Here is a 52977-nt window from a genome sequence, read left to right as displayed (position 1 = left end):
TCAATCCGAATCGCGAGGACGATCTTTCGGGCCAGGGCCATCTCTGTGCCGCCGGCGTGGTTTTCCTGGTTCTGGTCGCCGCCGCGCGCCACATGCGGCAGATCGGCGATCCGCGCGCCGGATCGCTCGACCTGCTCGCCTGGCTCGACATCGTCGCGCTGGCGACCGTTTGCGACGTGGTGCCGCTGAAGGGTCTCAATCGCGCTTACGTGGTCAAGGGCTTGCTTGCCGCCCGCCATATGGGCAATGCCGGGCTTTCGGCGCTGTTCCGCAAGGCAGGCCTTGGCGGCCCGGTGACGCCCTATCATTTCGGCTTCCTGATCGGCCCGCGCATCAATGCCGGCGGACGCATTGGCGATGCCGCGCTAGGTAGCCGTCTGCTCACGCTCGAGGATCCGATCGAGGCGGAGGTGATCGCCGCTCGACTGGACGAACTCAACCGCGAGCGGCAGGCCATGGAGGCCGCCATGCTTGCCGAGGCGGAAGCCGAAGTGCTGGCCGAATACGGCAACGGCGAGGGGGCCAACGTCATCGTCACGGCGCGCGACAAGTGGCATCCCGGCATCGTCGGGCTGATCGCGGCGCGGCTGAAGGAGAAATTCAAACGGCCGGCTTTCGCGATCGCCTTCGATCCGTCCGGTAAGGGCACTGGCTCCGGCCGCTCGATCAACGGTTTCGACATGGGCCGCATGGTCCGCGCCGCCGTGGATACCGGCCTGCTCGTCAAGGGCGGCGGCCACGCCATGGCGGCGGGGTTGACGGTCGAGCGCAGCAATCTCGGCCGCCTGCGAGCCTTCTTCGAGGAAATGGCGGGCGAGGGCGTGCCGGCGCTGGTCGCCAATCACGTGTTGAAGATCGATGGCGCACTTTCCGCTTCCGGTGCGACGCTCGAACTTTTCGACCAGCTCGAACAGGCAGGCCCCTATGGTTCCGGTCATTCGCAGCCCGTTTTCGCGATCCCTGCCCACCGGCTGAAGGATGCCCGCCTCGTTGGTACGGCACATATCAAGGTGACGCTGGAGGCGGCCGACGGCTCGCGCCTCGAGGGGATCGCCTTCCGCGCCGCCGAAACGCCGCTCGGCAATATGCTGCTCAATTCCCAGGGCGCCCAGATCCACGCCGCCGGCTGCCTCAGCGCCGACCAATGGCAAGGCACCCGCCGCATGCAGCTCCGCCTGCTCGACGCGGTGAGGGCGCCGTAAGGAAGCTGGTCGATTTTCGGGATGGGATCCGCTTTTGCGGAGAGAGGAAGTGGCACGCCCTAGGGGAGTCGAACCCCTCTTCCCAGAATGAAAATCTGGTGTCCTAACCGATAGACGAAGGGCGCGTGCGCTTCGTGGTGGCGCCCTTATAGTCAGGGTGTTTGTATCCCGCAAGCGCAAAATTGCATTTTTAAGCGCTTGCGAACGCAAAAAATCGCGCGGCCGCAAGATGGCGTGCGAAAGCTGGATACGGAAATAAAAACAAAAGCTTGGGGGAGGTGGAAGTGGCACGCCCTAGGGGAGTCGAACCCCTCTTCCCAGAATGAAAATCTGGTGTCCTAACCGATAGACGAAGGGCGCCTGCGCTTCGTGGCGCTCTTATAGAGAGGGGATTTCTTTCCTGCAAGCGCCAAAGCCATCTTTTTTACAAAAAAATGACGGCTTTTCCGGCGCCGGCGGTTTGAATGAAAATGGCGTCAAATCAGCAGCTTAAAGGCGTGCCCTGAGCATCGGCCCCGCAGGCTGCGGCGGGCACCGCCTGCGGCGTGCTGTAGACGCTGGCGGTGGTGGCGTTGAAATTCCGCCGCGGCAGATTGGCCGGAACCGGGCCGTTGCCGGATGGGGCGGCCGCAGCCATCGGCGGGTTCGCCGAAAAGATCGTACCGCTGTCGGCGCGCACGCCGGTCGATTGCGTCGCAAGGCCCGCGATCGAGGCCTGCTGTGGCTGTGCAGGTGCCGGCGGGAACGTGTTTTCCGCGGCGGGAACGGCGGCCGGCGCGGTTGCCGCCGGTGCTTGGGCTGCCTGCGCTTCTGCCTTGGGGATGGCCGGATCGGCACGGCGGTTCGAAGCTGTGATGCCGCCCTTGGCAAGGATGCCCCTGGCGCTTGCCGCCACCGTGGTGCGCGGTGCCGGCGTCGTGGCGTCAGCCGTCTTTTTCGTGGTGGTGCAGCCACTGAGCGTCAGCGCAGAAAGGCAGACGATCGCCAGCGTCATGCGGACGTTCGAACAAAGGAAAGGCGTTTTTGGCAAAGGCATGCCCCGTCGGCTCGTATCGCGGGCGTCATGCCGCGAATCATCGTGCCCGAGCATCTCGCGGAAGACCGCCATGGACAAGCCGGTCAGGGCAGGCGAGGTCAGCCTGGGGCAAGGTTGGGCCAAGGTGGGGGAAGGAACGCGGCGGTTGAGTAAAAAGGAAACCGCCGCGTTGAAAAATCTTACCAGCTGCCGATATTCGGTGCAGAAGCCCAGGGTTCGGCGACGGGCAGGTTGTCGCCCTTCTGGAGGAGCTCGATCGAAATGCCGTCCGGCGAACGGACAAAGGCCATCCGGCCTTCGCGCGGCGGACGGTTGATGGTGATGCCGTTGTCCGAAAGGTGCTGGCAGAAATCGTAGATGTTATCGACCTCATAGGCGAGGTGACCAAAATTGCGTCCGCCGGTATAATCTTCCGTGTCCCAATTGTAGGTCAGCTCGACGCAGGGGGCGAGAACGTCCTTGGCGTCGCTGAGATCGTCGGGGGCCGCTAGGAAGACCAGCGTGAAGCGGCCCTTCTCGTTGTCGATGCGGCGGATCTCTTTCAGGCCGAAAACGGTGGTGTAGAAATGAAGTGAGGCGTCCAGGTCTTTCACCCGGACCATGGTATGAAGATAACGCATTATGGTGTCTCCCTCCGATAAATCCAGTCGCCAACAAACCCCGTGCGGGTCCGTGCTGGATATGGCGCAGACGCCAGCCTGGAGCAAGCCACTCTAGATAGAGATGAAGGTGGATAAAGCCAAGGCAGGGACTTGCGCTAGATGGTTAGCAGGATGTTAATCTATCCTCTAAGAATCAGTTGATCGTCACGTCGTAACGCGTAATCGAGGGGCCGACAGGATATGGCAGACAGAATGTCATCGAAAGACGTTGGCAGTTTCGAAGAGCTTCCGGGCGAGCCGGTCGAGCTGATCGAAATCACCGGCGTCGTCAAATGGTTCGATGTGGCCAAGGGGTTCGGCTTCATCGTTCCGGACAACGGCATGCAGGATGTGCTTCTGCACGTGACCTGCCTTCGTCGAGACGGATACCAGACCATTCTGGAAGGCACGCGCATCGTCGCGATGATCCAGAAGCGGGATCGCGGCTACCAGGCGTTCCGCATCCTGTCGATGGATCAGTCCACCGCCGTCCACCCCTCGGATCTTCCGCCGGTACGCACCCACGTGCAGGTGACTGCGACCAGCGGTCTGGAACGGGCTCTGGTGAAGTGGTTCAACCGCACCAAGGGTTTCGGCTTCCTGACGCGCGGCGAGGGGACGGAAGATATCTTCGTGCACATGGAAACGCTGCGCCGCTTCGGCCTCACCGAGCTGCGTCCGGGCCAGGTTGTGCTGGTGCGCTTTGGACCGGGCGACAAGGGCCTGATGGCGGCGGAAATCCACCCCGACAATCCCAATCCCGTGAGCCGGTCGCACTGATGCGTTTCTCGTTTCCATCGTTTCTGAAAAGCGCCCTTGCGGCGCTTGGCTGACATTGATTCAATATGTCTTTTTGATTAGAAGCCTGGGAAACCGGGCTTTTTTGTTGCGCATTCTGTCCGCTGCATCCATATTGGCAACCGTATCCTTTATGGTAGAGATTATGGTAGCGAACCGGCTGACTGACACAAAAATCAAAGCGATCAAAGATCCGGGCGTTTACGCCGACGGTGCTGGCTTGTATCTGCGCATGCATGCGGCCGGCAGCAAGTCATGGTTCTTCATCTACACACGAGCCGGAAAACGGCGTGAGATCGGGCTGGGGGGCTTTGCCGGTATAGCACCTGTGTCGCTCGCGATCGCTCGCCGCAAAGCAGACGAACTGCGTGCCATGCTCGCTGACGGTCGAGATCCGCACGCGGAGAAATCAGTCCGAAAGGACGGCGACCGAACGTTCCGAAAGATCGCAGAAAAGTTCATTGCCGACAGAGACGATTGGCAGGCTCATACCAGAAAGGAATGGGAACGGCATCTCTACGAACATGCTGCAAGCCTAGGCGGGCGGTCGATAGGCGACATCGACACAGATTTGATTGAGACTGCGCTTAGACCGCTATGGGAAAAGAAACCGGCGACGGGACAACGGGTCCGCGGGAAGATCGAAGCGGTACTGGACTTTGCGACTGCCAAACGATTGCGCACAGGGGACAACCCGGCCAGGTGGAGCGGCCACTTGGAGCACATACTGGTCAAGGCCAGTCGCGTCACCGGTTCAAACCATGCAGCGCTGAGCTACAAGAATGTTCCTGCGTTCGTGGCAGGCTTGGGCGACGGGGCTTTGGAGCGGCTGATCAAGTTTGTTGTTCTGACTGCTGTTAGAAGCGGGGAGGCGCGACTTGCCGATTGGTCGGAGTTCGATCTCGCTCAAAAGCTTTGGACCATTCCGCCGGATCGTACCAAAACCGGAAAGGAACTTGTCGTTCCTCTTACCGATGAGGCAGTAGCAGCGTTGCCAGAAGCAGGCGAGGGCCACGTTTTCGTTGAAAACGGTGAGGCATTTTCCATCATGGCGATGCCGAACTGGGTAGGTAAGAATCAGCCCGGCATTACGATGCATGGCTTCAGGTCGGCGTTCCGTGACTTTGCCGGCGACTGCACCGACCAGCCTCGCGAGATCGCAGAAATGGCACTCGGTCACAAGGTCGGCAATGCCGTCGAGCAAGCTTATCGGCGCGGAGACGCGCTCGAAAAGCGCCGCCAACTGATGCAGGTTTGGTCCCAGCATTGTTGCGGGTGAGGCTATTTCCTCGACTTTTTACAAATGGTGTCAAACAATTTATTACAACCTGCAGAAGATAAATTAGTGGCCAGAATGGTCGCTATGCACTACATATTGGGTGGTCGATCAACTGTGGTGGTAATCGACACGCGGGGTGGTGCCCGCATAGCCGCGGGGAAAACCCGCCGTTAAGCCTCACGAAGAGGTGGCGCGAGAGCGTCGGTTGACGATCAACCCGGCCACGGCGCGCCGGCACACCGAACTTCTCGAAAATTCCCAATAGTCAATCGACGCCCGGATTCCGTTCCGCGCGCATCAGAGGAGACCACCATGATTCCGACTGCAGACAATGACAACTATGCGTTGATTAGCTTGAAAGATGCCTGCCGTTTAACCAGCATGTCGAGGACGATGCTCAACCGTTACCGTGCCGAGGGCAGGTTTCCAGTCGCCGTCGAACTCGGCGATCGACGGGTCGCCTTCGTCCGCGTCGAGGTTGTCGCTTGGATACATGCAAAGATCGCAGCCCGCGTCGCCTAGCTTCAAACATCACCAACAAGTGACAACCTGCCGGCGCCGCCGGCGGGCGCGCCGTAGTGCGCGTTAACAGGAGAAAAAATGCGTATTCTATACGCCCATCCGACCAAGGAAACCGGCGACCGCGCCTGCGTCGCCTTCGTCGACGTCGAGCTCAACGAGCACGTTCGCCTATATGGTCTGCGCCTCGTTCGTCAGCCTGACGGAGAGCACTTGCTGTACGCCCCACAGGCCGGCCACAGACGCGCTGCGACCTTCTCCAAGCCGCTTGCCGCCCGCCTTACCGAACTCGCCCTGGCGGCGCTTGGAGCGACCAGCCATGCAGGACACTAAGTCCCCGAAGCCTGAGAGCCTCGAGGCCAAGTTCCGGCTCATGACCATCCTCCCATACGACAAGAGAGCCAAGCGGAAACACATCCTCGTTTTTGGGTTCATTCTCGACTGGTACCATACGAAGTACGGCGATGCCCTCGCCAGTGTCAGGCACGTAGTCGCGACCGTGAAAGAGCGCGATCCTTTTGGCGTGGGCCTATTCACCGGCGACGTTCACGCAGCGCTCAACGACCTCGTCGCCTGGGGCTACCTCACCCAGGAGAAGGGCGCCGGCCGCAGGGCGAGCCGCTATGTTCCTGTATGGGAGAAAGCCCGTAGTGTTCAGAAAACCCCGAACGCTACCGAGGATAATTCTAGCGTTCGGGAAAACCTGAACACATGCGTTCGGGAAAACCAGAACGCAACGGCTGATAGTATTCAGAAAACTCCGAACGAAGACCCACTTACTGGACCCGGCCTACGGACCGGGTCACATGTAGTGGGTAATGAGTTCTCCGAGCCGGCTACGCCGCCGCTCTCGGCTGGCCTTACGGCCACCGTCGCGGGCAGCCCGGAGGGAGAGGGAGATGGATTCTCTGAGTTCTGGAAAGTCTGGCCGCGCAAGCATGGGATCAAGAAGGCCCGGGCCGAGTGGGAAAAGATCCTCACTGACGTCGACATCATCATTGAAGTGGCCGGCGATTGGGCTGCGCACTATAAAAAACATGGCGTCGACAAGAAGTGGATTCCGGAACCTGCGAACTGGCTGAAAGGTGAGCGTTGGCAAGAAGACCTGCCTTTGATCCACATCGATGCCAAAGGCGCGGCCATCACTAAGGCTAAGGCCAACGCCACACCTAAGGCGCCCGCCACGCCGGCCACCAACCCCGAGCCAGAGCCAGCCAAGCCAGATTTCACCATCTACCCGGATAAGCCGGCCACAGGCACAATCGTGCGAACCGAGGTGGAAAGATGCGAGGACGATGGCGCCACCATACTGACTGTTTGGTATCAAACGCAGGATGGCGACGAGGTCGAGCACTTCATCATGTGTGATAGCCCCGACCATGGGGAACAGGAACGCGGCGCGATAGATTTACAAATGCTTTTGCAGGCAGTGGATCTGGCCGCGATCGACGACGCTGATGTTCTTGTCGGTAAGCACGTCGAATTGATGCTTACGCACTACGGTCAGTTTGTTTCCGTGCACAAGCCATGGATTTCTTCGTCGACAGGCCCACGAAATGTCCCGCGATTTGACGATGTCGTGAACCGTACGCCTCGATTAGGGTGGGCTTCGAAGATCGGAACGGCGGAAGATGACGAACAGGTGGCAGCATGAACCCGGCCGCCTCCTAGACATCGCCGACGGTCTCGAGCTGATGACCTTGCGGGGCAGTCGTGAACGTGATCTCATCGCCGTATTGAATACGAGCGGCGTTCACCACACGTATAGAAAAATGGAACCAAAGCATGTCATTTAAACCGCCACTTCCGCCTAAAGCGCCTCCACCCGGGAAGTACTACACCATCTCACCGAAGTCCGGTGCCGGTTCTAAAAGCGGAGCATTTAGCGAGCGCTCGTCGAAGGACGGACAATTCGTTGTGCGCGCGATGGATGGGAAGGTTTTCGAAACCGCCCGCACCGCGGCGAACACGAAGCTACGTGAAGTTTCGGGCAAGTTCCTCCACGCGGACCAAAAAAAGAAATGACGGACACGTCTACCGATCCGGCCACGCTTCCCATCCAAGACTATAACCGAGTGTTTGCGAAATTTGTTGGTGAAAGCGCCGACGGCATGTCAGATATCGTCGGGATAGTTGCCTACGGAATTTACAAGAATGCCAAGCGAGAATGGGCAACTGAGTTTCGAGGCACTTTTGGGAGACCGCCATCTGCGGATGACCTAAAGGCGTACCATGCCACATGGACTCCTGGCCAAATACAAAGCGCCCGCAACAGTGCCGCTCAGGTTATGACAGCCTACGCCGACTCGGTCATTTCGGAGGAAGAACCAAGGATCTTGCGGGAGGCCGTCCGGGGCACCTTCTGGCCAGCTGTATTGACATCGATCGTCGCCAACGCCGTTTACACGGTAGGTCTGATAACGATCGCGATTATCTTGGCTCGCGCGGGTATTGACCTATTGGGTCTAGTCTCAGCTGCGGCCTCAAAGTGAAAAGGCCGGCATTCGCGCCGGCCAGTCTCATTACTTCTTCTTGGTGTCGCCATAACCGGGCTTAGGAACCCGTTCAACCGTGGTCGTCTTAGGATGCTTGATTGCTTCCTTGACGGGGATGAATTGGCCGCTTCCGGAGTCGCGTCCGCGGGGAGTGGTTTTGGTAGCCATTTTTGAATGGCCCTTTCTCCTAGCTTGTCAAATAAGCCTTCGCGCGCTACTTACGGAGTTGTTCACACTACCGCATTGGGAGCTTGGCCTGCTAGGCGACCGAAGCAAACGTACAAAAGCACGCCGAAACACTCGGCGTGCTTTTTATTTGCACGATTCGTTTTGAGTCGCAATACGGGATTAAGGGATTGTTAAGAACGTTGGTAGCCCGTCACATCCCACGTGTCAACCGGGTCTAGACCGTTTTTGCCAACCGAACGCCAGCATTTCCGCCTAACTTGCTGATATTTCTGTGTCGTCGGCTGACTAAAAATCAGCCGAATTTCGTCGCTGAACGGCATCGTTATCCACAGGAAGCTTCAGAATCAGAAAGCCCTCCTGCTTTCGCAGGAGGGCTTCTGCATTACAAGCCGAAGAAGGCGAGGATCAAAGCCAGGCTGATCTTGAAATCAACCTTAACCCGAATCGACTTCGTCGACTGGCTGGCTTCGAGAACCAAAGAAGCGTTCATACGCATCTCCTAATCTCTGGGCGAAGTCCTTGGTGAACCGCGTGTCGCCCGCCAGACTTTTTGAGGGTGTTTCCAGTTTACACAGCCAGGTGGCCCCCTCATGCGCGGCTGTTCCGACTCGTGACAACAGATGGTTGTCGCGAGCGAATAGCGCAAGAGGAGCAGCAATTTTTTGTGTATGGGCAACTGCCCCTCCCGGGGCACCCTCAATCTCCCCAGCCGCGACCGGCTGGAGCGGTGGGGCAGTCGAGTTTTAGTCCTAATACAGTTTTTTCTATGAGGAGCGGCCATGGCCAAAGCGAAATACCCGGCTCGACAGCGCCATTAAATTACCGTTTCTTCGGCAGTGCCGTTGGATCTGAGAGCAGCAAATTTTCTGCTCGATCAATTCCAACCGAGGTATTTCTTCGAAAACGGTTTGGATGCTCGCGAAGATACTCGCTCACGATTGTGCGGATCAACTCGGCTTTACTTTTATGGGTGTGAGCAGACAATCGCTCTAATACGACGTATTCCTCATCGCTAAAGGAAACGGAGATCCGGTTTTGAACAGCCATCAGCGATTCCTCCATATACTGAACATCTCTGCGACCGCGGCCGCAAGTCCAAGGACGATTGCCATTTGAGTGGCATTGTTGCCGCCGAGTGGCAGCCACCGATCAAATGGTGGGACGAGCTCCATGACAGCGAGCAAAGTAAGCAAGGCGCCCGCAATACGCAAAATTCGATCGCTCATAGTTGGTACTCCTGTGAGTACCGACATGCTAAGACGAATAGGTTAATTTTTTCACAATAGTGCACCACGTCACTCGGTCCTCTTCCTGAAGGGGACCTCCCATATACTCGGGCTTTTTTACTGACGGTGGGAAATTTCTAACCACTTCGCGACTCGAAGCCTCGCCCGCGTGCGCAACGCGCGCACGAGAAAACGTTACGTTTTTTTGCTCAAATCAGCTCAGTTTCGCGGAGTTCAATGCCGCCTGAAATCGTTCGCGCGCCTCACCGACGGTAACGCGCCCGTCGAGTGCTGCGCGTATCGCGGCCTCCGCAGCGGCAAGGCTCGGATCGTGGTGATGCTTGCGCCTGGACTTTAGAAACTGATGCGCCTGAAACGGTCCGAAGATCAGATCATCTCCAACGCAAACCGGGCTGTCCCACATCTTTGCCGCCATCCTGCCCTCCTAGGCCGAATTGGAGATGGAGCGCTGAGTTTCCCCGACAAGGGAGGGGAATGTCAGGAGCTAGGTTCGTCCGTTAGCGTACCGGCGACCACGCAGAAAACGCTCATCCGCAAAATTCGCAATCCTAATACCGCGCCCCGGGGCTATCGAAATCGCTAAACGGCCTCCGGATCGCCCAACCCGCGATCCCCTCACGCGGGCACAATTTCTGAATCTTTGATTTTCTGAAATCAAAAAACGGGCGCGCCACTTATACTATTCGCCAATATAATGCAAGTGCAATCTTGACAAATTTGTAAAAATCATATATGCTCACCATTCTTTCCGAGCAGTGCTCGTCGCCGAACGAGGCCGAATGGCCCGCGAAACTCTATCCGCACAGGCGGAAACCATCGGGGACTTCATGACAATCGAACATCAGACGCGTGGCAGGCGCATTACGTGGTCGCGCCTCAATCTATTTCGGGCGGAGTACTACGAGGATCACCCGCACCTCACGCCAGCGAACGATAATTGGAGAGACGTGCGCCCGAACGAGCCGCAGAAGGCTCCTGCACGAGACATCCTCCGCAGGAGCACGCGGTCGCCCTGGCACGACGAAATCTCTGGCGACACGGTCGTTGTCCGCCGCGAGAATGACGGACCATCCGCAGAATGGATCGCAGAACGAGACGCCGCCGGTACAGAGACCAGTCACGGCACCGAAGGCAATCGCATCGACCGGGCGCTGGTCAAGGACAAGTCGCCTCTCGTGGCGACCTTGCGGCAAGTCGCCGAACTCATGCGTCCGCCCATCGTCGCAGCAAATGACAATGCCCCATCAGAGGAAGGCGCCGAGCGCAACAGCGGCAAGGGCTTCGAACGAACCCACAACCAAGCGAGCATCTTGCCGTCGGTACCGATGCTGCTTCGGGCATATGCAGCAGGGATTCAATCGGGCGTTCGGGAACTGTGCGGCGGCTGGCATCGTATCGGCTACACCGACACTACCGATAGGAAGAAATTTATCGGCCTCACATTCCAAGACGGAAAGCTCATAGTATACGGCGACGACAAGGGCCGGAAGCGGCGGCCAGACTATATCGCCGACCCGCTCGGCCTAGTGTTCGATAAGGATTCGGAGACCGCGAAGCACGTCGAGCGGCAGCCAGAGGAAAACGGGACATACATCCACCTTAGCGGCGCCGGAGCATATGTTTCGAGCCAGCGTCCCGATGCGCCAGGCTCTATCGCGCCGCCACCCCGAACACCGCGGGCCATCGCCAACGACAACACCCTGGCCGCGGCGCGCGCGAACACTCCCGTCATGCCCGCCATCAACAGGCTGCCCGATGGAGTTGCGAAGGATTACGGGCGGCTTGCCGGCATCGCTGAAGGCAACGGTATTGGCGAGGGCGCGACCAGCGCACCGATGCATGAAGCACTCTCGGAGAGAGAGCGCACAGATCAGTTCGAGGCGGCCGGTATCGATTATGACGACCTCGATCTGGTTGAAGCCGTCCTATCGGACGCCAGTTTCCGGACCATCGGGCTTTCGCGCGGCTATGCGGAATCTTCCGCCCATCGCATGGGTAGGAAGGTAGTCGAGGACGCTTTGAAGCGAATTTCAGAGAAAATCGCGGCCTGCGTACCACTTCGACCCGTTTCTGACCCCCTTAGGTATAGGCGCCTCCCCGACGCCAAACTCACCCGCTTCCGGCAGCCCCGGAGGCGGGCTTTTTTTCACCCATCAAAGTGCGGACGCCGCACAAGGAGATCACCATGGCCTTTACCGGCGTTCACGTCGTCTGCGGTTTCGCAGGTTCGTCCATATCTCGTTCAACGTCCGAGGCCATCCTCGGCAAGGTCGCTTGGTCTGAAGGTCCGGCGACTGGTGTCACCACATCGAACAGCGCCCCCGCTCTCCGAGACGCAGAAGGCCAGCCGCTCTTCCGCATTCGCGCTGCGGCCGACTCCTACGTTTCCGTAGGCGCTTCGCCGAACGCCACCAGCGGCACCCGCTTTCTGGTTCCGGCCAACACTGACTATGACGTCTACGTGCAGCCGAACGACAAACTCCAGTGGATTGCTGCGTAGCCATTGGCGTGGCGCGAGCGTCCTGCGCGCCTGCCAAGCCCGCGCCGTCGAGCTTGCGAGTTCCGGCGCGGGCACCCGAACGAGGAGAACATCATGCGCGAATCGCGCCACCTTGGGCAAATTGCCCGGCTATTTTCACAACCGATTTCAAAAGTTCGCCAAACCCTTCGCCAGTTGCGTGAAGCAGGAATGCTTCCCGGCAAGTCTGGCGGCGACCTCCAGCCTCACCATCTCGCCGATGTGATCTTAGGACTAACCTCAGATGGCATCCAGGCGTCTCCGGCGCATGTTCGCGCACTGAGGCGGCTACCGCTCCGCGATGCCGCAGACCTTCCTGCAACTGCTGGCGAGATGTTACGGGCGATCATCGAGACCATGCCAAGAACTCCAGTCTTGGCTGACTTAGACCTCGACGACGGCTTCCTGCTCGTCGCGGACGATAGCATTGCGCTTGAGTGTCTAAGCCTCTCAGGCAAACGCTCAGTCGTCCGATACGGCGACGAAAATGGGCCAAACTCGCGCATCCATCAATTCCAACTGAACAGTATCCGCGAGCTCGCGGTACTGGTGGAGACCTTCAATGAAACTGGAAAAACTGCGTCATTCCAAGCGGCATGACGAGCTAACCGCCAAGCGCTCCGAAATCGGCCAGACGCTGGCGCAAACTATCGCTGACCAGCTCGCCCTGGCGCGTAACGACGAACCCGAATTCGACGGCGCGGTCGACACGGCCGCATCCCGCCGCGTTGCCGAGTTGATCGGCCAGCCGCCGGCGCCGACGCCCCCAAGCAAGCGCGAGCGGCTGTCCGCTATGGCGAACGAGATTCGTGCTCTTCGTTCGGCCGGAGAACTGCTTGACTCTCAGATTGCTGTCGAGCGCCACAGGGCTGTGAGCGCGTATCGTTCGGGTATCGCTCCTGCGTACAAGGATAAGCTCAGGGCCGTTGTGGAGGCCATGCGGAACGTCCACACCGCCGCCCTGGACCGTCATGGTCTGACAAAGGCGCTCGAAGATCAGGAGGTCTCCGTCGAGTCGCTGGGCTTCTTTTCGCCGTCGATCTTGGGAAGCCCGGTCGACCCCTATTCGTCAATGGCCCGCTTCTTCCGCGAAGCCGTCGAGATGGGCTTGATTGCCAAGACGCCGGCGGAGCTCGACTATCGATGAGGGGGCCGGCCATCTATGTGCCCGGCGGCAGGCCGCGAAGCGTCGAGGATTTCCTCAGCCGGTCTCGCAGCGGACATCGGCAAGCCGCACCTCAGCCGACGCCGAGGGCTCGGTTCCGCGACCATTCCGGAAAGGCTCTGGATAAACCTGGGATTCAGGGCTTCGCAGCGATCTATGACAAGGCGTTTCGAGCGGGAGACCGATTTGTTTTTCTGAAGGCCGGTTGCTTGTGGGACAGCATTTACGACGGCAGCAAGAAGCGCCTGCTGCTCGATCATAACGATGCCAAGGACGTTGGATCGACGGCCTATGGTTTAGAGTTCACCGAGACCTCAAAGCACCACCCGGTAAACGGGCTTGCGTTTAGAATGCCGCTCTCCGAAGACAATCCCGATGCGGAACTCATCTACAACACGATAACCCGCCAAGAGCGCCCGTGCGTCAGCGTCGGTATAAAGTTCACCGACTTCGAGACGATCACGGTTGACGGCAACCGGGTCGACGTCGTGGCGAAGGCTGTCCTTGAGGAATTGTCGTTGGTGACGGAGGGCGCGGTGCCCGGCACTAACGCAGTGGTGGTGGACCTTGCCACCGAAGAGCCGTGGCTATTCATGGCCGCACGATCGAACAAGTTTATCGGTGATAAGTTCTCCGCGAATGTTCAAGCCCGATGCCAGCGCCTCATCGACATGCTGGCGAGGCTGACGCCATGACCAGGCCTGTGCTCTTGGTCATGGCTCGCGACGCCGCGGGCGTGCTTGCGGTTGCGTCCATCTCGTTCGGCGCCGGAATGATCTACCTGCCTGCCGGGTTCATCGTTGGGGGCGTGATCGTGCTGACGGGCGTCGTCATGGCCGCCAGGTAGGCACCCGGGCTATCGAAATCGCTAAACGGCCTCCGGATCGCGGAGCGGTGAGGCCCAAACGCGTGCATTTCCACATATCAGAACATGGGGGGTAGCTATGGCACCACCGCGTAAGCCACTAGCACAAGCCCGGCTCTCAGGGGCTATTTATAAGAACCCGCAACGGTACCGAGAGCGCTATGAGCCCCTGGTTTCCGAGCCGTTGGGTGAGCCGCCCGTCTGGCTCAAACCGCTTGAGGCGGACGCTTGGCAGGATTTCCGGATCCGGCTTCCTTGGCTCAACAAAAGCCACCGCGGCATCACATCGATCGCGGCCTGCCTGCAGGCGCGCATGGTAGCCGACGAACTCGGCGTGCTAGGCCAGACCCTGCTACTGCGCGTTCTTGGCTCGATGGGTGCAACTCCAGCGTCATCGAGGTTTGCCGTGGTGCCGGAACCGGAAATTGAGGATCCGGCGGACAAGTATTTTTGTTAGCTGTCAGTTGAGCGCCTTCACACAGTCAACTCGAGCGCGGTAATATCCACACCGGTTGCCTCCAGTGTCGCCCAGTTTTGTGACTGCGGCCGACAAGCAGGCTTGGCTTGCCCAGGCCTCCACTGAGGACCCACATGGGAGATGTATCCAGCCGCTGCCACACACACCACTGTGCTGCCCGACACAGACATTTAATGCCGTTTGGATCGTCCTTACCGGTGCCGGAGATGAAGGTGGAGGTGAGGGCGCCGATGGTATCGGTGGTGGAGATGACGTTGTTGTTGAGCTTTTTGTGGCCTCAACGTTTCGCGGCGTTCTATCGTTGATTGTTATGGGTGTGAAAGCGACCGCATACATGACCCCAAAAAACATTAGAACGAATGCGGTGATTGCAACATATTGCCCGGCCACGTGCCGCGGATTGATTTTACCCATCATCCAGGCAACCATGCTCAAACACGCAATACCAAAGGTTAGTACCAAGCAGGTAGCGAAAAGCACATAGGCAGCGTCCGGGTCAAGGTCGAACTCTTGGCGGCTGAAAACCTGCAAGGTGTCGCTGAAGAGAACGAAAAAAACTGCCAAGCCGATGCCTGCGATACCGGCTACCCGGACAAAAATCTTGATGATGTTTTCCTGCAACATCAGCTCGCTCCATCGCTATGACTGCGACATAGCAACATGGGCGAGCAAATTATTCAATGCACAACCACTAGTCAATTTGAAGGTGGCGGTTAATCACTTTGATGGCGGACCAACACGCCGACATCAGATTCCACGCAACCCCGTGGCAGCAAGACGCGCCGGCCTCACCCGCTCGGCTATCGGTTCGACCGGTAGCGATCCCTGATGTTGTCATTGAAATACGTCCCGACGGATCGGGCGTTTATCAGGCCATTATAAACCGCGTCCGGAACACCATAGTAGTCATATGGACCGCCGCTTTCGACGAACCAAATGCTCAAGGTTCGGCTACCCGCATTGTATTCGGCGCGGTGGATGGCCGACGATCTTAGAATTGGCATCCCATCATCTCCTACCGATCCGAATCTAACCGATTCCCGCTAAAATAGTCCATCGCGATAAGTTCGCGTCCACAAGGATTTCCATGAAACCCGATCATTTCGACGTCGCCTCCGCGGCGGCGCGCGCTTGCGCGCATCAGCTTCTGAACAAAGACGTTCCGCCTGTGATTGTCGCCGATGGCCTGGTCACCCAGGCGCTGGCCGTCTGGGCTGCCGAAACCGGAAGAACAATCTCGGCGCAGACCGTGCTGAAAATCTGGACCGCTGTCAGGGATGTGCGCTGATGGCGGTCGCGGATCTCGAAAAGTTGGTTGTCCAGCTTTCAGCAGACATCACAAAGTTTGACCGGGCGATGGCGCGTGCGCAGGGAATCACCAACCAGCGCCTCGGCGCAATCCAGAAGAAGGCCCTGGCATCCAGCACCGCGATTTCCGGCGCCTTCATTAAGTCCGGAGTCGCCATCGCCGGCGCCTTTGCCGCGAATGAACTCGTCCGCGACATGGGCGCCCTCTCTGATGCTGCCACCCGTGTAACCAACTCCCTGAAGGTAGCCGGCCTGTCAGGCGCTGAACTCGAGAAAGTCTATCAGTCTCTAAATAAGGCGGCACTCGCCAACGGAGCGCCGATCGAGACGCTCGCAACGCTCTACGGGAGAGTGGCGCAGAACCAAAAAGAGCTTGGCGCTTCCACGGTGGAACTTACCGGTTTTACCGACAATATCGCCTTGGCACTACGAGTGGCCGGTACCGACGCGACGACGGCGAGTGGCGCACTCTTGCAGCTCGGCCAAGCACTCGGCGGCGGTGTCATCCAAGCGGAAGAGTACAGCAGCCTGATCGACGGTCTGCCTACTGTCCTGCAGGCGACGGCTGCCGGACTGAAGGAAGCCGGCGGCTCGGTCGCCAAACTCACGGCCTTGGTAAAGGGCGGCAAGGTATCGTCCGAGGCGTTTTTCCGTGCGTTCGAAGCAGGCGCGCCCATGCTTCAGGACAAGGTTGCAGGCTCGGTATTCACGATCGAGCACGCGACGACCAACCTCAGGACCTCGCTGATCAAAGCCGTCAAGGAATTCGACGAGTCGACGGGCGCTGGCCAGAATTTTGCGGGCGCTATCAACACAGCGGCACGGGCTATCAACAATTTCGACGTTTCTGGGCTCATTCAGAAATTGCGGCAGGCCCGATCAGAATTCACCGCCTTCCTTGGCGAAGTCGGCAATTCGTCGGTGTTCAAGAAACTTGCGGAGGGCCTCGGCGTTCTCGATGCCGACGGCAACGTCATCAACGTCAATGCGCAGGCGGCGAAGGACGAGGTCGGCGCGCTGGAGAAGGAGGTAAAGCTTCTTCAGGAGCGGATCGCGCTCAATACTAATCTAGAGATCGACAACGCGCCGGCACTCGCGCGACTGGCCGAAGTGCAGACCAGGCTTGTGGCCATTCATGAACTGGCGGCCAGCCTCCCGGCCACCCTGCCTCCTGGCAGCGCGGTTTCCGACGGCTTCGCTCAGCCAGACGACAGCACGACCAACGGGCAAATGGGCGGATCTAGTAGCCGTGGTGGCGCGCGTCGTCCGGTGGCAGTCAGTCCCGTGTCGATTGCCGACTTCAAGCCCCCCGTCGGCAAGTCGAGCGGCGGCGGCAAAGGCTCCAAAGGCGAATCCGACTACGCCCGCGAAATCGAGCAGATCAAGGAGCGCACCGCGGCGCTTCAGGCGGAGACGGCGGCACAGGCCCTCGTCAACCCGCTGCTCGATGACTATGGCTTTGCGTCCGAGCGCGCGAGCGCGGCGCACGACCTGCTGACGGCGGCACAGAAGTCTGGCCTGGCGGCCGGCAAGGAATTGAAGGATGTCACTCAGCTTCTGAGCGGCAACTTCGCAGGCCTGTCGCCAGCAGCACGCGAGCAGGCGGAAGCCATGCTGGGGCTCGCCAACGGCTACGCCACGGCATCCGCCGAAGCCGAAAAACTCGCCGAGAAGCAGGCCAACATCAGGCAGGCCGCCGAAGACTTCAAGTCGACGGCCAAGTCGACGTTGTCCGGCTTCATCAGCGATATGCGGCAGGGCAAGAGCGCCGCCGAGGCGTTGGAAGGCGCGCTCGACAAGGTCATCGACAAGCTGATCGATGTCGCGCTGAATGCGGCCTTCGACAGCAAGTCTGGAGGCGGGCTTGGTTCGATCTTCTCCAGCCTGTTTGGCGGTGGCGGATCAGCGATGCCAACGGGTATCGGCCTCTATTCCGAGGGCGGCTACACCGGCAACGGCGGCAAGTTCCAGCCGGCGGGCGTCGTCCATAAGGGCGAGTACGTCATGGACGCCGAGTCCACCAAGCGCATCGGTGTCGAAAACCTGCGGAAGCTGCAGGGCTACGCCGCCGGCGGCTATGTCGGGTCTGCGCCAACGCTACCGTCTCTTGGCGGCAGCCGCGCGCGCGGCCATCAGCCCGTCGACGTCAGGATCAGCGTCGACAAGGATGGCAACCTGAAGGCTTTCGTCCAGCGGGAGTCGGCACAAGTCTCGGCGACCGTGGTGCAGGCGACTGCTCCAGCGATCGTCAACCAGTCCGTCAACGCATCCGGGTCGGCCTTGTCGAAGGGCAAGTTCGATTACGGCATGTCGAAGTACGGCCAGAAGCGCTCGGCTAATGTCGGGTGAGTCGAGCCAGCCGTCTAACCATCCACAAAGCACCACCACCACCAACCCAACGGCGCACCCGCGACGATCGCGGACGTGCGCGAAAGGACCAACATGGAAAAAGAAAATGAACCTGCAGTGCTTGTCGCCTTCGAAGGTGACGAAGCCGGCAACGTCCTCGCCCTTGAGGGCGATGAGGCTGGCAATACGCTGAAAATCAGCGAGACGGAGGAGGCCGACCCGAATGGCAAATAAAGAAATTCCCGAACTCACAGCCGCCTCTGCGCTAGAGGGCGACGAACTCGTCCACGTAGTGCAGGACGGCAATAGCCGGAAGACGACCGTCGACGGAATCGTCGACGGCGCCTTCAGAACAACGGCGATGTGGTCGGATGTGCAGGTCGCTTCAGCGTCATTCAAGATTTTCAACGCGGCGGGTACGCCTCGCGCGTTAACATTCAACACGACGGCGCTGACGGCTGATCGGGCGGCAACCTGGCCGGATGCGAACGTGGATTTGGGCGACATCGTTAAGGCTTGGGTGAACTTTAACGGCACCGGAACGCTTGCCGTTCGGTCGAGTAAGAACATCCTCGGCGTAACAGACAATGGCGTGGGGCAATATGCTCCCGTGTTCACTAGTGCCGCGCCGCACGCAAATTATGGCGTTGTCGGTAGTTGCAGGATTCCTGCGTCGTCTGGTCTAGCTGGCGCGTCGTGCACCCCCTTCTCAACCTACAGCGGCTCCCATTCCGACGTGGCGCCGACGACGGCCGGTTTTGTTGTGAAGACATACACCCAAGGTGCCAACAACCAAATCGATGCCGACTTCGTAATGCTCATGGTCATCTGGTAGGAGCCCAAAATGTCAAAAGTGATTGTCTATCAGCGCAACGAGGGATCGGCGGCTATATTCTGGCCAGCAGATCACGCCTACGAAAGCCACACGATGGAGGAGATTGGCGCCATCGCCGTCCCGACCGGGCTTCCCTTCAAAATAGTCGATTCCGCCGAAATCCCGACCGATCGGTCCGAACGCAACGCGTGGGTCGTCAACGAACAAGAACTTACCGATGGAGTCGGCCTATGAGTATCATCAAGATTGATCCATCGAGGATCGCGCCAACCGTCGCGGATTACCAAACCGCCATCCAGGCCATGGTAGACGAGACTGCCCAGTCTCTAGACTTCCGCAGCGGCGACTCACTAGCCTCTTACGTCACCTCCACCGTCTCGCTGTGGGCCGCGCAGGCGCAGGCGTTCGTCGCCTGGCGTGACAACGTCTGGCAGCATGCTTATGGCGAACTGGCCAAGGTTCAGGCAGGCGAGAGGGAGCAGCCGAGTGTAGAGGTGCTCATCGGCGAGTTGCCGCCTATTACTTGGCCGGAATAGGGGCGGTGGGGCGCGGCGAAGGTCGCGCCTCCACGCTCAGAGCTCTGTCCCGCGCACCTTCCGGAGGCTAACGCTGATCTCGGCCAGCGTCCCCAAGCCGATTGCAAACAGCATCGCGTAGATCCCGCGGGTTATGACCACGCCGGAATTAGCCGCGCCTGGCGCGTACCGCGCGAGCGCCTGCTCGTACGGGCCGAACGTCTCTGTCGCGACGCCGAAGCCTATAGCAACCTGCAGCGCCCCCACGACGAGGGCGAGGTAGGCCACTGCCTTGGCCAATTTTGAAAAAAACATGATGCTCCCTTGACCTGAATCATTTTGTCGCAAGTCACGATAGAATAGGTTGGATCAAACGGAGGCATACCATGATACCGCGTTTCATCGAACTCGACGTCGACGGTCTGCGTCTTAGGATCTCTATCCGCAGGCCAACAATAGGGCAGCCAATTGTTCGATATCACATCAATCGGCTGGTCGCGGGGCGCGAGCGCTGGGTGACGATCCCGGCTTGCAATGCGGCTTTGCTGTCCAAGGCCAGGAGCGCCTTCGCCTCTGAAGTGTTCTAAGGCGGCGGCGTCGAGGTGCAAACTTTGCGCTGAACTTTCTGTGTCTCTCAGATCACTTCGCCTGAACACTCGCCATATTGCCGAGGCACTGATATCGAATCGTGGCAAGCCACTGCGAGCAACCATATTGATTGGACACTTGGCATTGTCTGGATTCTCCACCGAATGGGGACGCATCCTTGTAACCCCAAGCAACGCAGCGGTCCCGAGCCGCCGACAGTCCCCTTGCAGGATCGGTCTTTACAGTCTCATAGCTGGCCTGTTCATAGCTAAGATCAACCGTACCGTCGGCCCGGCTTCCGCCTGTTGCCACAAGCTCCTTATTGACTGCTACGCATGAGACAAGCGCCATCAAGCCGACGGTTGCTAATAGTTTTGGCTTCATGATTTCCCCCTAAATCCCTGAAGCCAATGAAGCAAATCGCGATATGGTTGTCTACGGTCGTCCATATAATCTTTGGGTTTTATTTTGGCAGTCTGTTGTCCAGCGGCGCCAGGTGCAACTCACCGGCTATTCCAGCCGAAGCCTAACCGTCAGAGTTCTCGCGCATCCATTTTTCATAAGGGTCTTCGGCATCTGCTGGCTTCAGACCGCTCAACTCGTCAAGGCGGGCGTCGATCGCCTTCTTGTCCCATCTTCTCGTGCCTGCGACTGGTTGCGGCATCTTGTGCGTCGCCACCCACATTGAGAAGGTGGTGGGCGAGATACCGCAGTAGGCTGCAGCCTCCTTGCGGCCGATGAGGCGCGGGCCGTCAGTCATGGGTCACCCCATTTTGTTTTGGTCCGATTCCTGCGTGATTTCTTCCATTCGCCTAACCGCTCTTCGCCGTCCGGACCTGCCGTATGGATAGGTTGGGCCAGCCCCAAGTAGGCATCGTAATAATGCCGGATTAGCGGAACGGGCCGCCCGCCGTGCAACGGGTCGAACTTTGGGAACCCTCGAGCTTCGATGACGGGCAGGACGCTCCGCTTCCACTCGGAGGCTCGAGCCTTCCCAACAACAGCTATGGCGATCTCGATGTCGGTTGCAAATAGCGGGAGTTTCGAGAGGGAATCAGTCATGGCTTCTTCCTCTTGCGCGCCTTCAGCTCCTTACTCATGGTACGGAGCCGTTCCTGCGCTTGGGCAATGTGCCATTCCGTAACCCAATCGCTGTCCATTGCCCACGTACAGGCTGAATTGGTGAACATCGGTTCGGTTACTTCCCAACACATCACCGCCCATCCCTTGTCTCGCTCTTTCGCGGGAAGGAACTGGCGTTGCGACACCTTGAAATGACGATCGTCATCGAAAAGGCTGATGACGTCGCCGATGGCTGGGCAGGTGTTTCCAAAGTAGGAGGTGGAGACATCGAGCAACAGGTTGAGTTCACTGGTTGGCTCTACAACGTAGACCCGAACGGAGACATCAGACATCACGCATCCTTTCTTCATCTTGAACGAGGTTAGATGGTTGCTCCGCCGGGGTCGTTCGCAATCTGCTTCTGTCCACAGATGCCTTGACAAATTTGTCAGCATTTACAAAGAGAAAGCCCTCCCTCCGGGCAAGGAGGAAGGGCGTCGCGCCAGCTATTGCCGGCAGCGGGAACGGTGCGTAGGGTTGGTGGCCCACGATGGTGGTGTCGCCGCCGTTCTGAAAGGGAACCGGAGCGCGCCGTTATCAAGCAACGCGCCCCGGCCACGACGACGTGTTCACGCGCCGGCGCTACCCCGCTGGCGAACCAGCAGGGATCGAATTCTTTCCTCTCGCCGCTGCTTGCGGAGCCCGGCGAGGTAAACCTTGTACAGGCGGTCGGCTTCTGCTGGATCGCTCGGCGCTGCCGCAAGGGCGCGGCCGAGGACTACCCGGAAGGGGCGAATGTCGCCCGGTCTGAACAGGCTGTAGATCTGGAGGCCGTTCGTGGTGGGGTGGCGATCGACGACTGTCCACGTCGTGCCTGCGAAAATCACCAGTTGGCTGATGTTGAAGGTGTAGGCGGCGGTGTAGGTTCTTCTGGGTCTCTTGATCAACGCGCGAGGCAAGAGAGTTCTGTCGGCGGCAAACGGTATGTGCATGTTCATGTGGTGGCTCCTCATGTTCGCAATTGTTAGCATTTGTATATCTAATGATTTCATGGCGGTCAATAGCATAATGCGATAAATGTTAGCATGCTGCGAACATAGACGCGCGGGTTGATCAAGGAGAGCGAGATGGCGAAGACCGCCGCTATAGGAATTCGCATCGAGCCAGAACTGAAAGGTGCGATTGAGACGGCGGCGAAAGCCGAGCGTCGCTCGGTGGCGTCATACATCGAGAAGCTGATAGCTGATGATCTTGATAAGAAGGGTCTGCTGACTCCAGCGAAGCCAGCCGAATGAATACGGAAGAGAGCATCGACAGGGCAGGGGAACCTAGCCATATTGTCTATAATAGCAACCACATCCTTTATGGTTCATAGTATGGTGGAAATCGCAGAAGCAATTAAAATCAAGTGTTTATGCGCTGTGAAAAGCGCCCTTGCGGCGCTTTTTCTCATCTTGGCGGGTAGCGCGGTTGCGCAGGACGTGACCTTCCCGCGAGAGGAGCTTTCGATCAGGACTGCGGCCGGGCAGACCTACAAGTTTTCCGTCGAGCTCGCTTTCACCGATGCCCAGCGCGAGCGGGGGCTGATGTATCGCAAGGTGATGGCGCCGGATGCCGGCATGCTCTTCGATTTCGGCACGCCGCGGCCGGTCTCGATGTGGATGGAGAACACTATCCTTCCCCTCGACATGCTGTTCATCCAGGGTGACGGCACGATCTCGCACATCCGCGAGAACGCCGTGCCCTATTCGCGCGACATTATCGATTCGCGCGGACCTGTGAAATTTGTGCTGGAGCTCAATGCCGGCCGCTCGAAGTCGCTTGGGCTCAAGGTGGGCGACAAGGTTATCAGCAAACGCATCGGCAATCAGTGGTGATCCCCAGTGGTGATCCTGTGGGGTTATCCTCGGCTTGTTTGCTTTAGCGTAACCGCGGTTCCATTTTGCTGTTGCGGCACAGTGGGGAACCGTGTATCTCGCAACCACCGTCGGAACGGAGTGTAGCGCAGCCTGGTAGCGCATCTGGTTTGGGACCAGAGGGTCGGGAGTTCGAATCTCTCCACTCCGACCATTCGAAATCCCTGCGGGGCAAGGCTTGCAAGCAAAGCCTAAAGCAATCCCTAGAACTTGCCGCCACCGATACAGTTACCGCCACCTCCTGGACCGTGGTGGCATGAAAACGCCCTCCGAAGAGGGTTCTTCATTCTTGCTCCTTAGCCACGACCCATCGTTGCCTGCTCCGTAGTGTGGTGCTGATGACGCGCGACGTCAAATACTGCTTCGAAGAGGAGGATGTCGATGACGTGGCCCGCAACATGTGCCAGGTTCAGGGGCCGCCGTCTTCCTGTCGTCAACCGCGACAAACGCCTGACAGGCGCCATTTCGATCGGTGATGCCGCCCTTGCGGACGCCGCAGCAGCGGGAGCCGGATTGAAGAAGGTTTCCCGCTCGGGCGGCGCTCACGCGCTCTGACGAAAGGACGCACCATCCGGTGTCGTGCATCGGAACTAAACCGGCAGCCGCAGGTTCGGGACGCTCAATCAGGAGGACGTCTCATGAAAGCTCTCACCTGGCACGGCAAGCACGACATCCGCTGCGAACGTGTTCCGGATCCGGAAATTCAGGATGGCAGGGATGCCATCATCAAGGTCACCGCCTGCGCCATCTGCGGCTCCGACCTGCACCTCTTCGACGGCGTAATGCCGGAAATGCACAGCGGCGACATCATGGGCCACGAGACGATGGGTGAAGTCGTCGAGGTCGGCCGGGCCAACGCCAAGCTGAAAGTCGGGGATCGCGTCGTGGTGCCGTTCACGATCTCCTGCGGCGAATGCTTCTTTTGCCAGCGCGGCTTTTATTCCGGCTGTGAACGCTCCAATCCCGACCGCAGCAAGGTGACCAAGCTGTGGGGCAATTCCCCGGCCGGGCTGTTCGGTTACTCGCATCTGCTTGGCGGCTATAGCGGCGGTCAAGCCGAGTACCTACGTGTTCCCTATGCCGATGTCGGACCGATCAAAGTCCCGGAAGGGCTGAGCGACGAACAGGTCCTGTTTCTCTCAGACATCTTCCCGACTGGTTACATGGCCGCGGACTTCTGCAACGTCCAGCCGGGCGACACCATCGCCATCTGGGGCTGCGGCCCAGTAGGCCAGATGGCAATCCGCTCCGCCTTCCTGCTCGGCGCCGAGAGGGTCATCGCCGTCGACACCGTGCCGGAGCGGCTGGCGCTCGCAGCCTCCGCCGGCGCGCTCACTCTCGATTTCCTCGACGAGGACATCTACGACCGGATCATGGAATTGACCCGTGGTCGCGGCGCGGATGCCTGCATCGATGCGGTCGGCACCGAAGCGCATGCCTCGGCGAGCTGGGACTCACGCATCGACCGGATCAAGGTCGCAACCTTCATGGGCACCGACCGGCCGCACGTGCTGCGCCAGGCGATCCATTGCTGCCGTAATTTCGGAACCGTGTCGATCGTCGGCGTTTATGGCGGCTTCCTTGACAAGATCCCCATGGGATCCGCGATCAACCGCGGCCTGACCTTCAAAATGGCTCAGACGCCGGTGCAGCGCTACCTGCCGATCCTCATGGAGCGCATCCAGAAGGGAGAGATCGATCCGTCCTTCGTCATCACCCATCGAGCTGCTCTGGAGGACGGGCCGGAGCTCTACAAGACCTTCCGCGACAAGCAGGACGGCTGCATCAAAGTCGTCATGAAACCCTGAAAAGGAGAGAAACATGAATCCCGTGGAAACAGGCAGGGGCCTTGCGGTCGTCACCGGCGCATCGACCGGCATCGGTTACGAACTGGCGAAATGCGCGGCACAGGATGGTTACGACCTCGTCATCGCCGCCGATGAGCCGCAGATCCAGGACGCAGGGGTAAAGCTCAGGGAGTTCGGCGGCAAGGTCGAGGCGATGCAGGCGGATCTTGCCACGCCGGATGGCGTAAGGCGGTTCGTGGCGGGTATTACCGCGCTCGGACGGCCGGTCGACCTGCTGATGGCCAATGCGGGCAGGGGCCTGGGCAACGGTTTTCTCGACGAAGACATTCGCGAAGTACAGCGCGTCGTCGATACCAATATCAGCGGCACGATCGCGCTGGTCCATGACATCGGCAACCGCATGCGCGCGCGCGGCCAGGGCCGCATTCTCTTCACCGGTTCGATCGCCGGCTTCGTGCCGGGAACCTTCCAGGCGGTCTATAACTGCACCAAAGCCTTCATCAATTCCTTCTCCTTCGCGTTACGTGAGGAACTGAAGGATACCGGCATCACGGTAACCTGCCTGATGCCCGGTGCGACGGACACCGAGTTCTTCGAACGCGCCGACCTTATGGACACTCAGGTCGGCCAATCCAAGAAGGACGATCCGGCTGTCGTGGCAAAGATCGGTTACGATGCGATGATGGATGGCGAAGGCGATGTCGTTTCGGGCTGGAAGAACAAGCTGATGGCGGCGGCGGCCAATATCACGCCGGCCGGCATGCTCGCCAAGCAGCACCGCAAGATGGCCGAACCCGGCTCAGCCAACAACTGATCAGATCATTCGAGGCGGGCCTCCCGGCCCGCCTTTGCCAACTCTCCCGCTATGCGATCGGCGCCTTGTAACCGGCCTCGCGAGAAGAGCCGTAGATCCGGTCGATCACCTTGCCCACATCGACAATCCTCTCGCATCTGGGATCATACCGTTCTCCCGCAGCCAATCGCCTGGCCCAATCGGCTGCGGCGCGTCCGCCCCAGTCGTCCGGAGGCTCGATCAGGGTTTCGCGCGATGTGCCGTAAAAACGTTCGAGAGTGAAATCGTAGAACGACCCATCGACATTGCGCATCGATATCCCCCCGTTCGTGCCGTAGAAACTTGCCTCGATGATAGCCTCGCGGCCGGCCTGCAATCGCCATGAGCAGGCAAGGCGGACCGCCATTCCATCGCCAAGCGTCAGGTTCGCGACGGCATAGTCCTCGACCTGATGATCATCCGCGATGATCGGCCGGCCGCCGGCCATCAGATGACCGGAGACGGATGCCACAGTGGGGAAATCGAGGGACCACAGCGCCATGTCGACCAGATGGACGCCGAGATCCATTAGGCAACCACCGCCCGATTTGGCCTTGTCGTAGAACCACGGCTTGTCGGGTCCATAGGCATTGTGGAACACGAGGTCGGCTGCAAATATCTTGCCCAGTTCTTCTGCCCGGATGATCTCGCGGATACGGTTCATGCCGGCCGTATGCCGGTAGGAAAAATCGACCCCGAGCAGCCTGTCGGCCGCCTTTGCCGCGTCCACGACCGCCGCCACTTCCTCCGCCGAGCGTCCGAGCGGTTTCTGGCAGAAGACCGAGAGGCCTGCCTGCAGCGCGGCGATCGACTGTTCCGCATGCAGGGCGCTGGGGGTCGCGATAACGACGCCATCCAGATCGTGAGCGAGGAGCCCGTCGAGATCGTCTGCCATTGCGGCACCGGGCGCGATCTTTTTCGCCTCCGCCGCCATGTCCCCGGAAGGGTCGGCGATCGCGACGGCCTCGGCAATCCCGGTATCGAGGATGGCCTGCATGCGGTGCCGGCCAATCCAGCCCACACCGAGGAACCCGAGCCTTACAGGCCTGGAGGAAACGGACACTGTTTTTTCGGAAATCACTTCATTCATCGTAGAGCACCAGTGCCTTGAGAAAGTTTGCCGGACGGTCGCGGGTATCGTTGAGTGCCTGGTCGAGCTGGTCCAGGCGATAGCTGTGCGTGTAAAGCGGCGAGGGATCGAGCCGGCCGGTCGCGACGGCTTCGACCGCCTCGCGAATGCCTTCGATGTACATTGAGGGATCGCGCTCATGGGCATTGACGACATCGAGCCCCCGCCAGTTCCAGAGCTGCATGTTGACCTGCCGGGGACCGTCCTGGTGATAACCGGCGATGATCAGCCTGCCGCGCTCCATCGTCAACTCGGCGGCAAGATCGAGCGGCCATTGCTTGCCGACGGCCTCGACGACCCGGTCGCAGAACCGACCGTCGGTGAGCGTGCGGACTTCCTCGATGATGCGCCAATGGTCGTCCATGACGATGGTCTCGGCGGCACCCATTTTTCGGGCGACCTCCAGCGAAGCCGGCCGCCGCGAAATGGCGATCACCCGCGCGCCGGCATTCGACGCGAGCCGGGTCAGCAGAGCTCCGAGGAAGCCGATGCCGATGATCGCCACCGTCTGGCCGGGCTCTATTCCGCTGCGGCGGAGGATGTTCATGGCGCAGCCCAGCGGCTCGCCGGGGAAGGGTTTGCCCCGCAGCGCCGGCGGCAGAGGAACGACCATATTCTCGTCAGCCACGTCATGCGTGGCATAGGCGTGATAGGAGAGGGCGGCCACGCGGTCACCGATCTCAACGCTGCGGACGCCAGGCCCTACCGCGTCGACATGCCCCCAGCCTTCGTGTCCCAGGCCACCCGGTTCGGTCGGGAAAGTCATCCATTCGGGGCCGGCCCAAGGACCGAGGTTGGACGCGCAGACGCCGCATCCTTCCAGCCTGATCCTGACCTGACGGGGACCGGGCTCCGGCAAAGGCCGCGCCTCCACCGCAATCCTGCCCGGGCCGGTGATGATGGCGGCCTTCATCTCCTTCAGCCGCGGCATCGTCGTGCTATCCATGCCAGATTTCTCCTCTTCGGAACGCGTGACACGGCGGTGGAACTGGAAACGGGCAGCAGAGTTCCGGAAGAAGTTGAAGAAGATGAAGTCATAGAAGATGAAGCTGCTTCAGCGGTCCGCTTGCCGCTCGATCTCTTCCATGACCACTTCCGGCGGTACGTTCTGCTTCATCTCCTCGATTTCATGCGGTTCGACCTCGGTTTCGATGCCGAGCCTGTCGGCGATTGCCGAAACCATCGCGATCAGTTTCGTCGTCTCATGTTCGTTGAGAAGCGAGATCTGGAGGCTGAGGTCCGCGCGTTTGTCGTCTTCCAGCGCCATGCGGTTCTGGCTGATCAGCACGAAGGTCGAGATGAAGATCGCCTCCACCGAAGCCACCATGGCAAGGATCACGAGCGACGGGTCGAAGGCCGGCATCACCGGCAGCCATCCGACGTTGACGAGGATCCAGAGACCGAAGACCAGCGCATGCAGGTAAACGAAGGGCATGCTGCCGGCAAAGTTGGTCATCGATTGCGCAATGCGCTCCTGCCGCGACATCGTCTTCTGGTCTGCGGCCCGGCGCTGGATCAGCGCGTTGATATTGCGGTCGAGAACGGCGGAGACCGCCTGGCCCTTCCGGGTGACATCGGTGGCCCGGGTCTTTTCTTTTTCCTGATCGGTCACATCTCTATCCCGTCATGGCGCGTCCATTTTTCTCCTAACCGGAGACTCCGCGCGCGGTTCCGGCCGCTGGGGATGATGTCATTGATGAAGTCATAGATGACAAAGATGTCATTGATGAAGGAACTTTCGTTCCCGACTGCTGTTCGGCGACCATCGAAATCCATGTTCCATGCATTTAGGACATCCGATGGCAACGATTCTTGTAACTGGTGGTTGCGGCTTTATCGGCCGTCATGTGACTGAAGAACTTCTGGAAAATGGCTACGACGTACGCATTCTCGATGCGCTGATCGATCAGGTTCACGGCGACGCGGAAGCGTCCGTGCCCGATGCGGCGGAAGTCTTCCGCGGCGACGTCAGAGACAAATCGGCAGTCGAAAAAGCACTAGAGGGCGTAGACGGCGTCATCCATCTCGCTGCCGAGGTCGGGGTCGGCCAGTCGATGTACGAGATCGCCCGTTACGTCGGTGGAAACGACCTCGGTACGGCGGTCCTCCTCGAAGCCATGATCGGCAGGCCCATCAGGAGGATCGTGGTGGCCTCGTCCATGAGCGTCTATGGCGAGGGGCGTTACCGGACAGCCGATGGAGACCAGCTCGGCTTCATCCGGCGGAAGCCGGAGCGGATCAGGATCGGTCAGTGGGATCCCCTCTCTCCCGATGGAAGGGCGCTGATACCGATCGCCACGGACGAGGAAAAGCCGGTCGACCTCGCCTCGATCTATGCGCTGACGAAATATGCGCAGGAAAAGCAGGTGCTTATTTTCGGCGAGGCCTATGGGGTCGAGGCGGTGGCACTGCGGCTGTTCAACGTCTTCGGCGCCGGGCAAGCGCTTTCCAACCCCTATACCGGCGTGCTCGCCAATTTTGCGTCCCGGCTCGCGAACGGCCAACCGCCGATGATCTTCGAGGACGGCCAGCAGCGCCGCGATTTCGTCCATGTGCGCGATGTGGCCCGGGCATTCAGGCTGGCGCTCGAAAAGCCGAACGCCCCCGGCCATGTCATCAATATCGGCAGCGGTCAGGCCTACACGATCGAGGAGGTGGCAACCTTGCTTGCGGAGGCGATGGGCGTTCCGGACATCGCCCCCGACATCATGAACAAGGCCCGTTCCGGCGATATCCGCAACTGCTTTGCCGATATCTCCAAGGCTCGCGAACTCCTGGGCTTCGAGCCCGGATATCGGCTGGAGAACTCGCTGGCGCCGTTCGCCGAATGGGTCCGCAGCACGGGCGCCGTCGATCGCGGTGCCGAAATGAAGCGGCAACTCGAAGAGCGGGGGCTTGTATCATGAACCCAACCGTCCCGTTCCCCGCAGACCCTGTCCGTCGCAAGTCCTATGGTTTCGTCGAGTGGTTCCGCCCGGGCGAGTTCGATCGGACCGAGCAGTTGCTGCCCAACATCCTCGCAAGCGGTGCCGGCTATCTGCGCACCCATCTCTCTTGGGCGGAATATCTTGCACCCGGTGGCGAAGAGTGGTTCGACTGGCTGATCCCGCGCCTCGGCAGCCAGATCGATCTTCTGCCCTGCATCCACTACACGCCGCCGTCGATATCGCGCACCGGTCGGTCCTCCGGTGCGCCGCGCGATCTCAAATCCTATGCGGATTTCGTCGATCACGTGCTGACCCGCTACGGCCGGCATTTCAGTCACATCGAACTGTGGAACGAGCCCAACAATCTGCTGGACTGGGATTGGCGCGACGACGGCGACTTCCTGCTGTTCTGCGAAATGGTGGGCGGGGCGGCCTACTGGGCAAAACATCGGGGCTGGAAGCCGGTGCTGGGCGGCCCGTGCCCCTTCGATCCCTATTGGCTGAACCTCATGGGAGAACGTGGCGTTCTGAATGTCGTGGAAGCCGTCGGTTTCCATGGCTTTCCAGGCACCTGGGACAGCGAGACCGGCACCTGGGGCGGCTGGGACATGCATCTCGGCGAGATGCGCAAAATCCTCGACCGCTATAATGCAAATGCCGAAGTCTGGATCACCGAAACGGGTTATTCCACCTGGCGCAGCGACGAGATGGAGCAGGCCCGGCGTTTCGTAAAGGCGCTCTCCGTTCCCGCCGATCGCATGTACTGGTATTCGTGGTGCGACGTGCCGCCGGACGTGCCGGTGCAGGAGGGGCTGTGGTTCGATCCGCGGCATTATCATCTCGGCGCGGTCACCCATGACTATCAGCCGAAACTGCTTGCCCGACTGCTGATGGAAGGCGGCGTCTCGCGTCTTGAGGACGTGACGCAACTTGCGGCTCCGAACCTTTCGGCCGGTGCGGCGCCCGTCGTGGTCACCGGAGGCAGCGGCTTCGTCGGTTCCAACCTCGCCGACAGTTTTCTGCAGGAAGGCGAGGATGTGGTGATCCTCGACAATCTCAGCCGGCCGGGCGTCGATCAGAACCTTGCCTGGCTGACCGAGCGCCATGGCAAGCGGGTCCACCCGGTGCTTACAGACGTGCGGGACCTGCGCAGCATCGAGGCGGCCTTCAGCGACGCCAAGGCGGTCTTTCATTTCGCGGCGCAGACTGCGGTCACCACGAGCCTTGCGCATCCGATCGACGACTTCGAGGCGAATGCGCGGGGCACGGTCAACGTGCTGGAAGCCGTGCGAAAGGCCGGAAAGAACGCCCCGGTGATCTTCGCCAGCACCAACAAGGTCTATGGAGCGCTTGAAGATCTGAAGATGCTGGAGGTGGAGGACCGCTACATCCCGGCGCATGAAAGCGTGCGGTCACACGGCATCGGCGAGGACAGACCGCTCGATTTCTGCACGCCCTACGGCTGCTCGAAGGGCGTTGCCGACCAATATGTGCTCGACTACGCCAAGTCCTATTCGATCCCGACCGCGGTTCTGCGCATGAGCTGCATCTACGGGCCGCGACAGTTCGGAACCGAGGATCAAGGGTGGGTGGCGCATTTCCTGATCCGCGCCCTGTCGGGCGAGCCGATCTCCATCTATGGCAATGGCAAGCAGGTGCGCGACATCCTGCATGTCGATGATGCCGTCCAGGCCTACCGGGCGGTGCTTTCCAACATCGCTGAGGTCAAGGGCGAAGTCTTCAATCTCGGCGGCGGACCGCTGAACGCCGTCAGCATTCTGGCCGTCCTCGAAGAGATCGAGAAGCTCGCCGGGCATCCGCTGGAAACCGGCTTCGGCGACTGGCGCGCCGGTGACCAGTATTATTTCGTCGCGGACACGCGAAAGCTCGAACGCCAGCTCGGCTGGCAGGCACGGGTGCGCTGGCAGAGCGGCCTGCGGCACCTGGGCGAATGGCTGGCCGACAACCGCTTCGGCGGTCGCCCGCGTCTTCGGCAGAAGCAGAAGGTGCGGGCATGACGGGGCGTGACAATCTGGTCAGGAGCCGTCGGTTGCTGATGACGCTCGACGCCGTCGGCGGCGTCTGGCGATACGCGCTCGACCTCGCTTCGGGTCTGCGATCGAACGGGGTCGACGTCGTCTTCGCCGGTCTGGGACCTAAACCATCGGTCGAGCAAACACGCGAGGCAGAGGCCCTTGGAAAGCTGGTCTGGTTCGACGCCCCACTCGATTGGATGGCCGCAGACGAGGCGGCACTGAGACCTGTTCCGGACCTCATCGCCAATCTTGCGGAGCGGGAAGGCATTGACCTCGTCCATCTCAATCTCCCATCCCAGGCCGCGGGACTGGCGATCGAGATACCGGTGGTGGTCGTCTCTCATTCCTGCGTCGTCACCTGGTTTGCCGCCGTTCGCGGCCACGCGGTGCCCGATGACTGGCAGTGGCAGTTTCGCCTCAACCGGCAAGGGTTCGATCGTGCGGACGTGGTGCTTTCGCCGAGCGGCAGCCATGCGGTGTCATTGCAAAAGGCTTACGGGCCGATTTCCGGGCTGCAGGTCGTCAGGAATGCAAGCCTGGTCGAGCATCCGCGAGGCCCGAAAGAGGATTTCGTCTTTGCTGCCGGCCGCTGGTGGGACGACGGAAAGAACGGCGCTGTGCTGGATGCCGCAGCCAAGCACGTCGACTGGCCGGTGGTCACAGCGGGCGCGAACCGCGGGCCGACCGGGCAATATCTGCCGCTCGAAAATGTCCAATGGCGGGACGAGCTTTCCCACGACGAAACCATGATGCTGATGGGTCGCGCCGCAATCGTCGCATCGCCTTCCGTCTATGAACCGTTCGGACTGGCGGCATTGGAAGCGGCCCGCAGCCGAAGCGCCTTGGTGCTGGCCGATATCCCGACCTACCGGGAGCTCTGGGATCGCGCGGCCCTGTTTGCCGATCCTCACGACCCGCAGGCATTCGCCCGGACTATCAACCGCCTTTCCCGGGATACGCGGTTGCGGGAAGAACTGGCAGAAGCAGCACTTTCCCGGGCTCGTCACTACACGCCGGAGGCGCAGGTCGCAGCGGTCATGCAGATTTATGACCGGCTCCTGCCGGCGAACCACCACGCACGCACCGCAGCGGAGTGATCATGAAGTTCATTTTTTACACCCATTCCCTGATTTCCGACTGGAATCACGGAAACGCCCATTTTCTTCGAGGCGTCATGCGCGACCTGATCCGCCGCGGCCATGAGGCATTTGCGCTGGAGCCCCAGGATTCCTGGAGCCGTGCCAACCTCCTGAAGGAGCAGGGGCCTGTCGCCGTCCAGAAGTTCCGGGAGACATTTCCCGAGCTCACGGCGCAGATCTATGACGGCGATTTCGACCACGAGGCCGCGATCGCCGACGCCGATGTGATCGTTGTCCACGAATGGACCGAGCCGGAGCTTGTTGAACGGATCGGAAGGATCCGGCGCAACGGCGGCAGGTTCACGCTGATCTTCCACGATACGCATCACCGCGCCGTTTCGGCCGAAAGCGATATCGCCGGTTTGCGGCTTGCCGACTACGACGCGGTTCTGGCTTTTGGCGAGACGCTGCGGCAGCGTTATCTCAAGGCGGGCTGGGGCAGGGCCGTCTTCGCCTGGCACGAGGCTGCAGACGACACGCTGTTCCATCCGCGGCCGGAAATCGCCAGGACGGGCGACCTCACCTGGATCGGCAATTGGGGTGATGACGAACGGTCCGCGGAGATCATGGAGTTTCTGGTTCGTCCCGCCAAGGCGCTGAAACTCGACGCGACGGTGCGCGGAGTCCGTTATCCGGAACACGCGCTGGAAGAACTCGGCCAGGCCGGGATCGCCTATGGCGGCTGGATTGCCAATGCCGAGGCACCGCTCGCTTTCGCACGGCATAAAGCGACCGTCCATATTCCGCGACGGCCCTATGTCGAAAACCTGCCGGGCATTCCGACGATCCGTGTCTTCGAGGCACTTGCCTGTGGCATTCCCCTGATCTCGGCGCCCTGGAACGATGTCGAAAACCTCTTTCAACCGGAGACCGATTACCTGGTCGCCCGCAATGGCGAGCAGATGACGCGTCTGCTGCGCGATGTTCTGTCCGATCCGGATCTCTCGGAATCCCTGACCGCCTCCGGCCTGGCAACCATCCGCGCCCGCCACACCTGCCGCCACCGCGTCGATGAACTGCTCTTCATCCTCAGCCAATGCGGCACCGAACGGGTTACCGGCAAACTGGCAGCAAGGGAGGCCGCCGAATGAAGATCGCCTTTTACGGGTCGAGCCTCGTCTCCGCCTACTGGAACGGCGCCGCCACCTATTACCGCGGCCTGCTGCGGGCCTTGGCGCAAAAAGGCTACGACATCACCTTTTACGAGCCGGATGTCTACGACCGCCAGAAGAACCGCGATATCGAGCCGCCGGACTGGTGCAGGGTCGTCGTCTACGAGGGCACCGTCGACGCGTTGAAGGCCGTTACGGTAAGGGCAGCGGAGGCCGATATCGTCGTCAAGGCGAGCGGGGTCGGTTTTGAAGACGACCTCCTGCTCGAAGAGGTGCTTCGCAACGCCCGGCCGACGGCACTGAAGATCTTCTGGGACGTGGACGCGCCGGCGACGCTTGCCGAACTGCGGGCCGCGCCCGGCCATCCGCTTCGCCAGGCTCTCAGCAAGATCGACCTCGTCCTGACCTATGGCGGCGGCGACCCGGTCGTCAACGCCTATCGTGCTCTCGGGGCGGCCAACTGCGTTCCGGTCTACAATGCGCTCGATCCTGAAACTCATCATCCGGTGCCGGCACAGCCGCGTTTCAACACCGATCTCGGTTTTCTTGGCAATCGTCTGCCGGACCGCGAGGCGCGCGTCGAACAGTTCTTTTTGGAACCTGCCGCACGATTGCCCCGGCAGACGTTTCTGCTCGGCGGTTCCGGCTGGCAGGACAAGCCGATGACCGACAATGTGCGCTCCATCGGCCACGTCTCCACCCGCGATCACAACGCCTTCAACGCGACGCCGAAGGCCGTCCTGAACATTTCCCGCGCCAGCATGGCGGAAAACGGCTTTTCGCCGGCGACGCGGGTGTTCGAGGCGGCCGGCGCCGAAGCGTGCCTGATCACCGATTATTGGGAAGGCATCGACCTCTTTCTCAAACCCGACGAGGAGGTTCTGGTCGCCCGCGACGGTCAGGACGTGGCCGAAATCCTTTCGAGCCTGACGCCGGAGAGGGCAAAGGCGATCGGAAAGAGGGCTTTGGCGCGGGTGCTTTCCGAACACACCTATTCCCATCGCGCAGGCGAGGTGGATGCGGTTTTCCGGGCCCATGCCAGCGCCCGTATGGAGGCTGCTGAATGACGAAGCGGCTCGACATCGTTTTCCTCGGCCTGTCGCTGTCTTCCTCTTGGGGCAACGGCCACGCCACGACCTTCCGGGCGCTGATCCGGGGGCTGAAGGCTGCGGGGCACCGCGTGCTGTTCCTGGAGCGCGATGTTCCCTGGTATGCGAACCAGCGCGACCTGGCCGAACCCGATTTCTGCGAACTCGCCTACTATTCCGACGTCGGCGAGATGATCGAGGCCTATGCCGGCCGCATCCAGCGCGCCGACGCCGTCGTCATCGGCTCCTATGTGCCGGAGGGCGTGAGCGTCATCGATGCGGTGGCGGACCTTCAGCCGAGACGTTTGTGCTTCTACGATATCGACACGCCGGTGACGCTTGCCAAGCTCGAAAGGGTGGACGAGGAATATCTGGCTCTCCGGCAGATCCCGCTCTTCGACACCTATTTTTCCTTCTCGGGCGGCGAGGTCCTGACGCGGCTGGAGCGGCGTTTCGAAGCAAAGAAAGCGGAGGCCCTTTATTGTTCGGTCGATGCGGGCCGGTACCGAAATACCGGTGAAACTTTCCGGTGGGATCTTGGTTATCTCGGCACATTCAGTGCCGACCGCCAGCCGACGCTCGAAAGGCTGCTGATCGAACCGGCAAGGCGGTTGCCGCACTTACGCTTCGTGGTGGCCGGCCCGCAATATCCCGAGGACATCGACTGGCCTGCCAACGTGCAGCGCATCGAGCATCTGCCGCCGAGCGAGCATGCCGGCTTCTACAGCCGGCAGCGATTTACCCTGAACGTCACGCGGGCCGACATGATCGCAGCCGGTTGGTCGCCAAGCGTTCGCCTGTTCGAAGCCGCCGCCTGTGGCACGCCGATCATCAGCGACTTCTGGCGCGGCCTCGACGAGCTTCTCCCCGATGGAGAGGCCCTCGTTGTCGCAAGGCAGCCGGAGGACGTGGTGAAGGCGCTGACCGAGATCGGCGAGGACGCTCGCAGATCTCTGGCGGAGGCCGCCAAGGCTCGTGTCCTGAAAGACCATACCGGCCTTGCCCGCGCCCGCCAACTCGCCGCCGCCCTCGAAGACCTACCCGAACAATCCGCCCGCACCGAACCGATGATCCAATCCCTGTCAGCCTAAGGAGTGCCTCAATGCTTCAAAGAACCCGAAACGGTAAAAGCAGAACCGTTCTTGTTGCCGGAGGGGCCGGCTTCGTGGGCTCGCATCTTTGCGATGCCCTGCTTGCCCGCGGTCATCGGGTGATTTGCGTGGACAGCTATATTACCGGTTCCAAGGACAATGTCCGTCCGCTGCTGAACCATCCGGAATTCCGGCTGATCGAGGCGGATATCTGCGAGTTCGACCGCATCGACGAGCCGCTGGACCAGGTCTACAACCTCGCCTGCGCCGCGTCTCCGCCGCAATATCAGGCCGATCCCGTCCACACGATGATGACCTGCGTCACCGGCACCGGCAATCTCCTGTCGCTTGCCGAGCAGCACGGCGCCAGCTTCCTGCAGGCCTCGACGAGCGAGGTCTATGGCGACCCGGCCGAGCATCCGCAGCGCGAGGACTACCGCGGCAACGTCAACTGCATCGGCCCGCGCGCCTGCTACGACGAAGGCAAGCGCGCGGCGGAGTCCCTCTGCTTCGACATGCTGCGGAGCGGACGGGTGGATGCCCGGGTGGCGCGCATCTTCAACACCTACGGCCCGCGCATGCAGCCGAATGACGGCCGGATTATCTCCAATCTTCTGGTCCAGGCGATTTCCGGCAAGCCGCTGACGATCTATGGCACCGGCGAACAGACGCGCTCCTTCTGCTTCGTCAGCGATCTCGTCGCCGGCCTGATGGCGCTGATGGATGTCGATCCCAATCCGCAAGGGCCTGTCAACCTCGGCAATCCCGGCGAGTTCACCATCAACGAACTCGCCGCCCTGGTGCTCGCCATGGTGCCGACGGTTTCGAAAATGGTCCGCAAGCCGCTTCCGCAGGACGATCCCCAGCGGCGCCGGCCGGATATTTCGCGGGCGCGGGAACTGCTCGGCTGGGAGCCGAAGGTGCCGCTGCGGGAGGGATTGCGCCACACGGCGGACTGGTTCATCGCGACGGTCGGGAGCGATGCGGAGAGGAAGCCGCGCCGTGGCACTGTCCAGACCCAGCCGGTCTCTCCCGATATGGGCATGAGGGTCTGACGATGGATGCGGGAAGAGGGAGAACGCGCGAGGACCTGCAACGGCGGATCGCCGAGCTCGGGCCGTGGTTCCACAACATGGAGATCGGCGGCGTGCAGACGGCGCCGGATCATTTCCTCGGCGATTATCCGGCCTTCAAGTGGCACGGTTTCCAGCATGTCATTCCCGACGACCTCGAAGGCCGCAGCGTCCTCGATATCGGTTGCAATGCCGGTTTCTATTCCCTGGAGATGAAGCGGCGGCATGCCGGGCGCGTCGTCGGTATCGATTCCGATCCGCGCTATCTCGCCCAGGCGCGGTTTGCTGCCGAACAATCCGGCCTCGACATCGAGTTCAGGCAGATGTCAGTCTATGACGTCGGCCAGTTCCGCGAAAAGTTCGACCTCGTGATCTTCATGGGAGTGCTCTATCATCTGCGCCATCCGCTGCTGGCGCTCGACCTTCTCCACGAGCACGTGGTCGCCGACCGGATGCTCTTCCAATGCCTGCAGCGCGGCGACGAACGGGCTCCGAATCTCCAGGAGAATTACGAGTTTTCCGAATGGGCGGTCTTCGACCGGCCGGATTACCCAAAGCTGTTTTTCGTCGAGGAGCGTTACGCCGCGGATCCGACCAACTGGTTCATTCCCAACAAGGCGGCGATGGACGCGATGCTGCGCAGTTCCGGCTTCACGATCGAGGCCAATCCCGAGCGCGAGGTCTATCTCTGCCGGCGCGGCGAGCGGCACTACATGGTTGAACCGCCGCCCCGGATTTCTGCCGCAGATCCCGGACCGCTCTGAAATTGACCGCGATGGGGTCGATGGAGTAGGGAAAGCCGAAGCGGCATCCCTGCACGTGCAGGTTGGCGATAGCGTCGATGGTCTTCGCCGTCACGCCGATGACCGGCTGGACGACAACGAAAGCACGTTGGTCGCAGACATCAAGCCACCGTTAGCTGTAAACCCAGATTGTTGGTTCTTCGAAGCGCGACAGCCGCCCGCCATTGTCAGCCGGCGATTTGCAGTTCAACCACCGACTTGTCGAGGATCGACCAGACCTTCACAATCTTCGAACCCTCGAACTCATAGGTGACGTGCTCCGCGAACGAGATCGTGCGGCCGTTGACGAGCAAGCCGAGGAATACTCCTCGTGGTGAACATCTGAATTCCAGGCGGGCCGCGATCATCGGCGGCTCGCAGACCACGAGCGACGCGCTAAAATATAGGTCGGGAATGTCCTCATAATCCTTGATCAGCATCTCGCAATAGCCTTTCAGTCCGAAAGCGCGGCCATTGTGTACGGCGTCGTCGCGGACGAACTCTCCAAGTTCGCTCCATGCCTGCCGATTGAGGCATTCCAGATAACGGAGGTAGGTCTCCCGCAAAGCCGCCGGGCCAGTGTCCTCATTAGTCATTTTGCTTCGCCTTCCAATCCTCGAACCAGCCTGGATACGGAGTGTTCTTCGCCAAGTGCCGATTGAAGTCCGGAGCGCCGTCCGACCACCACACGGAGCCACGATCGCGCAGAGCTACCTTTGCCTGTTCAACCCGCATTCTGACGACGTTGCCGCCGTACCACAACCGGCCGCCGGCGCGTGTTGTTACGCAAACGGTGACCGTTGCGTACTGGAAAATCTCTCCGGCTCCGTCGCTAATCAATTCTCGAATTCGCAGTTCGAGATGCGATCCACTGTTAGCTGGAGGAAAACGCGTGAGCGCAGCATCGTCAGGATTTCCCCATATGTTAAGCTTCGCGGTCCTGCTCACCACGGTAACCCTGCTCGGGGTCGGTATCGCACTATACAAGCACGTGATCCCAGGTGAATACTCACCCGTCAACAAGACCTTCAGCCGCAAGCCCCGAGTGGGATCGGTGACAAGGCGTGACCGCCAGCTCGCCGAGGCCGACGCTGCTTGACTTGCGGGGGGAGTCGGGGCATTGAAGGACAACCGTTTCGGTCGGCGTTTTGAGAGCGGATTTACCGCCACCGAGCCGCCACCGAAACAACGGAAATACACGGGAACGAACGGGGATCAACCGACGTTTCCAGAACGTTGGAATGGAGTGTAGCGTCACTTGGAGCGTACTGGTCGCTGGTTTGGGACCAGAGGGTCGGGAGTTCGAATATCTCCACTCCGACCACGCTTTTAGGTGAAGCTCCTTATTCGTTCCATTCCATGGAGCGTTACAGGAATGACCGCCAAGATCTATCGTCCCGCAAAGACCGCCATGCAGTCCGGCAAGGCCAAGACCCATCTCTGGGTGCTGGAATTCGACCAGGAACAGCCGCGCCGCATCGATCCGATCCTTGGCTACACATCCTCCGGCGACATGAAGCAGCAGGTTCGGCTGACGTTCGAAAGCCAGGAACAGGCGGAAGCCTATGCCAAGCGCGAAGGCATCGAATACCGGGTCATCTCCCCGAAGGATCCGAATCGCCAGATCGTTTCCTACACCGACAATTTCCGCTTCAGCCGCACCCAGCCCTGGACGCATTGATTTTTGAGCCGCTCGGGCTTTCCCGGGCGCCGCTGCCGAGATCGGCCCCTTAGCTCAACTGGATAGAGCAGCTGCCTTCTAAGCAGCAGGTCGCAGGTTCGAGTCCTGCAGGGGTCGCCAACTCTTTCAGGGACTTGCGGCGCGCGTGCTTGTGTTGTCGCAATCCCGGGGGCGGCGGGGAATTCCACCAGCCGCCGGGAGATTGACAAAAAGTCGGCGCAAAATCAATAGCATACGCTACTACCAAATGGGCAGCGTTGCCTCATCCTTTTTGAGGAAGGGTATCATCTGCCTACGAAGCGTGCGGTCGCTAGTGAAACTGCCAAGGAAACGTACGGTTTTGACCCAGGACAAGGCTAGCCACGCCAACCGCTGGGCAGCAATTTGGGCAGCATCCGAGTTTTTTTTCGCTGGTGACGGTTGGGAGCTGGAGGAAAGCCTAAAAGATCAGCCCTGTCTCTCCGAAAGACCGGAAAATTCTACGACAGCTTTGCGGGCATGACCAGCCGCTTGATTGCTCGACAGACTTTAAATGACTTTGATGTGCAGCGAGCTCCGGTCAGAACGCCAACGGACCCCAGCACCGACGAGTTCGTTTCGTTTATCATTTTCGGCGATAAACTGAACGCCGTTGGCCTCGAGCACCTGCCGCAACTTGCCACTGGTATATGCGGTCAGTGGTCTCTTATTACGTTCAAAGTCGCTGAGTGATTTTTGCGAGACACGCGAGCGGCAGGCCAGCTCGAGCTGGCTCCAGCCGATGAGCCCCCGGGCTGCCCGTATGAGGTCCGCAGTTAACAACGTCGCCATTCACTGTGAACCTCCACAATCTGGAATTTCCGTGCGCATTGTTCCTAGCTCCGAGAATGCTGCTTAGTAGGAAATCCGACGGTGGAGGAGCTACCCGCTATCTACCCCTCCGATGCGGGGTGGTGTGAGCTGCGGCAAAAGGTTGCGCGTGCAGCTGTTAGATTATTTTGATGCCATCGTTGGGATTAGACGGCCTGAACCTGAGCCCGAGCCCGTCGAGGTGATTCGTCATCGAATTGCTCGCAATGAACTCAATGCCTCCTTGCTTGAAAGCCTCGTAGAGCTTCTGCCTCACCACTGGCGTGGCTGTACCACCTTTGGATTCGAAACGAGAAACTGAGCGAAGGCCCACCCCAGCCTTTTCGCTAAGGTCCTCCTGACTCCAATCAAGGAGTCCGCGCGCGGCCTTGCTCAATTGAGGGGTCAGAATGGTCGACATGTCTACTGAAGACCGGTTTTACCGGGGTCTGTCAAATAGGGCGATTAAGCCGCCAAAAATGACTTGAAATACGCCGATAATGGCGTATAATACGCCGAAGAATTCAAGACGCGAATCGCCATGTTGGACGAACCCGGAGGTTAAGGTGCATCGAAATTCGAAGGGGAACGAAGGACCATCGCGCTCGGAGGATGCCTCCTCCGAAGCCTGGTTCGGCATGTCTCAGAGCGATCTAGTGTCGCATCTCAGGCTTCTGGCAAATGACTTGGAGCGAGGTAGCCCAAGTGTATGCGAGAATGTAGTCGCAGTAGAGGAGTGGGCTCTGGCCCGTCGCGCGGTACCCTGCCTGATCGGGTTTTCGCAGGGCCATCCCAAAGTGGCCAATGGTGCCCCGCTCTTCTCAAGCGAGTTGTTCTTCCTCGATACTGATCGCGGTCTCGCAAGAACCTTTTCGCGCTGGTACAGCCTCGGCGACCGCGCCGACCCTGAGTTCTGGAACGCGAGAGTCTCGAGATGGTGAGTGTGTAGCGGGGTGACGAAGAGCGCCTTCATCGCGCACCCAGATAGCTACGTTTTCAAGCTGGCGTATTCGTGTTCCTGGCTACTGGAGCTCGGACGTGTCTCGCTATGACCGCAGAAAGTTCGGTTGGGATTCTTAATGTCTGACTACAAAAATCTAAAAGGGCGGCGACATGTCTGGAAGATCGGCCAAGGCATGCAAACGGACCTGGCGCTTCCGACTTTTCTGGCCTATTGCGGCATCGTGTCGGCGCTGCGGCACGTGGCGCGACCCAAGGCAGTCTTCAGGGCGATATTGCGGGTGGAAAATGCCGATGCGCTTGGCTGCTTCGAGCAGGCCGCTAAGTTGTTCCTGCGCACCTTGGTCAACGACCGGCTGGACTACGAGCGGGGCATGGTGGGGGTGGTGCAGAGCCCGGCAAAAGGAGACCGAGCCGAATACGACGTCCTTTGGAAGGCTACCCAGAAGAGCCAGGTCATCCTGCTCTGCGAGAGTGAACTTCAGTTCGACAAGGAAACGGACCTCTATGTCGATCTGGATATCGTCCTGCCGAGACCCACTGAACGGCAGCTAAAAGCGGGTTTCAAGAGGGCCGGTCAGCCTCTGGCGAATGACGATCTTTACCGACTTCTGTCCGCCCCATGGTCGAGCCTAAGATTGGCGTTTCCCGTTGACCGTCCCCTTTATGCTGGTTTGAGGCGTCTTCGCCAAACTCAGGCGAAGGAAACGTCGCTCAGACATTCGGCTCGAGAACCCGGTTCTAAGCTCGACGAGATGAAAGGATTCGGAGAAGCGGCCGAATGGGGAACACAACTTGCACAAGACCTAGCGGACTACTCGAAAGGCAGCATCGCCTGGAATGAGGTGGATGGCGGGGTCTTGATTTCGGGAGCGCCTGGCACCGGCAAGACTCTGTTCGCGGAAGTGCTGGCCCGAACCTGCGGGGTGCCTATGATTGTTGCTTCGTCCGCACAGTGGCAAGCTAAAGGATATCTCAATGACTTCCTCAAGGCGATGCGGAGTTCCTTCGCCGAGGCCCGATCCAAAGCACCTTGTATCCTGTTTATCGATGAGGTCGACTCGTTCGGAGACCGCTCGGTCCAAGGCCACAACGGTGACTACAATAGACAAGCCATCAACGGCTTCCTTGAACTCCTCGATGGATATGAGCGGAGAACCGGGGTCGTCGTGGTCGCGGCCACGAACAATCCCGGTCATCTCGATCCGGCTATCAGGAGGGCCGGTCGCCTTGGCCGTCATCTAGTCATACCGCTGCCAGACGGAGAAGCGCGCCTTCATATTCTGAAGCATCACTCCGGGCTCGAGGTTCCTATCGAAGATATGGAGAGGTTTCTTCGAGCGACGCACGGCTTTTCCGGGGCCGACCTCGAGCAGCTCGTACGAGACGCGAAGCGGCGGGCGCGCCGACATGCGGCTCAGCTTTCAATCAAAGACGTGTTGAGCTTTATCCCGCCGTTGGTCTCACTTCCGCACGATTTTCTGAGGCGGACCGCGTTCCACGAAGCCGGACATGCGATCGTAGGCCTTGAAGTCGGTGTCGGGGAGCTGACAGCGGTGCAGATCATGGATGAGATCGTTCCGGGAGGCTATAACGCCATAGGGGCGGCGCATTTCGAGGTATCGGACTTCGAGCGAAAGACACGCGACTACTATCTGCGGTATCTGACGATGCTCCTCGCCGGGATTGCCGCGGAGTCTCTTGTCCTTGATGACTTCGCGGACGGTTCTACCGGTGGGCCGAAGTCAGACTTGGCAAGGGCAACTGAGCTCGGCACGAGGATAGAAGCGTGTTTCGGAATGGGCGACACGCTAGCGGTGGAAATCGTCGACCAGGAGGACCTCCCGCATTTACGCGCGCGGCGACCGGAATTGCGGGAGGCGGTCAAACGTCTCCTAGCCGAGCAGTTCGATCGGGCTACCGATATTCTGGAGGACAACAGACGTGCGCTCACCGACGTAACTGATCAGCTAATGATACTGAGACAAATGAGCGGGTCATCCATCCGCATGTCTATCGAGAAACATCGCAGAAAGGGGGTAAGCCTGGTGAAGCATCCCAAGACGTCGAATTTCCACCCGAGCGCCGCGGCTACGTGATCACGAAGCGGTGCCGAGTTCCACTAGCCGGTTCCTGTCGCGGGCCAGCGTCCGCAGCATCGAGTCCAGTTCCCGCGTGACCAGTGCAATGGAGAAGTACTGCTGTCGGGCCAGGCGCTCCTGTCCCGCGCTGTCCGGATCGAAGTCGTGAGTTTGTGCGGCGGCAAGACGTGCCTCAGCCTCAGCGCTCAGGACTTCAAGCTTCGCTTGGACGGATCGGAATCCCGTTGTTGCCTGCGAGAATTGAGCATCCAGGTCTTGATACAGCTTTGCGAGGTTTTCCATGAGGTCTTCCTTTTCGAGATCATGAAAAGGGTCGCCGGCAAAAGCAGACCGGTCAAGCCTTTTGCGAACATCCTCACGTCAAGCCGCAATTGCGGCATCGACCGTCTGCTCTCAAGAAAAAGCTCCAGATATAGATGAAAGCCGTAGTCTTTTCCGATCTCCACCTAGACCATTCCGGGGAACCAGACTTCGCGCCCGATGTGGCCGAGGACGTCGATGTCGTTATCGTGGCCGGAGATGTCACCGCGCCGGTCGCTTCAAGCTGTCGTTGGGCGTGGAGGAGCTATGCCCGTCACGGCGTGCCCGTCGTGATGGTCGCCGGAAATCACGAACACTACCGGCATGGGTACGAAGAGAGCATAGCCGACGTTCCTGACCTGCCGCACGTTCATATGCTCGAAAACAGAAGTGTCGTGATAGCTGGTGTCCGTTTCCTCGGAGCGACGCTCTGGACCGACTTCGAGCTCTATGGAAACCAGGAAGCGGCGATGAGCGCGGCAAGTTTTGGCATGAACGACTACCGATTCATCACGTCGCGCGACGCACAGGGACGTCCTCGAAGATTTACCCCGGAGATCACCCTCGGCCTTCATCGTGGCAGCCGCGCCTGGCTGGAACAGACGCTAGCCTTGCCATTTGAAGGGCCGACGATCGTCGTCACGCATACCGCGCCACATGAGATGTCCGTACCGGAAGAGTTCAGAGGCGATCCACTGACGCCCGCCTTCTGCTCCAATCTCTCGGAGGTGATCGAAAGGTTCGAGCCTGCGTTCTGGATACACGGGCATACCCATAGCTCCTTCGACTACGTCGTTCCGGGCACGCAGACGCGTGTGATCTGTAACCCACGCGGGTACGTCAGGACTGGGTTTAACAGAAGTTCGGTAGAGAACATGATGTTCATTCCGGGCAAGACGTTCATTGTCCCGGTTTGAAGCTCCGGGAGCCAACACCGTAGCGGCCGACATCGGCATCGGACTGCTTGATCGTCTGCTGTCGTCAAAGAAGCCGTCGCGGAGGTGAGTTACCTTCCCTTGCTGAGCCTGCGTACGAGAGGACCCGCATCCTCGTGAAGGGCCATATGGGGAGGTAGGCCTCGGTTCTTTTCAGGTCCTGATCACCCAGAGCCGTTGAAGCCTTCGCGGCCGGTCACCGGCGTGCCCGTATCTCATCTTCCGCCTAAGCTCCCGCCGTAAGGGCAGCGCTTGGAACTAGAGTTGGGGCATGTCGGCGCATTTCCAGTTCGATCCCGGCCTCGGAGGAATCCACATCATCCTGAGCGGCAGGGGCGAGCGTCACAAGTGGTTCGACCTCAAGACGGAGGGCTATGTCGCCGCAACAAAGGAAATGCTCGACGTCTTCGACCGCATGGCGAAGGACGCCACGGAGCGGCAGAACGAGAAGACGCGGGAGTGGTGGAAGAAACGATAGGTGTGATTAGCCAGTCTGGACCAGCCCGGGTTTGTGGATTCGGCGGCTACTCAAAAGCGGCGTTGATCGCTTTGAAGGCCTTTTCCGCGTGCTGAACGGCTTCCTTTGGGAGATCGTCTGCGGATTTCCACGTGTCGAACCGCTTCCACATTTCCGACATGACCGTCCTTTTATCGAGCCTCGGATGTCCGTACCTGGACTTCAGAACCTGTTCGATACGCTTCGTAATCATGTCTGATCCGTCTTGCGGCAGATCATCAATCTTGATCGCCAACCCGTAGGCCTTGTTTACGCAATCGACGTAAAAGGAATCGGCGAACATATCTTCGATAGCGAAGTCGGTCTTCGTCGAACCCGCAGCTTTTCCAAGCATTATTGTCCTGAACTTCTGCCCTTTGTCCTCAGCCACTTTGGGTAGGTACAGCTCCGTGATCTTGGTCTTCGCATCATTGCCCGCCTCATCGCTATCAAGCAGGACACCTGCATCCCATCCATGTCCAATGGCAAAACCGGCATACATCGGGGTCTTTTGCGCGCCATGCGCGGGCCAGAGGTAGACTCGATCCGAGAGGCCTTCCTTACCGCTTGATTTCAGAAGGCCGGACAGCTTGTTGAGGACCACGGTATCGTCGCCGCCCTCGACGATAAGCACCTGACGGTTGCCGAGGACACCGCTCTGGTCTCCCGTGAGGCCCAGACTCTGTTCGATGACGGCCATCGGCTCCTTTTGCTGACTGACGATTCCCTGGGTGATCGAAAGATGGTTGTCGCGGCTCTCCACGATACGGACACGCTCCGGATGCGCAAGATCAACCATGGATGCAAGGTGGGTGGTGTAGAGGATCGTGTTGTTCGCGGCGAGCCGATCGAAAACGGTCAACAGGTCGCGCTGGCCAGTGAAATGGAGATGGACACCAGGCTCTTCGAGCAGGAGAACGCAGTTCTTGAAATCCCCCTTCGTGGCGTGGGTGAATTTCCACGCGAACGAAACATACCAGCGAAAGCCTGTCGAACGACGATGAAGGCGCACGGGCATTCCGATATTCGCGTCTTCTGCGAAGATGTTCAGCGTCGGACCGTCGATTTCAATATTGAACTCGACCTCCTTTTGCCGCCACAGTTCTGAGAACTGCCTGGTCAGATATTTCGAGGCCGACCTCTTGTCGAAGGATCGGTTAGTTCGTCCCTCTGGCGTTGTGCCTTTCTGGATAAAGTCCTTGAGGTCGATATTCGCGAGATCGAGGATGATCAGGATCGTCTGGTCCTCGTTACTCAGCTGATGGCGTTTGCCTCCGGCATTCGTTAGGCGTTGATACAGCTGGTCGAGTTCGACCTGGGCACCTGACATTTCATAGTCGCGGATATAGACGAACTTCGGCACGTTGGTTGCGGCCCACGCGGCGATCTTCTTCTCGTCAAGCGACCCTTCTGGAAAGCCAACGACTTCATACTCGGTGTCAAAACCGTACCATTTGGCCAGATTCAGCGACACTGCAGTCGGCATAGGAGGTTCGGCGGTCGGCTCTTCTCCCTCAACGGGTGCCGCTACCGGGACACGTGCGGTCGAGAACAGGCTGGCAATTTCACTGTCCCCGAGAATGAAGCTCGCATCGCACACTCGTTGTCCCTCTGCGTCCTTCCTTCCCTCCCATCGGTCAACCGGCCAGTCTTCGTTTGGCAAGTATTCGACATCGGGAAGGATCGGGTTCAAGACGTAGAGCGCTTCGAAAAGGTTGCTCTTTCCTGCTTCGTTCTGGCCGACAAACGCCGTGATCTGGTTTGCGTCAATCCACCCGGAGTCCAGGATGTTGCGGAAATTCTGGACCCTGAAACCATCGAACTTCATGCACTAGCTCTCCCAAGAAAGGTTGTATTTCCCGACAATAGCCCGGCAGAGATGCGGGGCCAAGGCTACTCTTACGCCGCATCCGCCGAACGTTCGATGAGCGCGACATGCTCGATCTGGTGGCCCGGGATTGGTCGCTTGAACATAAGGCACGCATCAACCCCGTGCCGCTCACGCTCGGGATAGCGAAGCGCCCACAGGAACTCGGTCAGCAACTCCCGAACGAAGTTCGGAAAACGGTCGGTTCGGCGAACGTCCTCGACGGTAAAGATCGGGTGCATGGCATCCAGAGCCTCTTGCCCGGTTATCACGATTTTGACGAGCCGGGCTTTGCCGCGAGATGTCAGGATCGGCACGAGATCGTCTCGCCCAGCGTGTTCGAGAAGACGCCTATCAAACTCTGACCCCTTGAGCATGTAGTCATAGCCGACTTCCAACAGCTTCAGCGAAATGGCGGCGTGGATCTGGTTCTCGCGATACGCCAGAAAACCTTCAGCGACGGCACTGTCCACGACTTCATCCGTCAGTACATCGGCCAGTTCGGGGACCGCCGCTCGTAGCCATTCAACCCTTTTATAAAGGAGGAGCGGCTGCATTCCCGTCTGATGGAGAAGCGTTACCTCGTCGTCGGTCAGCCGGGTTCCGTGATAGACGCGAACGTGGTTGGCTTTCACCCACTCCAGCGTGGCATCGATAACAAGCTCGATGTCCTTCGCTGCTTCCAGGGTAGCAAGCGCATCTTCTTGGAAGTTGAAATCGGTGGCTACTATAACGGTCTTCAAATCATGCGGAACGAGATTGCCGAGTGCAGCTTCGAGCGAAGGCATCCAGTCGTTGGTGTCGAAGTCGATGATGATCGTCATGAGGTCCATAAGAACGAGGTTGTCAGACCGTGTATATAATGGCCGACGTCGGCAATTACCCGAGGCGATTGGCTTGTCAGCTTGAGATTATTTTCTTTCTCAACATCGGCAGGTGAATTGCGGTGGGGACCGTTTTTCCCAGTAGCCTGATCTTCGTCATCGAGATCATTCTCTGCTCGGTCCAGACGTCGGGAAGCAATGCTATCGCAGTATGCTCGGGGCCGTTGTAGACGACTTCTCCTCGTAGATTCTCGAAGTCGAATGAGAGGAACAGAAGATGGTCTGCTCGCGTGTCTACCATCCTGAAAACGGGGCCTCTGTTCGTTCCTGTCGCCTTGACCTGCACGGATCGGCCGTCTGGGGCGTGGCCGTCGATCCCGGTGCCGCCTCGCGCAGAGAGCTTCAAGCCGAACAACTCGGCCGCCACAGCCTCTCCGATGTCCCCGATAAGGTTGCCGTCTAACGTGAAGCTGAGCGCCGCCGAATGATAGTGTTCCCGGAGTCGGTTTCGGGCCAGGACAAGGTCCGTGATGATTGGAGGAAGTCCAAAGCTAAACATTTTTCATATCGTTCGACCGTGATTCCCATTTGGACTATCATCCAGAATATCCAAGTAAAAATACAGGACGAAGAACTTCAACCATTTGCAGTCACCGAAGCCTCTGCCTATCATTCCGATATGGCAAAGAACGTTACACAGAATCAGCTGGTAGGCGAGATTGGGGAAACGGCCGCAAAGCTCCAATTCCTCAAGATCGGGTTCCAGTTCGATCCGAGGTCTCGGCTCGAGGCGGGTATCGACGCCATCGTCGAAGTCATGGATCATGGAAAGCCGCTCGCCAAGATGATCGCTGTTCAGGTGAAGACCACGGCGGAAGGCAGGTACCCTGGCGAAGACGACAATGGTTTCCACTACCTGCTGAAGAAGGAAGACCTTGCCTACTGGCGCGGTAGCAACCTTCCAATCATTATTGTCCTGCATCGCCAGTCGGACGGCGCATTCTTTTGGAAGGAAATCCCTCGCGGCGAGGAGTTCCAGGATCGACGTCTAAATTTCAACAAGAGCGACGACGTTCTCGACGCAGATGCGGTCGACCGCCTTGGCGCGCTGACCGTTCCAAAAGCGGGGTTCGGATACTTCGTCCCGCCATTGGGTGGAGGCGAGGAAGCCCTTGTGAACATTCTTCCCGTCAAGTGACCTTGCCCCCAAGTTTTATCCAGTTTTGAGTTCGCTCCAGCGGTTTTGGGTTGTTGTAGTCGCGGCGGTAGCGGCGGGGTGCGGTGCGGAGCCATTCCGGCTGCGCAGCACCGCATCACGTCGCGGGTTGATTGTCTGAGCGAACTCGGCAGGTGTCATCCAGCCGAGTCCAGAGTGTGGCCGGTGATCGTTGTAATCGCTGCGCCAGTTTGAAAGCGCTGATCGAGCATGGGTCAGTGACGAGAACAGAGTTTCATTCAGGAACTCGTCTCGCAGCCGCCCATTGAAGCTTTCGATGAAGGCGTTCTGGATCGGTTTGCCCGGCGCAATGTAATGCCAATCGACATTGGCCCGATCCGTCCATTGCAGGATCGCGTTGCTGGTGAACTCGCTGCCATTGTCGCTGACGATCATCTTCGGCTTGCCTCGTCCCTCGATGATCCGGTCCAGCTCACGGGCAACCCGCAGGCCGGAAAGGGACGTATCGGCGACGAGTGCCAGGCACTCCCTGGTGCAATCGTCGACGACGGTCAGCACCCGGAACCTGCGACCATCGGTGAGTTGATCCGACACGAAGTCCAGTGACCAGCGATCATTGGCGGCAAGCGGGATCAGCATCGGTGCACGTGTGCCTATCGCTCGCTTGCGACCGCCGCGCTTGCGCACCGTCAGCTTCTCTTCCCGATAGAGCCGGAAGAGCCGCTTGTGGTTCACAAGGTGACCCTCACGCCTGAGCAGCACATGAAGGCGTCGATATCCAAAGCGGCGGCGTTCATGCGCCAGCGCCTTCATCCGCTCGCGAAGGTCATGGTCATCGCTGCGCCTGGTTTCGTAACGGATCGTCATCCGGCAAAAGCCAATGGCTTTACACGCCCGCCGTTCGCTCATCTCGTGGTGACCCATCAGATGCGCGACAGCTTTCCGCCTTGCTGCGGGCGTCACCACTTCTTTCCCAAAAGGTCTTTCAAAGCCGCATTGTCGAGCATCGCGTCCGCCGGGAGCCGCTTCAGCTTTGTGTTCTCGTCTTCAAGCGTCTTCAGCCGCTTGGCTTCGGATACGTCCATGCCGCCGAACTTGGCCTTCCACTTATAGATGCTGGCATCGCTGACGCCGTGCTTGCGGCAAAGCTCCGAGACCGGCGTGCCAGCCTCGTGCTCCCTCAATATCCCGATGATCTGTTCGTCTGTGAAACGGTTGCGCTTCATTCTCTGGTCCTCTCAATGGGCCAGAGCTTACTTCAAAATGGATTATTTCAACGGGGCAAGGTCACATCTGCCCGAACTGATCATCACCCGCTTTGACCAGCTCTACTCGGCGACACACCAGGCGTTAACTTCGGCAATTGCTGGCCCCGAGACTGCTCCCACCATGACGACTCCCGTTTCGGCATAACCGACGATGGACACTTTCAAGGGTGGCATATCACCGAACCAAGAGCTGAGTTTTGTTATTTCAGCGGCCTTAAGTGGTGTTGTGACCAACGTATCCGGCTCACCTCTACCGTCGCGCGATACGGCGGATTCAAGCCATGTGAGGTCTTGCCCCTTCGCGACCATATCCATGACCACCTTCAATTGCCGCTCAATCCCGCCGACAAAAAGCGAGACCTCTTCGTCGCGGCCTTTTTCGATCGCCCATCGGGGGCCCGGCAATCTCGTCGATAAGACCAGATGCAATTCTTTGTTCTCCGAGCAAACGATGTGCAAAGACGCTGGTGCTTTCCCCTGAGCCTGTCGCGCTATTTCCAAGCCGTCTTTCACGACAAACGGCATGGCTTTGACATGTTGCCAAGACATCGCGTGGGCCTGCCCGGTGGAAAGCAGGACGCAGAGGGGGGCCATATAAGCCCTGAGGATCGAACCACGCATTCAAACGCGCCTACTCGTGCTAGCTATCAAGCCGCCACGTTACGCCGCGCTGCCAGTGACCGCAATTGGTGGCCATAGCGGACAACGACGACGGATGGAAATGGAAGACTATCGGACATGCCATACCGCCGATTCCGAACAGGGTGCGGCAACCGGACGAACTGGCTGCCGATCTTGAGCTTTGATGTTGCTGCCTGGTCTCGGCCTCGAAGTGTCCTCAGCCGTCGAGATCACGGCTTCCGACGTGAGCGATGGGATCAGTGGTAGTTAAGTCCGTACTGCTTGGAAAGAAGGATGTTCTTCCAAACGGCCTCGCGGTCTTGCACCAATTGATTAGGGGTTGCCGCCGGAAGGTACTCCAGGATCAGCAGCCGTCCAGAGCCTTGATGCGAGAAATCAAGGTCCGCCCGTAGGTGTATATAGTCTGCACGTCCGCTCTGCCGCGGCATTGCCGTCCCTGTACGGTCCTGTACTCGTAAGAGACCCGCACGGTGTCCTCCCCTTTCAGCGACGTACCCGTCAGCTTCAAAGGCACCGACATTGCAGTGTAGAATGCATGTACTCGACTGTTCGTTAAACGGGCCTTTGCCACGTTTTTCCGGCACGACTAGCGCGGCAGCGGTCTCTCCGTCGGCAGCCGATAGAGCGGTGTAGAATGCGGTGGTGGCCGACATGGGGTCGTAAGGAAGGGGCTTGGTCGTTTCCGACACGCGAGGGGCTTTGACGGCGATGGAGTCGTACCCGATACCGACGGACGCCGCGGTCTGTTCGGTCAGCCATTCGACGCCCTCCGGAGGAGCGGACGTCACGTAGACAACAGCCTTGTCGCTCAACCCCAACTGATTGAGATACGCTCCGACGAGCGCGTTCGCGGCCCCTGACTCGGATGCCTTCCCGTTTACGAGGCGATACGCCGCATGAAACCCTAGCTTCGATTCCGCATCCAAGAGACGGGGCGATCCCGCCAACCATGTAAGCGCACAAGCTGACGCACATAGGGCATCTGGCGGCACGGCGGTGGCGAAACGCCTAAGGCGAATGGCTCTCCCGATTTCAAGTCCGACGTGAAGATTTCCCCCGCCACTATTCAGCACAACCACGGCCCGATCACTGGCGGCGGCCAGTTTGCGGAACGTCGCGTCGTCGCCTCCCGTAAAGGTGCCGCTGACAGAAATAAGGTCAACGCCCTCAGAGCCACTCTCGTGCCGGATTTCGGCGGCCTGCACCGGGAGCGAAAACAGCATGGCCGCTATCAGAATTTTGTATCGCATTGACTACCCCGAACTGCGCTCCGTTTGAGCATCAGCGAGATTTTCGCGCAAGTCGGCTCGTGCAAATACCCGACCAGATGGTAGTGTTCGTCTTCACATGACATCTGATCTTTAGGAAAGGAAACGCTTTGATTTCGTTGACCGACTTCATCTCTCGATTGCCAAGCGTTATGCCGAGAAAGGCGAGGACGGCGATCTTGCAGGGTGACGTCCTCGGCAAGGAGGATCGGCGGGATATCTTCGACCGTAACGCCTATGACCTCGATACGGTCCACCTAGTCGGCCCTGATGCCGCCGCGGCGATTCTCGCGGCGTACAGGGCGGGGAAGCTTCCGATGACCAGGGGTGCGAAGATTGCAGAGGCACCCCTGGCCGTCGAATATGCCAACGACGAAGCCTTGAGGGAACAGGCGAGCGAACGCCGCCGCAGGGAAGCCTGCGTGAAAGACATTTCGCTCGTGAGGGAAACCGACTTCTCCGACAACCGCCTGCTCGACATGAACCGCCCCGGCTTGGCCGGAGACCCCAACTCGTGAGAAGTAGGGTCTATGACAAGCAAGACGACGAACAAATTCTCTCCTGAAGTCCGCGCCCGCGCCGTTCGGATGGTGACGGAGCATGAAGC

The 52977-nt window shown here is 59.6% G+C and carries 64 protein-coding genes and 5 tRNA genes (1 of these 69 only partly in view); 42 read left to right on the top strand and 27 right to left on the bottom strand.

From position 1 onward, the window contains the following. Positions 1-1202, top strand: the 3' portion of a protein-coding gene (gene recJ / locus C5J24_RS15900) for a single-stranded-DNA-specific exonuclease RecJ (protein WP_105419220.1). It extends 631 nt beyond the left edge of the window; 1202 of the gene's 1833 nt are visible here — the last part of the coding sequence; its start codon lies beyond the left edge, outside the window; the stop codon is at positions 1200-1202. A gap of 50 nt (positions 1203-1252) precedes the next feature. Here recJ and C5J24_RS15895 read toward each other — a convergent pair. The 4 genes from C5J24_RS15895 to gloA form a co-directional block, all read right to left on the bottom strand. Further along, positions 1253-1327 (bottom strand) — tRNA-Glu (locus tag C5J24_RS15895). Between the two features lie 160 nt (positions 1328-1487). Then, a tRNA-Glu gene (locus C5J24_RS15890) sits at positions 1488-1562 on the bottom strand. Between the two features lie 121 nt (positions 1563-1683). Further along, positions 1684-2196: a hypothetical protein gene (locus C5J24_RS15885; protein ID WP_172724009.1), complete on the bottom strand. Its 513-nt coding sequence runs from the start codon at positions 2194-2196 to the stop codon at positions 1684-1686. 221 nt (positions 2197-2417) lie between these two features. After that, positions 2418-2858: a lactoylglutathione lyase gene (gloA, locus tag C5J24_RS15880; protein WP_046636837.1), complete on the bottom strand. Its 441-nt coding sequence runs from the start codon at positions 2856-2858 to the stop codon at positions 2418-2420. Positions 2859-3080: 222 nt separating this feature from the next. Here gloA and C5J24_RS15875 point away from each other — a divergent pair, with 222 nt between their 5' ends. The 5 genes from C5J24_RS15875 to C5J24_RS15855 all read left to right on the top strand — a co-directional run bounded on the left by C5J24_RS15875 (position 3081) and on the right by C5J24_RS15855 (position 7129). Next, a complete protein-coding gene (locus tag C5J24_RS15875; protein ID WP_037084473.1) occupies positions 3081-3659 on the top strand; it encodes a cold-shock protein in 579 nt (192 codons plus the stop codon). A 55-nt stretch (positions 3660-3714) separates the two neighbouring features. Further along, positions 3715-4956 carry a site-specific integrase gene (locus tag C5J24_RS15870; RefSeq protein WP_105419216.1) on the top strand — a complete coding sequence of 414 codons (1242 nt, stop codon included), beginning with the start codon at positions 3715-3717 and terminating at the stop codon, positions 4954-4956. A gap of 312 nt (positions 4957-5268) precedes the next feature. Then, the gene (locus C5J24_RS15865; protein WP_105419214.1) at positions 5269-5478 is read left to right on the top strand and encodes an AlpA family transcriptional regulator; all 210 of its coding nucleotides are present in this window, start codon (positions 5269-5271) and stop codon (positions 5476-5478) included. A gap of 78 nt (positions 5479-5556) precedes the next feature. Beyond that, positions 5557-5808 (top strand): hypothetical protein, encoded by a 252-nt coding sequence (locus tag C5J24_RS15860; protein WP_105419212.1) that lies wholly within the window; start codon positions 5557-5559, stop codon positions 5806-5808. Next, a complete protein-coding gene (locus C5J24_RS15855) occupies positions 5795-7129 on the top strand; it encodes a hypothetical protein (protein WP_105419210.1) in 1335 nt (444 codons plus the stop codon). The genes C5J24_RS15860 and C5J24_RS15855 overlap by 14 nt, the downstream gene beginning before the upstream one ends. A gap of 1849 nt (positions 7130-8978) precedes the next feature. Here the strand turns inward: C5J24_RS15855 and C5J24_RS31930 are convergent. Both C5J24_RS31930 and C5J24_RS15840 read right to left on the bottom strand, forming a co-directional pair. After that, the gene (locus C5J24_RS31930) at positions 8979-9206 is read right to left on the bottom strand and encodes a ribbon-helix-helix protein, CopG family (protein ID WP_172724008.1); all 228 of its coding nucleotides are present in this window, start codon (positions 9204-9206) and stop codon (positions 8979-8981) included. Positions 9207-9599: 393 nt separating this feature from the next. Beyond that, positions 9600-9821 carry a DUF982 domain-containing protein gene (locus C5J24_RS15840; RefSeq protein ID WP_105419204.1) on the bottom strand — a complete coding sequence of 74 codons (222 nt, stop codon included), beginning with the start codon at positions 9819-9821 and terminating at the stop codon, positions 9600-9602. 364 nt (positions 9822-10185) lie between these two features. Here C5J24_RS15840 and C5J24_RS31925 point away from each other — a divergent pair, with 364 nt between their 5' ends. The 6 genes from C5J24_RS31925 to C5J24_RS15815 all read left to right on the top strand — a co-directional run bounded on the left by C5J24_RS31925 (position 10186) and on the right by C5J24_RS15815 (position 14411). After that, positions 10186-11799: a hypothetical protein gene (locus C5J24_RS31925; protein WP_172724007.1), complete on the top strand. Its 1614-nt coding sequence runs from the start codon at positions 10186-10188 to the stop codon at positions 11797-11799. A gap of 200 nt (positions 11800-11999) precedes the next feature. Next, positions 12000-12524 (top strand): hypothetical protein, encoded by a 525-nt coding sequence (locus C5J24_RS15830; RefSeq protein WP_105419200.1) that lies wholly within the window; start codon positions 12000-12002, stop codon positions 12522-12524. Further along, a complete protein-coding gene (locus C5J24_RS15825; protein ID WP_105419198.1) occupies positions 12487-13071 on the top strand; it encodes a hypothetical protein in 585 nt (194 codons plus the stop codon). Before C5J24_RS15830 ends, C5J24_RS15825 begins: the two co-directional genes overlap by 38 nt. Beyond that, positions 13068-13784 (top strand): HK97 family phage prohead protease, encoded by a 717-nt coding sequence (locus C5J24_RS15820; RefSeq protein WP_105419196.1) that lies wholly within the window; start codon positions 13068-13070, stop codon positions 13782-13784. Before C5J24_RS15825 ends, C5J24_RS15820 begins: the two co-directional genes overlap by 4 nt. Next, a complete protein-coding gene (locus C5J24_RS31920) occupies positions 13781-13936 on the top strand; it encodes a hypothetical protein (RefSeq protein ID WP_172724006.1) in 156 nt (51 codons plus the stop codon). Before C5J24_RS15820 ends, C5J24_RS31920 begins: the two co-directional genes overlap by 4 nt. Before the next feature lie 97 nt (positions 13937-14033). Then, positions 14034-14411 (top strand): hypothetical protein, encoded by a 378-nt coding sequence (locus C5J24_RS15815; RefSeq protein ID WP_172724005.1) that lies wholly within the window; start codon positions 14034-14036, stop codon positions 14409-14411. A gap of 3 nt (positions 14412-14414) precedes the next feature. Here the strand turns inward: C5J24_RS15815 and C5J24_RS31915 are convergent, their stop codons facing one another. Both C5J24_RS31915 and C5J24_RS15810 read right to left on the bottom strand, forming a co-directional pair. Then, positions 14415-15056: a hypothetical protein gene (locus C5J24_RS31915; RefSeq protein ID WP_172724004.1), complete on the bottom strand. Its 642-nt coding sequence runs from the start codon at positions 15054-15056 to the stop codon at positions 14415-14417. Positions 15057-15232: 176 nt separating this feature from the next. After that, positions 15233-15436: a KTSC domain-containing protein gene (locus tag C5J24_RS15810; protein WP_105419192.1), complete on the bottom strand. Its 204-nt coding sequence runs from the start codon at positions 15434-15436 to the stop codon at positions 15233-15235. A gap of 83 nt (positions 15437-15519) precedes the next feature. Here C5J24_RS15810 and C5J24_RS15805 point away from each other — a divergent pair, with 83 nt between their 5' ends. From C5J24_RS15805 to C5J24_RS15785, 6 genes are all read left to right on the top strand, one after another. Next, positions 15520-15720: a hypothetical protein gene (locus C5J24_RS15805; RefSeq protein ID WP_105419190.1), complete on the top strand. Its 201-nt coding sequence runs from the start codon at positions 15520-15522 to the stop codon at positions 15718-15720. Next, positions 15720-18089 carry a tape measure protein gene (locus tag C5J24_RS15800; protein WP_105419188.1) on the top strand — a complete coding sequence of 790 codons (2370 nt, stop codon included), beginning with the start codon at positions 15720-15722 and terminating at the stop codon, positions 18087-18089. The genes C5J24_RS15805 and C5J24_RS15800 overlap by 1 nt, the downstream gene beginning before the upstream one ends. Before the next feature lie 93 nt (positions 18090-18182). Next, positions 18183-18323, top strand: coding sequence for a hypothetical protein (locus C5J24_RS31910; RefSeq protein WP_172724003.1), 141 nt, complete (start codon positions 18183-18185; stop codon positions 18321-18323). Then, positions 18313-18924 (top strand): hypothetical protein, encoded by a 612-nt coding sequence (locus C5J24_RS15795; RefSeq protein ID WP_105419186.1) that lies wholly within the window; start codon positions 18313-18315, stop codon positions 18922-18924. Before C5J24_RS31910 ends, C5J24_RS15795 begins: the two co-directional genes overlap by 11 nt. Before the next feature lie 9 nt (positions 18925-18933). Continuing rightward, the gene (locus C5J24_RS15790) at positions 18934-19158 is read left to right on the top strand and encodes a hypothetical protein (protein ID WP_105419185.1); all 225 of its coding nucleotides are present in this window, start codon (positions 18934-18936) and stop codon (positions 19156-19158) included. Continuing rightward, on the top strand, positions 19155-19460 hold the full coding sequence (locus C5J24_RS15785) for a hypothetical protein (protein WP_105419183.1): 306 nt from the start codon (positions 19155-19157) through the stop codon (positions 19458-19460). Before C5J24_RS15790 ends, C5J24_RS15785 begins: the two co-directional genes overlap by 4 nt. A gap of 36 nt (positions 19461-19496) precedes the next feature. Here C5J24_RS15785 and C5J24_RS15780 read toward each other — a convergent pair whose 3' ends face one another. Then, positions 19497-19754 (bottom strand): hypothetical protein, encoded by a 258-nt coding sequence (locus C5J24_RS15780; protein ID WP_105419181.1) that lies wholly within the window; start codon positions 19752-19754, stop codon positions 19497-19499. Between the two features lie 71 nt (positions 19755-19825). Here C5J24_RS15780 and C5J24_RS15775 point away from each other — a divergent pair, with 71 nt between their 5' ends. Further along, complete coding sequence (locus C5J24_RS15775; RefSeq protein ID WP_105419179.1) at positions 19826-20026, top strand: hypothetical protein; 201 nt, start codon at positions 19826-19828, stop codon at positions 20024-20026. Between the two features lie 52 nt (positions 20027-20078). Here the strand turns inward: C5J24_RS15775 and yecR are convergent, their stop codons facing one another. The 5 genes from yecR to C5J24_RS15750 all read right to left on the bottom strand — a co-directional run bounded on the left by yecR (position 20079) and on the right by C5J24_RS15750 (position 22087). Next, positions 20079-20411: a YecR family lipoprotein gene (gene yecR, locus C5J24_RS15770; protein WP_105419177.1), complete on the bottom strand. Its 333-nt coding sequence runs from the start codon at positions 20409-20411 to the stop codon at positions 20079-20081. 142 nt (positions 20412-20553) lie between these two features. After that, entirely contained in the window at positions 20554-20787 is a 234-nt protein-coding gene (locus C5J24_RS15765; RefSeq protein WP_105419175.1) for an AlpA family transcriptional regulator, read from the bottom strand. Then, positions 20784-21089 (bottom strand): hypothetical protein, encoded by a 306-nt coding sequence (locus C5J24_RS15760; protein ID WP_105403444.1) that lies wholly within the window; start codon positions 21087-21089, stop codon positions 20784-20786. Before C5J24_RS15760 ends, C5J24_RS15765 begins: the two co-directional genes overlap by 4 nt. Beyond that, on the bottom strand, positions 21086-21442 hold the full coding sequence (locus C5J24_RS15755) for a hypothetical protein (protein ID WP_105419173.1): 357 nt from the start codon (positions 21440-21442) through the stop codon (positions 21086-21088). Before C5J24_RS15755 ends, C5J24_RS15760 begins: the two co-directional genes overlap by 4 nt. A gap of 276 nt (positions 21443-21718) precedes the next feature. Next, positions 21719-22087 (bottom strand): hypothetical protein, encoded by a 369-nt coding sequence (locus C5J24_RS15750; RefSeq protein ID WP_172724002.1) that lies wholly within the window; start codon positions 22085-22087, stop codon positions 21719-21721. Positions 22088-22216: 129 nt separating this feature from the next. Between C5J24_RS15750 and C5J24_RS31905 the strand changes: the two genes are divergently transcribed. The 6 genes from C5J24_RS31905 to C5J24_RS15725 all read left to right on the top strand — a co-directional run bounded on the left by C5J24_RS31905 (position 22217) and on the right by C5J24_RS15725 (position 25627). Next, the gene (locus tag C5J24_RS31905) at positions 22217-22384 is read left to right on the top strand and encodes a hypothetical protein (protein ID WP_172724001.1); all 168 of its coding nucleotides are present in this window, start codon (positions 22217-22219) and stop codon (positions 22382-22384) included. Positions 22385-22453: 69 nt separating this feature from the next. Then, entirely contained in the window at positions 22454-22966 is a 513-nt protein-coding gene (locus C5J24_RS15745; RefSeq protein WP_205836949.1) for a DUF192 domain-containing protein, read from the top strand. 116 nt (positions 22967-23082) lie between these two features. Then, a tRNA-Pro gene (locus tag C5J24_RS15740) sits at positions 23083-23159 on the top strand. A 227-nt stretch (positions 23160-23386) separates the two neighbouring features. Further along, positions 23387-23560: a hypothetical protein gene (locus tag C5J24_RS15735; RefSeq protein ID WP_371674415.1), complete on the top strand. Its 174-nt coding sequence runs from the start codon at positions 23387-23389 to the stop codon at positions 23558-23560. 83 nt (positions 23561-23643) lie between these two features. Further along, positions 23644-24813 (top strand): zinc-dependent alcohol dehydrogenase, encoded by a 1170-nt coding sequence (locus tag C5J24_RS15730; protein WP_105419168.1) that lies wholly within the window; start codon positions 23644-23646, stop codon positions 24811-24813. Positions 24814-24826: 13 nt separating this feature from the next. After that, positions 24827-25627, top strand: a complete 801-nt coding sequence (locus C5J24_RS15725; protein WP_105419166.1) for an SDR family oxidoreductase — start codon at positions 24827-24829, stop codon at positions 25625-25627. A gap of 49 nt (positions 25628-25676) precedes the next feature. Here C5J24_RS15725 and C5J24_RS15720 read toward each other — a convergent pair whose 3' ends face one another. From C5J24_RS15720 to C5J24_RS15710, 3 genes are all read right to left on the bottom strand, one after another. Further along, entirely contained in the window at positions 25677-26735 is a 1059-nt protein-coding gene (locus C5J24_RS15720) for a Gfo/Idh/MocA family protein (protein WP_105419163.1), read from the bottom strand. Next, positions 26728-27720 carry a zinc-binding dehydrogenase gene (locus C5J24_RS15715; protein WP_205836948.1) on the bottom strand — a complete coding sequence of 331 codons (993 nt, stop codon included), beginning with the start codon at positions 27718-27720 and terminating at the stop codon, positions 26728-26730. The genes C5J24_RS15720 and C5J24_RS15715 overlap by 8 nt, the downstream gene beginning before the upstream one ends. Before the next feature lie 108 nt (positions 27721-27828). After that, entirely contained in the window at positions 27829-28386 is a 558-nt protein-coding gene (locus C5J24_RS15710; protein ID WP_245446659.1) for a DUF1003 domain-containing protein, read from the bottom strand. 187 nt (positions 28387-28573) lie between these two features. On the opposite strand from C5J24_RS15710, the gene C5J24_RS15705 reads away from it, so the two are divergent. Genes C5J24_RS15705 through C5J24_RS15670 form a run of 8 tightly spaced genes read left to right on the top strand, consistent with a single transcriptional unit; the run spans position 28574 to position 38004 of the window. Further along, positions 28574-29680, top strand: a complete 1107-nt coding sequence (locus C5J24_RS15705; RefSeq protein ID WP_105419161.1) for an NAD(P)-dependent oxidoreductase — start codon at positions 28574-28576, stop codon at positions 29678-29680. Continuing rightward, the gene (locus C5J24_RS15700) at positions 29677-31719 is read left to right on the top strand and encodes an NAD-dependent epimerase/dehydratase family protein (protein ID WP_105419159.1); all 2043 of its coding nucleotides are present in this window, start codon (positions 29677-29679) and stop codon (positions 31717-31719) included. Before C5J24_RS15705 ends, C5J24_RS15700 begins: the two co-directional genes overlap by 4 nt. Then, positions 31716-32834 (top strand): glycosyltransferase family 4 protein, encoded by a 1119-nt coding sequence (locus C5J24_RS15695; protein ID WP_371674411.1) that lies wholly within the window; start codon positions 31716-31718, stop codon positions 32832-32834. The genes C5J24_RS15700 and C5J24_RS15695 overlap by 4 nt, the downstream gene beginning before the upstream one ends. A 2-nt stretch (positions 32835-32836) precedes the next feature. After that, positions 32837-33967, top strand: coding sequence for a glycosyltransferase (locus tag C5J24_RS15690; RefSeq protein WP_105419158.1), 1131 nt, complete (start codon positions 32837-32839; stop codon positions 33965-33967). After that, a complete protein-coding gene (locus C5J24_RS15685; RefSeq protein WP_105419156.1) occupies positions 33964-35055 on the top strand; it encodes a glycosyltransferase in 1092 nt (363 codons plus the stop codon). The genes C5J24_RS15690 and C5J24_RS15685 overlap by 4 nt, the downstream gene beginning before the upstream one ends. Further along, positions 35052-36167 (top strand): glycosyltransferase, encoded by a 1116-nt coding sequence (locus C5J24_RS15680; protein ID WP_105419154.1) that lies wholly within the window; start codon positions 35052-35054, stop codon positions 36165-36167. The genes C5J24_RS15685 and C5J24_RS15680 overlap by 4 nt, the downstream gene beginning before the upstream one ends. A gap of 11 nt (positions 36168-36178) precedes the next feature. Beyond that, on the top strand, positions 36179-37222 hold the full coding sequence (locus C5J24_RS15675; RefSeq protein ID WP_105419152.1) for a UDP-glucuronic acid decarboxylase family protein: 1044 nt from the start codon (positions 36179-36181) through the stop codon (positions 37220-37222). Positions 37223-37224: 2 nt separating this feature from the next. Further along, positions 37225-38004 carry a TIGR04290 family methyltransferase gene (locus C5J24_RS15670; protein WP_105419150.1) on the top strand — a complete coding sequence of 260 codons (780 nt, stop codon included), beginning with the start codon at positions 37225-37227 and terminating at the stop codon, positions 38002-38004. A 206-nt stretch (positions 38005-38210) separates the two neighbouring features. Here the strand turns inward: C5J24_RS15670 and C5J24_RS15665 are convergent, their stop codons facing one another. Continuing rightward, positions 38211-38618 (bottom strand): ester cyclase, encoded by a 408-nt coding sequence (locus tag C5J24_RS15665; RefSeq protein WP_105419148.1) that lies wholly within the window; start codon positions 38616-38618, stop codon positions 38211-38213. Positions 38619-38914: 296 nt separating this feature from the next. Here C5J24_RS15665 and C5J24_RS31900 point away from each other — a divergent pair, with 296 nt between their 5' ends. The 4 genes from C5J24_RS31900 to C5J24_RS15645 all read left to right on the top strand — a co-directional run bounded on the left by C5J24_RS31900 (position 38915) and on the right by C5J24_RS15645 (position 39823). Continuing rightward, complete coding sequence (locus C5J24_RS31900) at positions 38915-39121, top strand: hypothetical protein (RefSeq protein ID WP_172723997.1); 207 nt, start codon at positions 38915-38917, stop codon at positions 39119-39121. Positions 39122-39264: 143 nt separating this feature from the next. Continuing rightward, a tRNA-Pro gene (locus C5J24_RS15655) sits at positions 39265-39346 on the top strand. Between the two features lie 51 nt (positions 39347-39397). Continuing rightward, a complete protein-coding gene (locus C5J24_RS15650) occupies positions 39398-39703 on the top strand; it encodes an ETC complex I subunit (protein ID WP_105419144.1) in 306 nt (101 codons plus the stop codon). Between the two features lie 43 nt (positions 39704-39746). Beyond that, a tRNA-Arg gene (locus tag C5J24_RS15645) sits at positions 39747-39823 on the top strand. A gap of 408 nt (positions 39824-40231) precedes the next feature. Here C5J24_RS15645 and C5J24_RS15640 read toward each other — a convergent pair. After that, on the bottom strand, positions 40232-40513 hold the full coding sequence (locus tag C5J24_RS15640; RefSeq protein ID WP_172724000.1) for a helix-turn-helix domain-containing protein: 282 nt from the start codon (positions 40511-40513) through the stop codon (positions 40232-40234). Between the two features lie 157 nt (positions 40514-40670). Beyond that, complete coding sequence (locus C5J24_RS32675) at positions 40671-40952, bottom strand: helix-turn-helix transcriptional regulator (RefSeq protein WP_105419142.1); 282 nt, start codon at positions 40950-40952, stop codon at positions 40671-40673. 658 nt (positions 40953-41610) lie between these two features. Here C5J24_RS32675 and C5J24_RS15620 point away from each other — a divergent pair. Next, complete coding sequence (locus C5J24_RS15620; RefSeq protein WP_105419137.1) at positions 41611-43590, top strand: AAA family ATPase; 1980 nt, start codon at positions 41611-41613, stop codon at positions 43588-43590. Here the strand turns inward: C5J24_RS15620 and C5J24_RS15615 are convergent, their stop codons facing one another. After that, positions 43591-43875 carry a hypothetical protein gene (locus C5J24_RS15615; RefSeq protein WP_105419135.1) on the bottom strand — a complete coding sequence of 95 codons (285 nt, stop codon included), beginning with the start codon at positions 43873-43875 and terminating at the stop codon, positions 43591-43593. It lies immediately after the preceding gene. A gap of 134 nt (positions 43876-44009) precedes the next feature. Between C5J24_RS15615 and C5J24_RS15610 the strand changes: the two genes are divergently transcribed. Next, the gene (locus tag C5J24_RS15610) at positions 44010-44810 is read left to right on the top strand and encodes a metallophosphoesterase (protein WP_105419132.1); all 801 of its coding nucleotides are present in this window, start codon (positions 44010-44012) and stop codon (positions 44808-44810) included. A gap of 289 nt (positions 44811-45099) precedes the next feature. Then, complete coding sequence (locus C5J24_RS15605) at positions 45100-45306, top strand: hypothetical protein (protein WP_205836947.1); 207 nt, start codon at positions 45100-45102, stop codon at positions 45304-45306. 46 nt (positions 45307-45352) lie between these two features. Here C5J24_RS15605 and C5J24_RS15600 read toward each other — a convergent pair whose 3' ends face one another. The 3 genes from C5J24_RS15600 to C5J24_RS32375 form a co-directional block, all read right to left on the bottom strand. Then, on the bottom strand, positions 45353-47152 hold the full coding sequence (locus C5J24_RS15600) for an ATP-dependent endonuclease (RefSeq protein WP_105419130.1): 1800 nt from the start codon (positions 47150-47152) through the stop codon (positions 45353-45355). Positions 47153-47223: 71 nt separating this feature from the next. Further along, the gene (locus C5J24_RS15595; protein ID WP_172723999.1) at positions 47224-48015 is read right to left on the bottom strand and encodes a hypothetical protein; all 792 of its coding nucleotides are present in this window, start codon (positions 48013-48015) and stop codon (positions 47224-47226) included. Between the two features lie 76 nt (positions 48016-48091). Beyond that, a complete protein-coding gene (locus C5J24_RS32375; RefSeq protein ID WP_371674406.1) occupies positions 48092-48574 on the bottom strand; it encodes a hypothetical protein in 483 nt (160 codons plus the stop codon). Between C5J24_RS32375 and C5J24_RS15585 the strand changes: the two genes are divergently transcribed. Beyond that, entirely contained in the window at positions 48500-49213 is a 714-nt protein-coding gene (locus tag C5J24_RS15585) for a DUF4365 domain-containing protein (protein WP_245446655.1), read from the top strand. The two genes, C5J24_RS32375 and C5J24_RS15585, sit on opposite strands and share 75 nt — an antisense overlap. 15 nt (positions 49214-49228) lie before the next feature. Here the strand turns inward: C5J24_RS15585 and C5J24_RS15580 are convergent. The 3 genes from C5J24_RS15580 to C5J24_RS15570 form a co-directional block, all read right to left on the bottom strand. After that, positions 49229-50418 (bottom strand): IS3 family transposase gene (locus C5J24_RS15580; RefSeq protein WP_105419126.1). Its coding sequence is split into 2 segments (ribosomal slippage): positions 49229-50169 and positions 50169-50418, totalling 1191 coding nucleotides; the frame shifts between segments, so codons are not numbered across the junction. Positions 50419-50520: 102 nt separating this feature from the next. After that, positions 50521-51081 (bottom strand): hypothetical protein, encoded by a 561-nt coding sequence (locus C5J24_RS15575; protein ID WP_105419124.1) that lies wholly within the window; start codon positions 51079-51081, stop codon positions 50521-50523. Between the two features lie 257 nt (positions 51082-51338). Continuing rightward, positions 51339-52352, bottom strand: coding sequence for a hypothetical protein (locus tag C5J24_RS15570; RefSeq protein WP_245446653.1), 1014 nt, complete (start codon positions 52350-52352; stop codon positions 51339-51341). 137 nt (positions 52353-52489) lie between these two features. Between C5J24_RS15570 and C5J24_RS31895 the strand changes: the two genes are divergently transcribed. Beyond that, positions 52490-52888 (top strand): hypothetical protein, encoded by a 399-nt coding sequence (locus tag C5J24_RS31895; protein ID WP_172723998.1) that lies wholly within the window; start codon positions 52490-52492, stop codon positions 52886-52888. The last annotated feature ends 89 nt before the right edge of the window (positions 52889-52977 follow it).

Source organism: Neorhizobium sp. T25_27 (assembly GCF_002968565.1).
In the GTDB taxonomy this organism is placed as follows: Bacteria; Pseudomonadota; Alphaproteobacteria; order Rhizobiales; family Rhizobiaceae; genus Neorhizobium; species Neorhizobium tomejilense.
This window is presented reverse-complemented; position numbering and strand designations above follow the sequence as displayed.

Excerpts from the sequence above, each read along its gene's own strand:
- C5J24_RS15750 (WP_172724002.1), bottom strand. The coding sequence starts at position 22,087 with ATGAACATGCACATACCGTTTGCCGCCGACAGAACTCTCTTGCCTCGC.
- C5J24_RS15650 (WP_105419144.1), top strand. The coding sequence starts at position 39,398 with ATGACCGCCAAGATCTATCGTCCCGCAAAGACCGCCATGCAGTCCGGC.
- C5J24_RS32375 (WP_371674406.1), bottom strand. The coding sequence starts at position 48,574 with ATGTTTAGCTTTGGACTTCCTCCAATCATCACGGACCTTGTCCTGGCC.
- C5J24_RS15735 (WP_371674415.1), top strand. The coding sequence starts at position 23,387 with ATGACGTGGCCCGCAACATGTGCCAGGTTCAGGGGCCGCCGTCTTCCT.
- C5J24_RS15830 (WP_105419200.1), top strand. The coding sequence starts at position 12,000 with ATGCGCGAATCGCGCCACCTTGGGCAAATTGCCCGGCTATTTTCACAA.
- C5J24_RS15725 (WP_105419166.1), top strand. The coding sequence starts at position 24,827 with ATGAATCCCGTGGAAACAGGCAGGGGCCTTGCGGTCGTCACCGGCGCA.
- C5J24_RS15760 (WP_105403444.1), bottom strand. The coding sequence starts at position 21,089 with ATGACTGATTCCCTCTCGAAACTCCCGCTATTTGCAACCGACATCGAG.
- C5J24_RS15820 (WP_105419196.1), top strand. The coding sequence starts at position 13,068 with ATGAGGGGGCCGGCCATCTATGTGCCCGGCGGCAGGCCGCGAAGCGTC.
- C5J24_RS15595 (WP_172723999.1), bottom strand. The coding sequence starts at position 48,015 with ATGACGATCATCATCGACTTCGACACCAACGACTGGATGCCTTCGCTC.
- C5J24_RS15585 (WP_245446655.1), top strand. The coding sequence starts at position 48,500 with ATGATAGTGTTCCCGGAGTCGGTTTCGGGCCAGGACAAGGTCCGTGAT.
- C5J24_RS15575 (WP_105419124.1), bottom strand. The coding sequence starts at position 51,081 with ATGCGTGGTTCGATCCTCAGGGCTTATATGGCCCCCCTCTGCGTCCTG.
- C5J24_RS15860 (WP_105419212.1), top strand. The coding sequence starts at position 5,557 with ATGCGTATTCTATACGCCCATCCGACCAAGGAAACCGGCGACCGCGCC.
- C5J24_RS31930 (WP_172724008.1), bottom strand. The coding sequence starts at position 9,206 with ATGGCTGTTCAAAACCGGATCTCCGTTTCCTTTAGCGATGAGGAATAC.
- C5J24_RS32675 (WP_105419142.1), bottom strand. The coding sequence starts at position 40,952 with ATGTCGACCATTCTGACCCCTCAATTGAGCAAGGCCGCGCGCGGACTC.
- C5J24_RS15610 (WP_105419132.1), top strand. The coding sequence starts at position 44,010 with ATGAAAGCCGTAGTCTTTTCCGATCTCCACCTAGACCATTCCGGGGAA.
- C5J24_RS31920 (WP_172724006.1), top strand. The coding sequence starts at position 13,781 with ATGACCAGGCCTGTGCTCTTGGTCATGGCTCGCGACGCCGCGGGCGTG.
- C5J24_RS31915 (WP_172724004.1), bottom strand. The coding sequence starts at position 15,056 with ATGTTGCAGGAAAACATCATCAAGATTTTTGTCCGGGTAGCCGGTATC.
- C5J24_RS15885 (WP_172724009.1), bottom strand. The coding sequence starts at position 2,196 with ATGACGCTGGCGATCGTCTGCCTTTCTGCGCTGACGCTCAGTGGCTGC.
- C5J24_RS15680 (WP_105419154.1), top strand. The coding sequence starts at position 35,052 with ATGACGAAGCGGCTCGACATCGTTTTCCTCGGCCTGTCGCTGTCTTCC.
- C5J24_RS15730 (WP_105419168.1), top strand. The coding sequence starts at position 23,644 with ATGAAAGCTCTCACCTGGCACGGCAAGCACGACATCCGCTGCGAACGT.
- C5J24_RS15570 (WP_245446653.1), bottom strand. The coding sequence starts at position 52,352 with ATGCGATACAAAATTCTGATAGCGGCCATGCTGTTTTCGCTCCCGGTG.
- C5J24_RS15615 (WP_105419135.1), bottom strand. The coding sequence starts at position 43,875 with ATGGAAAACCTCGCAAAGCTGTATCAAGACCTGGATGCTCAATTCTCG.
- C5J24_RS15780 (WP_105419181.1), bottom strand. The coding sequence starts at position 19,754 with ATGTTTTTTTCAAAATTGGCCAAGGCAGTGGCCTACCTCGCCCTCGTC.
- C5J24_RS15855 (WP_105419210.1), top strand. The coding sequence starts at position 5,795 with ATGCAGGACACTAAGTCCCCGAAGCCTGAGAGCCTCGAGGCCAAGTTC.
- C5J24_RS15715 (WP_205836948.1), bottom strand. The coding sequence starts at position 27,720 with ATGGATAGCACGACGATGCCGCGGCTGAAGGAGATGAAGGCCGCCATC.
- C5J24_RS31905 (WP_172724001.1), top strand. The coding sequence starts at position 22,217 with ATGGCGAAGACCGCCGCTATAGGAATTCGCATCGAGCCAGAACTGAAA.
- C5J24_RS31910 (WP_172724003.1), top strand. The coding sequence starts at position 18,183 with ATGGAAAAAGAAAATGAACCTGCAGTGCTTGTCGCCTTCGAAGGTGAC.
- C5J24_RS15810 (WP_105419192.1), bottom strand. The coding sequence starts at position 15,436 with ATGCCAATTCTAAGATCGTCGGCCATCCACCGCGCCGAATACAATGCG.
- C5J24_RS15745 (WP_205836949.1), top strand. The coding sequence starts at position 22,454 with ATGGTTCATAGTATGGTGGAAATCGCAGAAGCAATTAAAATCAAGTGT.
- C5J24_RS15825 (WP_105419198.1), top strand. The coding sequence starts at position 12,487 with ATGAAACTGGAAAAACTGCGTCATTCCAAGCGGCATGACGAGCTAACC.
- C5J24_RS15800 (WP_105419188.1), top strand. The coding sequence starts at position 15,720 with ATGGCGGTCGCGGATCTCGAAAAGTTGGTTGTCCAGCTTTCAGCAGAC.
- C5J24_RS31925 (WP_172724007.1), top strand. The coding sequence starts at position 10,186 with ATGGCCCGCGAAACTCTATCCGCACAGGCGGAAACCATCGGGGACTTC.
- gloA (WP_046636837.1), bottom strand. The coding sequence starts at position 2,858 with ATGCGTTATCTTCATACCATGGTCCGGGTGAAAGACCTGGACGCCTCA.
- C5J24_RS15665 (WP_105419148.1), bottom strand. The coding sequence starts at position 38,618 with ATGACTAATGAGGACACTGGCCCGGCGGCTTTGCGGGAGACCTACCTC.
- C5J24_RS15785 (WP_105419183.1), top strand. The coding sequence starts at position 19,155 with ATGAGTATCATCAAGATTGATCCATCGAGGATCGCGCCAACCGTCGCG.
- C5J24_RS15690 (WP_105419158.1), top strand. The coding sequence starts at position 32,837 with ATGAAGTTCATTTTTTACACCCATTCCCTGATTTCCGACTGGAATCAC.
- C5J24_RS15875 (WP_037084473.1), top strand. The coding sequence starts at position 3,081 with ATGGCAGACAGAATGTCATCGAAAGACGTTGGCAGTTTCGAAGAGCTT.
- C5J24_RS15865 (WP_105419214.1), top strand. The coding sequence starts at position 5,269 with ATGATTCCGACTGCAGACAATGACAACTATGCGTTGATTAGCTTGAAA.
- C5J24_RS15720 (WP_105419163.1), bottom strand. The coding sequence starts at position 26,735 with ATGAATGAAGTGATTTCCGAAAAAACAGTGTCCGTTTCCTCCAGGCCT.
- C5J24_RS15600 (WP_105419130.1), bottom strand. The coding sequence starts at position 47,152 with ATGAAGTTCGATGGTTTCAGGGTCCAGAATTTCCGCAACATCCTGGAC.
- C5J24_RS15775 (WP_105419179.1), top strand. The coding sequence starts at position 19,826 with ATGATACCGCGTTTCATCGAACTCGACGTCGACGGTCTGCGTCTTAGG.
- C5J24_RS15765 (WP_105419175.1), bottom strand. The coding sequence starts at position 20,787 with ATGACTGACGGCCCGCGCCTCATCGGCCGCAAGGAGGCTGCAGCCTAC.
- C5J24_RS15670 (WP_105419150.1), top strand. The coding sequence starts at position 37,225 with ATGGATGCGGGAAGAGGGAGAACGCGCGAGGACCTGCAACGGCGGATC.
- C5J24_RS15755 (WP_105419173.1), bottom strand. The coding sequence starts at position 21,442 with ATGTCTGATGTCTCCGTTCGGGTCTACGTTGTAGAGCCAACCAGTGAA.
- C5J24_RS15840 (WP_105419204.1), bottom strand. The coding sequence starts at position 9,821 with ATGGCGGCAAAGATGTGGGACAGCCCGGTTTGCGTTGGAGATGATCTG.
- C5J24_RS15605 (WP_205836947.1), top strand. The coding sequence starts at position 45,100 with ATGTCGGCGCATTTCCAGTTCGATCCCGGCCTCGGAGGAATCCACATC.
- C5J24_RS15790 (WP_105419185.1), top strand. The coding sequence starts at position 18,934 with ATGTCAAAAGTGATTGTCTATCAGCGCAACGAGGGATCGGCGGCTATA.
- C5J24_RS15640 (WP_172724000.1), bottom strand. The coding sequence starts at position 40,513 with ATGGCGACGTTGTTAACTGCGGACCTCATACGGGCAGCCCGGGGGCTC.
- C5J24_RS15675 (WP_105419152.1), top strand. The coding sequence starts at position 36,179 with ATGCTTCAAAGAACCCGAAACGGTAAAAGCAGAACCGTTCTTGTTGCC.
- C5J24_RS15695 (WP_371674411.1), top strand. The coding sequence starts at position 31,716 with ATGACGGGGCGTGACAATCTGGTCAGGAGCCGTCGGTTGCTGATGACG.
- C5J24_RS15805 (WP_105419190.1), top strand. The coding sequence starts at position 15,520 with ATGAAACCCGATCATTTCGACGTCGCCTCCGCGGCGGCGCGCGCTTGC.
- C5J24_RS15705 (WP_105419161.1), top strand. The coding sequence starts at position 28,574 with ATGGCAACGATTCTTGTAACTGGTGGTTGCGGCTTTATCGGCCGTCAT.
- C5J24_RS15795 (WP_105419186.1), top strand. The coding sequence starts at position 18,313 with ATGGCAAATAAAGAAATTCCCGAACTCACAGCCGCCTCTGCGCTAGAG.
- C5J24_RS15700 (WP_105419159.1), top strand. The coding sequence starts at position 29,677 with ATGAACCCAACCGTCCCGTTCCCCGCAGACCCTGTCCGTCGCAAGTCC.
- yecR (WP_105419177.1), bottom strand. The coding sequence starts at position 20,411 with ATGAAGCCAAAACTATTAGCAACCGTCGGCTTGATGGCGCTTGTCTCA.
- C5J24_RS15620 (WP_105419137.1), top strand. The coding sequence starts at position 41,611 with ATGTCTGACTACAAAAATCTAAAAGGGCGGCGACATGTCTGGAAGATC.
- C5J24_RS15685 (WP_105419156.1), top strand. The coding sequence starts at position 33,964 with ATGAAGATCGCCTTTTACGGGTCGAGCCTCGTCTCCGCCTACTGGAAC.
- C5J24_RS15815 (WP_172724005.1), top strand. The coding sequence starts at position 14,034 with ATGGCACCACCGCGTAAGCCACTAGCACAAGCCCGGCTCTCAGGGGCT.